Origin of the sequence: Actinomadura sediminis (genome assembly GCF_042675525.1) — a bacterium.
Lineage (GTDB): Bacteria > Actinomycetota > Actinomycetes > Streptosporangiales > Streptosporangiaceae > Spirillospora > Spirillospora sediminis.
This window is the reverse complement of the sequence record NZ_JBHTJA010000061.1, coordinates 1-42,221: the sequence shown is the minus strand read 5'-3', so window position 1 is coordinate 42,221 and position 42,221 is coordinate 1. Positions and strand designations below refer to the sequence as shown.

At 73.1% G+C, this 42,221-nt stretch carries 42 protein-coding genes and 1 pseudogene; 17 read left to right on the top strand and 26 right to left on the bottom strand.

All coding sequences use genetic code 11. The annotated features are described in order from the left end of the window. From ACFQ11_RS25145 to ACFQ11_RS25120, 6 genes and pseudogenes are all read right to left on the bottom strand, one after another. Positions 1 to 396, bottom strand: a pseudogene (locus ACFQ11_RS25145) (hypothetical protein); the annotation flags it as partial. Further along, positions 393 to 821, bottom strand: coding sequence for a CBS domain-containing protein (locus ACFQ11_RS25140; RefSeq protein ID WP_378302782.1), 429 nt, complete (start codon positions 819 to 821; stop codon positions 393 to 395). The pseudogene ACFQ11_RS25145 and the gene ACFQ11_RS25140, both read right to left, overlap by 4 nt. A 54-nt stretch (positions 822 to 875) precedes the next feature. After that, positions 876 to 1,784: a PAC2 family protein gene (locus ACFQ11_RS25135; RefSeq protein WP_378302780.1), complete on the bottom strand. Its 909-nt coding sequence runs from the start codon at positions 1,782 to 1,784 to the stop codon at positions 876 to 878. A 110-nt stretch (positions 1,785 to 1,894) separates the two neighbouring features. Next, entirely contained in the window at positions 1,895 to 2,857 is a 963-nt protein-coding gene (cbbX, locus tag ACFQ11_RS25130) for a CbbX protein (RefSeq protein WP_378302777.1), read from the bottom strand. Further along, the gene (locus ACFQ11_RS25125; protein ID WP_378302775.1) at positions 2,854 to 3,282 is read right to left on the bottom strand and encodes a ribulose bisphosphate carboxylase small subunit; all 429 of its coding nucleotides are present in this window, start codon (positions 3,280 to 3,282) and stop codon (positions 2,854 to 2,856) included. The genes cbbX and ACFQ11_RS25125 overlap by 4 nt, the downstream gene beginning before the upstream one ends. Next, the gene (locus ACFQ11_RS25120; protein ID WP_378302773.1) at positions 3,282 to 4,715 is read right to left on the bottom strand and encodes a form I ribulose bisphosphate carboxylase large subunit; all 1,434 of its coding nucleotides are present in this window, start codon (positions 4,713 to 4,715) and stop codon (positions 3,282 to 3,284) included. Before ACFQ11_RS25120 ends, ACFQ11_RS25125 begins: the two co-directional genes overlap by 1 nt. A gap of 197 nt (positions 4,716 to 4,912) precedes the next feature. Here ACFQ11_RS25120 and ACFQ11_RS25115 point away from each other — a divergent pair, with 197 nt between their 5' ends. Beyond that, positions 4,913 to 5,830 carry a LysR family transcriptional regulator gene (locus tag ACFQ11_RS25115; RefSeq protein ID WP_378302771.1) on the top strand — a complete coding sequence of 306 codons (918 nt, stop codon included), beginning with the start codon at positions 4,913 to 4,915 and terminating at the stop codon, positions 5,828 to 5,830. On the opposite strand, the gene ACFQ11_RS25110 is transcribed toward ACFQ11_RS25115, so the two are convergent. After that, complete coding sequence (locus ACFQ11_RS25110) at positions 5,787 to 5,963, bottom strand: hypothetical protein (RefSeq protein WP_378302769.1); 177 nt, start codon at positions 5,961 to 5,963, stop codon at positions 5,787 to 5,789. The genes ACFQ11_RS25115 and ACFQ11_RS25110 overlap by 44 nt on opposite strands. A 152-nt stretch (positions 5,964 to 6,115) precedes the next feature. Between ACFQ11_RS25110 and ACFQ11_RS25105 the strand changes: the two genes are divergently transcribed. Then, on the top strand, positions 6,116 to 7,294 hold the full coding sequence (locus ACFQ11_RS25105; protein WP_378302767.1) for a saccharopine dehydrogenase family protein: 1,179 nt from the start codon (positions 6,116 to 6,118) through the stop codon (positions 7,292 to 7,294). Here the strand turns inward: ACFQ11_RS25105 and ACFQ11_RS25100 are convergent. Further along, entirely contained in the window at positions 7,281 to 8,450 is a 1,170-nt protein-coding gene (locus ACFQ11_RS25100; RefSeq protein ID WP_378302765.1) for a GAF domain-containing sensor histidine kinase, read from the bottom strand. The two genes, ACFQ11_RS25105 and ACFQ11_RS25100, sit on opposite strands and share 14 nt — an antisense overlap. Continuing rightward, positions 8,447 to 9,103, bottom strand: a complete 657-nt coding sequence (locus tag ACFQ11_RS25095; protein ID WP_378302763.1) for a response regulator — start codon at positions 9,101 to 9,103, stop codon at positions 8,447 to 8,449. Before ACFQ11_RS25095 ends, ACFQ11_RS25100 begins: the two co-directional genes overlap by 4 nt. A 169-nt stretch (positions 9,104 to 9,272) precedes the next feature. Between ACFQ11_RS25095 and ACFQ11_RS25090 the strand changes: the two genes are divergently transcribed. Further along, positions 9,273 to 10,223, top strand: a complete 951-nt coding sequence (locus tag ACFQ11_RS25090) for a phosphoribulokinase (protein WP_378302784.1) — start codon at positions 9,273 to 9,275, stop codon at positions 10,221 to 10,223. 122 nt (positions 10,224 to 10,345) lie between these two features. Here ACFQ11_RS25090 and ACFQ11_RS25085 read toward each other — a convergent pair whose 3' ends face one another. From ACFQ11_RS25085 to ACFQ11_RS25060, 6 genes are all read right to left on the bottom strand, one after another. Beyond that, positions 10,346 to 11,404 carry a potassium channel family protein gene (locus tag ACFQ11_RS25085; protein ID WP_378302761.1) on the bottom strand — a complete coding sequence of 353 codons (1,059 nt, stop codon included), beginning with the start codon at positions 11,402 to 11,404 and terminating at the stop codon, positions 10,346 to 10,348. Positions 11,405 to 11,465: 61 nt separating this feature from the next. After that, positions 11,466 to 11,804 carry a hypothetical protein gene (locus ACFQ11_RS25080; protein WP_378302759.1) on the bottom strand — a complete coding sequence of 113 codons (339 nt, stop codon included), beginning with the start codon at positions 11,802 to 11,804 and terminating at the stop codon, positions 11,466 to 11,468. A gap of 59 nt (positions 11,805 to 11,863) precedes the next feature. Further along, entirely contained in the window at positions 11,864 to 12,322 is a 459-nt protein-coding gene (locus tag ACFQ11_RS25075) for a peroxiredoxin (protein WP_378302757.1), read from the bottom strand. Between the two features lie 376 nt (positions 12,323 to 12,698). Further along, positions 12,699 to 13,130, bottom strand: a complete 432-nt coding sequence (locus ACFQ11_RS25070) for a DUF3052 domain-containing protein (RefSeq protein WP_378302755.1) — start codon at positions 13,128 to 13,130, stop codon at positions 12,699 to 12,701. 245 nt (positions 13,131 to 13,375) lie between these two features. Beyond that, on the bottom strand, positions 13,376 to 13,783 hold the full coding sequence (locus ACFQ11_RS25065) for a secondary thiamine-phosphate synthase enzyme YjbQ (RefSeq protein WP_378302753.1): 408 nt from the start codon (positions 13,781 to 13,783) through the stop codon (positions 13,376 to 13,378). Between the two features lie 67 nt (positions 13,784 to 13,850). Continuing rightward, a complete protein-coding gene (locus ACFQ11_RS25060) occupies positions 13,851 to 14,054 on the bottom strand; it encodes a DUF1918 domain-containing protein (RefSeq protein WP_378302751.1) in 204 nt (67 codons plus the stop codon). Between the two features lie 270 nt (positions 14,055 to 14,324). Here ACFQ11_RS25060 and aceE point away from each other — a divergent pair, with 270 nt between their 5' ends. Continuing rightward, entirely contained in the window at positions 14,325 to 17,114 is a 2,790-nt protein-coding gene (gene aceE, locus ACFQ11_RS25055; RefSeq protein ID WP_378302748.1) for a pyruvate dehydrogenase (acetyl-transferring), homodimeric type, read from the top strand. Between the two features lie 65 nt (positions 17,115 to 17,179). Here aceE and ACFQ11_RS25050 read toward each other — a convergent pair whose 3' ends face one another. The 3 genes from ACFQ11_RS25050 to ACFQ11_RS25040 all read right to left on the bottom strand — a co-directional run bounded on the left by ACFQ11_RS25050 (position 17,180) and on the right by ACFQ11_RS25040 (position 19,325). Further along, entirely contained in the window at positions 17,180 to 17,569 is a 390-nt protein-coding gene (locus tag ACFQ11_RS25050) for a VOC family protein (protein WP_378302746.1), read from the bottom strand. Positions 17,570 to 17,640: 71 nt separating this feature from the next. Next, the gene (locus tag ACFQ11_RS25045; protein ID WP_378302744.1) at positions 17,641 to 18,351 is read right to left on the bottom strand and encodes a helix-turn-helix transcriptional regulator; all 711 of its coding nucleotides are present in this window, start codon (positions 18,349 to 18,351) and stop codon (positions 17,641 to 17,643) included. A 29-nt stretch (positions 18,352 to 18,380) separates the two neighbouring features. Further along, the gene (locus ACFQ11_RS25040; protein WP_378302742.1) at positions 18,381 to 19,325 is read right to left on the bottom strand and encodes an alpha/beta fold hydrolase; all 945 of its coding nucleotides are present in this window, start codon (positions 19,323 to 19,325) and stop codon (positions 18,381 to 18,383) included. A 101-nt stretch (positions 19,326 to 19,426) separates the two neighbouring features. Here ACFQ11_RS25040 and ACFQ11_RS25035 point away from each other — a divergent pair, with 101 nt between their 5' ends. Further along, a complete protein-coding gene (locus ACFQ11_RS25035) occupies positions 19,427 to 20,182 on the top strand; it encodes a 3-hydroxybutyrate dehydrogenase (protein WP_378302740.1) in 756 nt (251 codons plus the stop codon). 11 nt (positions 20,183 to 20,193) lie between these two features. Further along, a complete protein-coding gene (locus ACFQ11_RS25030) occupies positions 20,194 to 22,074 on the top strand; it encodes a helix-turn-helix domain-containing protein (RefSeq protein WP_378302738.1) in 1,881 nt (626 codons plus the stop codon). Positions 22,075 to 22,121: 47 nt separating this feature from the next. Here ACFQ11_RS25030 and ACFQ11_RS25025 read toward each other — a convergent pair whose 3' ends face one another. The 5 genes from ACFQ11_RS25025 to ACFQ11_RS25005 form a co-directional block, all read right to left on the bottom strand. Beyond that, entirely contained in the window at positions 22,122 to 23,111 is a 990-nt protein-coding gene (locus tag ACFQ11_RS25025; protein WP_378302736.1) for a branched-chain amino acid ABC transporter permease, read from the bottom strand. Between the two features lie 70 nt (positions 23,112 to 23,181). Next, positions 23,182 to 24,045 carry a branched-chain amino acid ABC transporter permease gene (locus ACFQ11_RS25020; protein ID WP_378302734.1) on the bottom strand — a complete coding sequence of 288 codons (864 nt, stop codon included), beginning with the start codon at positions 24,043 to 24,045 and terminating at the stop codon, positions 23,182 to 23,184. Positions 24,046 to 24,055: 10 nt separating this feature from the next. Continuing rightward, positions 24,056 to 25,297 carry an ABC transporter substrate-binding protein gene (locus ACFQ11_RS25015; RefSeq protein ID WP_378302732.1) on the bottom strand — a complete coding sequence of 414 codons (1,242 nt, stop codon included), beginning with the start codon at positions 25,295 to 25,297 and terminating at the stop codon, positions 24,056 to 24,058. A 10-nt stretch (positions 25,298 to 25,307) separates the two neighbouring features. Beyond that, positions 25,308 to 26,015 (bottom strand): ABC transporter ATP-binding protein, encoded by a 708-nt coding sequence (locus ACFQ11_RS25010; RefSeq protein ID WP_378302730.1) that lies wholly within the window; start codon positions 26,013 to 26,015, stop codon positions 25,308 to 25,310. Further along, positions 26,002 to 26,775 (bottom strand): ABC transporter ATP-binding protein, encoded by a 774-nt coding sequence (locus ACFQ11_RS25005; RefSeq protein ID WP_378302728.1) that lies wholly within the window; start codon positions 26,773 to 26,775, stop codon positions 26,002 to 26,004. The genes ACFQ11_RS25010 and ACFQ11_RS25005 overlap by 14 nt, the downstream gene beginning before the upstream one ends. Before the next feature lie 250 nt (positions 26,776 to 27,025). Here ACFQ11_RS25005 and ACFQ11_RS25000 point away from each other — a divergent pair, with 250 nt between their 5' ends. Together ACFQ11_RS25000 and ACFQ11_RS24995 are read left to right on the top strand one after the other, a co-directional pair. After that, a complete protein-coding gene (locus ACFQ11_RS25000; protein ID WP_378302726.1) occupies positions 27,026 to 28,384 on the top strand; it encodes a 3-hydroxybutyrate oligomer hydrolase family protein in 1,359 nt (452 codons plus the stop codon). Positions 28,385 to 28,461: 77 nt separating this feature from the next. Continuing rightward, a complete protein-coding gene (locus ACFQ11_RS24995) occupies positions 28,462 to 29,217 on the top strand; it encodes a sporulation protein (protein ID WP_378302724.1) in 756 nt (251 codons plus the stop codon). 11 nt (positions 29,218 to 29,228) lie between these two features. On the opposite strand, the gene ACFQ11_RS24990 is transcribed toward ACFQ11_RS24995, so the two are convergent. Continuing rightward, positions 29,229 to 30,254 carry a PHP domain-containing protein gene (locus tag ACFQ11_RS24990; RefSeq protein WP_378302722.1) on the bottom strand — a complete coding sequence of 342 codons (1,026 nt, stop codon included), beginning with the start codon at positions 30,252 to 30,254 and terminating at the stop codon, positions 29,229 to 29,231. Positions 30,255 to 30,338: 84 nt separating this feature from the next. Between ACFQ11_RS24990 and ACFQ11_RS24985 the strand changes: the two genes are divergently transcribed. The 9 genes from ACFQ11_RS24985 to ACFQ11_RS24945 all read left to right on the top strand — a co-directional run bounded on the left by ACFQ11_RS24985 (position 30,339) and on the right by ACFQ11_RS24945 (position 39,599). Next, entirely contained in the window at positions 30,339 to 31,637 is a 1,299-nt protein-coding gene (locus ACFQ11_RS24985) for a sensor histidine kinase (protein ID WP_378302720.1), read from the top strand. Beyond that, positions 31,634 to 32,299, top strand: a complete 666-nt coding sequence (locus ACFQ11_RS24980; RefSeq protein WP_378302718.1) for a response regulator — start codon at positions 31,634 to 31,636, stop codon at positions 32,297 to 32,299. The genes ACFQ11_RS24985 and ACFQ11_RS24980 overlap by 4 nt, the downstream gene beginning before the upstream one ends. 140 nt (positions 32,300 to 32,439) lie before the next feature. Further along, positions 32,440 to 33,390 carry an alpha/beta hydrolase gene (locus ACFQ11_RS24975; RefSeq protein WP_378302716.1) on the top strand — a complete coding sequence of 317 codons (951 nt, stop codon included), beginning with the start codon at positions 32,440 to 32,442 and terminating at the stop codon, positions 33,388 to 33,390. Next, entirely contained in the window at positions 33,383 to 34,588 is a 1,206-nt protein-coding gene (locus tag ACFQ11_RS24970) for an acyltransferase family protein (RefSeq protein ID WP_378302714.1), read from the top strand. The genes ACFQ11_RS24975 and ACFQ11_RS24970 overlap by 8 nt, the downstream gene beginning before the upstream one ends. Before the next feature lie 5 nt (positions 34,589 to 34,593). Then, on the top strand, positions 34,594 to 35,847 hold the full coding sequence (locus ACFQ11_RS24965; RefSeq protein WP_378302712.1) for a PucR family transcriptional regulator: 1,254 nt from the start codon (positions 34,594 to 34,596) through the stop codon (positions 35,845 to 35,847). Between the two features lie 159 nt (positions 35,848 to 36,006). Continuing rightward, entirely contained in the window at positions 36,007 to 36,942 is a 936-nt protein-coding gene (locus ACFQ11_RS24960; RefSeq protein ID WP_378302710.1) for an ACP S-malonyltransferase, read from the top strand. Beyond that, on the top strand, positions 36,939 to 37,907 hold the full coding sequence (locus tag ACFQ11_RS24955) for a beta-ketoacyl-ACP synthase III (RefSeq protein WP_378302708.1): 969 nt from the start codon (positions 36,939 to 36,941) through the stop codon (positions 37,905 to 37,907). The genes ACFQ11_RS24960 and ACFQ11_RS24955 overlap by 4 nt, the downstream gene beginning before the upstream one ends. Before the next feature lie 56 nt (positions 37,908 to 37,963). Then, the gene (locus tag ACFQ11_RS24950) at positions 37,964 to 38,215 is read left to right on the top strand and encodes an acyl carrier protein (RefSeq protein WP_378302706.1); all 252 of its coding nucleotides are present in this window, start codon (positions 37,964 to 37,966) and stop codon (positions 38,213 to 38,215) included. Positions 38,216 to 38,291: 76 nt separating this feature from the next. Next, on the top strand, positions 38,292 to 39,599 hold the full coding sequence (locus ACFQ11_RS24945) for a beta-ketoacyl-[acyl-carrier-protein] synthase family protein (protein ID WP_378302704.1): 1,308 nt from the start codon (positions 38,292 to 38,294) through the stop codon (positions 39,597 to 39,599). Between the two features lie 98 nt (positions 39,600 to 39,697). On the opposite strand, the gene ACFQ11_RS24940 is transcribed toward ACFQ11_RS24945, so the two are convergent. Continuing rightward, positions 39,698 to 40,891 (bottom strand): PP2C family protein-serine/threonine phosphatase, encoded by a 1,194-nt coding sequence (locus ACFQ11_RS24940; protein ID WP_378302702.1) that lies wholly within the window; start codon positions 40,889 to 40,891, stop codon positions 39,698 to 39,700. Further along, on the bottom strand, positions 40,875 to 41,633 hold the full coding sequence (locus ACFQ11_RS24935) for an alpha/beta fold hydrolase (protein WP_378302700.1): 759 nt from the start codon (positions 41,631 to 41,633) through the stop codon (positions 40,875 to 40,877). Before ACFQ11_RS24935 ends, ACFQ11_RS24940 begins: the two co-directional genes overlap by 17 nt. Between the last annotated feature and the right edge of the window lie 588 nt (positions 41,634 to 42,221).

The window sequence follows — 42,221 nt, the reverse complement described above, 5'->3', positions numbered from 1 at the left end:
GGACGCGACGGCCGCGACGCGCGGGCGGGCGCCCGCGGCGGCGAGCGCGGCGGCGGCGCCGGTGCTCGCGCCGAACAGCCCGACGGGCAGTCCGGCGGTGTGCGGGGCGGACTCCAGGCCCTCGGTGAGCCGGTCGATCGCGCCGATGAGCCGGAGCGTCAGCAGTTCGATGTCGAAGCGGAGCGCGGCGGTGACGCGGTCGAGTTCCTCCTCGTGCCCGGTGAGCAGGTCGAGCACGAGGGTGCCGAGGCCCGCCGCGTTCAGCCCCCGGGCGACGGTGCGGTCGCGGGGGCCGTCGCCCGTGTGGGCGACGATCACGATGCCGGTCGGTTCGTCCGGGATGTCGAGGTCCGCGTCGAGGGCGGCGTCGGCGAGGTCGATCCGGACGGCGCTCATGTGTTCGGGGGCTCGGCGCTGATGTCGGCGAGGACCGAGTGGTCGTCCCGCTGGACGGCCAGGTCCCCGATGGACACCATGCCGATGGGCCGGTCGCCGTCCATGACGGGCACCCGGCGGATCGCGTGCTCGCTCATCAGCCGGACGGCGGCGTCGGCGTCCTCGCCCGCCGGGACCGTGATCACGTTCGTGCTGCAGATGTCGGCGACGGCGGTGGCGGCCATGTCGCGCCGCAGGGCGACGCCGCGGACGACGATGTCGCGGTCGGTCACCAGGCCCCGCAGCCGGCCCTCGTGCACGACGAGGACGTCTCCGATGCCGTGCTCGCGCATGCGCTCGCCGACCCGCGCCAGCGGCGTGTCCGGGGACACCGTCACCGGCACGGGCGTCATCACCTCGTTCACCTTCATGCCGTGGTGGGCCATGTCGCGCCTCCCCTCTCGGGGCTCGCCTACCCAGGGGCCCGGCGGGCATGCGCGTCAGGGGGAGGCGTCCGGCCCGTCCTGTTCCGCGAGGAAGCGCTCGAACTGGGCGCCGAGTTCCTCGGCGGTCGGCATGTCCTGCGACTCGGCGAGGAGGCTGTCGCGCTGCGCCGCGCCCGCGAACGCGTCGTACTGCTGCTCCAGCGCGCGGACGACCTTCTCCACCTCGTCGTTGCCCTCGACCTGCTCGGCGATCTCGGCGTCGGTGGCGGCGGCCGCGGTGCGGACGGCGTCCACCGGCAGCGCCAGCCCGGTCGCCTCGGCGATCGCCTCCAGCGCCGCGACGGCGGCGGCCGGGTACGCCGACTGGGACAGGTAGTGCGGGACGTGCACGGCCAGCCCGATCGCGTCGTGCCCGGCCTCGCCGAGCCGCAGCTCCAGCAGCCCGGCGGCGCTGCCGGGCACCTGCACCTTGTCGAACCAGGTTCCGCGGTCGACCAGCTCGGGCCGCGTCGCGTGCGAGGTGATCCCGACCGGGCGGGTGTGCGGCACCCCCATCGGGATTCCGTGGAACCCCACGACGAGCCGCACCCCGAGCCGCTTGACCAGGTGCAGGACGGCCGAGGTGAACCCCTCCCAGAGCCGGTCGGGCTCGGGCCCGGTGAGCAGCAGGAACGGTGTGCCGTCCGCGTCGTGGACGAGCCGGACGACCAGTTCGGGCGCCTCGTAGGACGCCCAGTGGTCGCGGTCGAACGTCATCGGCGGCCGCCGGGCCCGGTAGTCGATCAGCGAGTCGACGTCGAAGCGGGCGATGACCCGGTGTTCCAGCGCGTCCAGGATGTGCTCGCGCACGAGCTGCCCGGTGGAACCGGCGTCCACGAAGCCGTCGAGGCTGTGCAGCAGCACCGGCCCGGTCATCGCCGGCAGGTCGGTGTCCAGCTCGTACAGATCCTCAGGGTTCAGCAACTTCTCCCCCACATCATCATGTCGATGTTCTCAACATTAGGACATGCGGGGGTCATCCCTCCGGCACCAGGTGATCACCGCGTGCTCGCGGGTTCCCCGCGAGACGGGGGTCAGGTGAACACTCGGCTGGCGAGGAAGTCCTCGGGGTGGAGGGTGGTGAGGTCGGCGCGGCCGATCTCGCCGGGGTGGCCGAGGAGGCGGTTCGCGTGCCGCAGGCGGGCGCGTTCGATGGCGTTGCGGACGGACCGGGCGTTCGCGAACCGGGGGCGGGCGCGGCGCCGGTCGAGGTAGTCGCGGAAGACGGGTTCGGCCTCGGGCGCGAGGGAGTAGCCCTCGCGGCGCATCATCATGTGCCCGATCGCTTCGAGTTCGTCCGGTTCGTAGTCGGGGAAATCGATGTGGTGGGCGATGCGGGAGCTCATGCCGGGGTTGGAGGCGAAGAACGAGTCCATGCGGTCCTTGTAGCCGGCGAGGACGACGACGAGGTCGTCGCGCTGGTTCTCCATGACCTGCAGGAGGATCTCGATGGCCTCCTGGCCGTAGTCGCGCTCGTTCTCGGCCCGGTAAAGGTAGTAGGCCTCGTCGATGAACAGGACGCCGCCCATCGCCCGTTTGAGGACCTCCTTGGTCTTGGGCGCGGTGTGCCCGACGTACTGGCCGACGAGGTCGTCGCGGGTGACGGAGACCAGGTGGCCGCGGCGGACGTAGCCGAGGCGGTGCAGGAGTTCGGCGAGCCGGACGGCGACGGACGTCTTGCCGGTGCCGGGGCTGCCGGTGAAGCACATGTGCAGGTTCGGGCGGCCGGAGTCGATGCCGAACCGGGCGCGGACGCGGTCGACGAGGAGGAGCGCGGAGATCTCGCGGATGCGGGTCTTGACGGGTGCGAGGCCGACGAGCTCGGCGTCGAGGGCCGCCAGGACGTCGTCCACCTGGGAGTCTGCGCGTTCCTTCGCGAGGTCGACGCGGGCGTCCGGGGGGAGGGGCTCCCCGGCGGAGGGCGAGGGGTCCGCCGGGGAGCCGGTCCGGTCGGCCGGGCCGTTCGCGCGCAGGCCGAAGTCGGGGCGTGCGGTCAACGTTCGGCTCCGTATCGCTCGCCTTCGGGACGGTCGGCCGCGTACGGGTGCAGGGTGTAGCGGATCCGCCGGTCGGTGGTCTCCTGCCGGTCGAGGCGGAAGCCGGGCTCGGCGGGCGGGCGCTGCACGATGAACGACAGCGCGGTCGTCTGCCGTCCGTAGCGGGCGTCGTAGGCGTTCAGCCGGACGTAGTGGGACGGGTACGCCTTGCGGCACTCGTTGATCTCGTAGAGGACGCCCGCGGGGTCGGCGAGGTCGAACATCGGCAGGCCCCACATCTCCCAGTACGCGTTGCGCGGGTGGGGGTCGTCGGTGAACTCGACGGAGCAGGGCCAGCCCTGGCCGAGGGCGTAACCGATCTGGAGGGTGATCTCCTCGTCGGTGAGGTCGGGCAGGTAGGAGAAGGTGCCTTGTGTGATCCGCATCAGATGCTCACCGGGGTTTCGACGACGTCGGGGGTGTCGGTGGACTCGTAGGTGAAGGTGATGTCGCCCCAGGTGGACAGGGCGATGTCGAGTTCGCGGCTCTGCTTGGCGGCGGCGCGGAGGATGCCGGGGCCCTCGGCGAGGTAGTCGCGGCCCTCGTTCCGCGCCTTGATCATCGCTTCGAGCGCGACGCGGTTGGCGGTGGCGCCCGCGGCGATGCCCATCGGGTGGCCGATGGTGCCGCCGCCGAACTGCAGGATCGAGTCCTCGCCGAGGTAGTGCAGGAGCTGGTGCATCTGGCCCGCGTGGATGCCGCCGGACGCGACGGGCATGGTGCCCGGCAGCGACGCCCATTCCTGGTCGAAGTACAGGCCCTTGACCGGGTCGGCGGCGATCTTGTCGAGGCGGAGGGTGTCGTAGTAGCCGCGGACGCTGTTCGGGTCGCCCTCAAGCTTGCCGACGACGGTGCCGGCGTGGATGTGGTCGACGCCGGCGAGCCGCATCCACTTGGCGATCACGCGGAAGTTGACGCCGTGGGTCTTCTGCCGCGTGTAGGTGGAGTGCCCGGCGCGGTGCAGGTGCAGGATGACGCCGTTCTTGCGCGCCCACTTGGCCATCGACTGGATCGCGGTGTAGCCGATCGTCAGGTCGATCATGACGATGACGCTGCCGAGTTCTTTGGCGAACTCCGCGCGCTCGTACATGTCCTCCATGGTCGCGGCGGTGACGTTGAGGTAGTGCCCCTTGACCTCACCGGTCGCGGCCTGCGCCCGGTTCACGCCCTCCATGCAGTAAAGGAACCGGTCGCGCCACCGCATGAACGGCTGCGAGTTGATGTTCTCGTCGTCCTTGGTGAAGTCCAAGCCGCCGCGGAGCGCTTCATAAACGACACGGCCGTAGTTGCGGGCCGACAGGCCGAGCTTGGGTTTCACGGTGGCGCCCAGGAGGGGACGGCCGAACTTGCCCAGGTACTCGCGCTCCATGACGATCCCGTGGGCCGGGCCCTGGAACGTCTTCACGTAATGGGTCGGGATCCGCATGTCCTCCAGGCGGAGCGCCTTGAGGGCCTTGAACCCGAAGACGTTCCCGATGATGGACGACGTCAGGTTCGCGATCGAGCCCTCCTCGAACAGGTCGAGGTCGTAGGCGATGTGCGCGATGAACTGGTCGTCCTGGCCGGGGACCGGGTCCACCCGGTAGCACTTGGCCTGGTAGTTCTCGTACGCCGTGAGCCGGTCGGTCCACACGACCGTCCAGGTCGCGGTGGACGACTCCCCCGCGACGGCCGCGCCGGCCTCCTCCGGCGGGACGCCCGGCTGCGGGGTGATCCGGAACGCGGCGAGGACGTCGCTGTCCTTCGGCTCGTAGTCCGGGCGCCAGTAGCCCATCTCCGCGTAGGGGATCACGCCCGCCGACCATCTGCCCGAGCTCATCGCCGCTCTCCTTCGCGCTGGGGGGTCGGGCGCGGCGCTCCGCCCGCGGAAGGACGGCATGCCCAGGGGATGGGGCGGGGCGCCGCGCCCCGGTCGATTGACCGTGACGAGACCGAGCGTGCCCGGCGGATACTTGCGATGTCCATCAAGTGTTCTACGGTGACCGTCAAGTATTCGCTTGAACCAGGAGGTCGGGTGTGACGGAGGCGCGGCTTCGGACGTTCGTGGCGCTCGCCGACACGGGATCGGTGCGGGCGGCGGCGCGGCGGCTGTACGTGACGGAGTCGGCCGTGTCGGCGGCGGTGGCCGCGCTGACGCGGGACCTCGGGGTCCCGCTCGTCCAGCGGGTGGGGCGCGGGGTCCGGCCGACCCCGGCCGGGACGGTCTACGCGGGCTACGCCCGGCAGGTGCTGGGCCTGCTGGAGGAGGGCCGGGCGGCGGCGCGCGGGGCGGCCGACCCGGGGCGGGGGCCGCTGCGGCTCGCGGCGGTGACCACGGCCGCCGACCAGATCCTGCCCGAGCTGCTCGCGTCGTTCCGGGCGCGGTGGCCGGAGGTGGAGCTGACGCTGGAGGTGGGGCCGCGGCGCCAGGTGTGGAGCAGCCTCGCCGCGCACGAGGCCGATCTGGTCCTGGCCGGGCGCCCGCCCGCCGACGTCGCCGCGACCGTCCTGGCGCGGCGCCCGAACGAGCTGGTCGTCGTCGCCGCGCCGGACGTCGCCGCGGGGTTCGCGCTCGACCGGACGCCGTGGGTGATGCGGGAGCCGGGGTCGGGGACGCGGGCGGCCGCGGACGCCTACCTGGCCGAGCGGGACGCCGCCCCGCCGCGGCTGGTGCTCGGCTCGAACGGCGCGGTGATCGCGGGCGCGGCGGCCGGGCTGGGGGCGGCGCTGGTGTCGCGGGACGCGGTCGGGGCCGAACTGGACGCGCGCCGCCTCGTCGTCGTGGACGCCCCGGGCCTGCCGCTGAACCGGCCGTGGCACGCGGTCGGCGGCGCGGTCCCGACGGCGACGACGCTGCTGTTCGTCCGGCACCTGCTGGACGCGCCGGGCTGGACGGCCGCGGGCGGCGCGGCTACGGCAGGGCCCACAGCGGAATCGACAGCAGGAGCAGGCTGACGCCGATCAGCGCGAGCGCGGCCGACTGCCCGGCGTCGCCGTCGGGTTCGTCCCGGTTGCGGCGCATCGCGGCCAGGGACCAGCCGAGGAAGATCAGTGCGGCGACGTCCATCGCCGCGGCGAGGCCCGTCACGCTTCCCCTCCCGTTCACCCGCGGTACGAGCAACGTTCCCACATCGGGCGGCCCGGTGTGGTCGCTCACACACCGCGCTTCGCGCGCGCTCGGCCCCGCCGGGACGCCAGAATGGGGTTCGGGACCGCGAAAGGGCACCGAAAGGGGCACCCATGACCGCCGACCGCCCGTACGACATCGTCCTGTACGGGGCCACCGGATTCACCGGCGGGCTGACCGCCGAGTACCTGGCCGGCCACGCCGACCCGGGGACGCGCTGGGCCCTCGCCGGGCGCAGCACCGCCAAGCTCGAGAAGGTGCGCGACCGGCTCGCCGCGATCGACCCCGCGTGCGCAGAGCTCCCGCTGCTGCGCGCCGACTCCTCCGACCAGGACTCGATCGACGAACTGGCCCGCTCCGCGCGCGTCGTCGTCACGACCGTGGGCCCGTACGTGCGGCACGGCGAGCCGCTCGTCGCCGCGTGCGCGCGCGCCGGCACGGACTACGTCGATCTCACGGGCGAACCGACGTTCGTCGACCGGATGTACGTGAAGTACCACGCGGACGCCGTGCGTACCGGCGCCCGGATCGTCCACGCGTGCGGCTTCGACTCGGTCCCGCACGACCTCGGCGTCTACTTCACCGTGCGGCAGCTCCCCGAGGGCGTCCCGCTGCACGTCGAGGGCTTCGTCCGGACGCGCATGCAGGCGTCCGGCGGCACGATCCACTCGGCGATCGGGATCTTCGCCGACCTGCCCGCGATGGCGCGGGCCGAGCGGGAGCGCCGCGCCGTCGAGGGTCGTCCGGACGGCCGGACCGTGCGCCTCTCGCGGCGCCCGGCCCCGAAGAACCGCGTGGGCGACGGCTGGACGCTGCCGATGCCGACGATCGACCCGCAGATCGTCGCCCGCTCGGCCGCCGCGCTCGACCGGTACGGGCCCGAGTTCACCTACGGCCACTACTTCGCGGTGAAGCGGCTGCCGGCCGCCGCCGCGCTGGCCGCCGGGGCGGGGGCGCTGACCGTGCTCGCGCAGGTCCCCCCGGCGCGGCGGCTGCTGACGAAGGTCAAGCCGGCCGGGGAGGGGCCGTCGGCGGAGACCCGCGCCCGGAGCTGGTTCAGCGTCAAGTTCGTCGGCGAGGGCGGCGGGCGGCGCGTCGTCACCGAGGTCCGGGGCGGCGACCCCGGCTACGGCGAGACGGCGAAGATGCTGGGCGAGTCGGCGCTGTGCCTCGCGCACGACGCGCTGCCGAAGACGTCCGGGCAGGTCACGACGGCCGTCGCGATGGGGGACGCGCTGCTGGAGCGGCTCACCCGGGCGGGCCTGGAGTTCCGGGTGCTCACCGCGCGCTGACGGGCCCGGACCGGCCGGGGATCGGGACGACGGCCTCGACCGTCGTGCCGCCCCCGGGGCGGCTCGTCACGGTGACGCGCCCGCCGAGCAGTTCGGCGCGCTCCGTCATCCCGCGCAGCCCGTAGGAGTCGGGCCGCCGGCCCCGCCCGCCCCGGACGCGCCCGCCCGGCGCGAAGACGTCCCGGAGCGAGAACCCGACGCCGTCGTCGGCGACCGTCAGCCGCACCCGGTCGCCGAAGTGCTCCAGCAGCAGGTCGACGCAGGAGGCGGACGCGTGCCGGAGGCTGTTCCCGACGGCCTCCTGCGCGATCCGGTACAGCGCCGTCTGCACGTGGTCGGGCAGGGCGTCCTCCAGCTCCCCCTCGACGGTGACGGTCACGTCGAGCGGGCGCCCGGACGGTCCGGGACCGTCCCCGGCCTCGCGGGCGAGGGTCGCGAGCGCCGCCGACAGGCCCAGGTCGTCCAGGACGGGCGGGCGCAGCCCCCCGATCGCCGCGCGGGTCTCGGCCGCCGCCAGCTCGCACAGCGACCGCGCCATCATGATCTGCGCGAGGCTCTCGGGATGGTGCTCGGGCAGCGCCCGCTCGGCCGCCGACAGGTGGAACCCCAGGCCCGCGAGCCGCTGCGCGATGCCGTCGTGGATCTCCCTGCTGAGCCGCGACCGCTCGGCCTCCTGCGCCTCGACGGCCCGTTCGGCGAACCGTTCGGCGGCGCGCTCGCGCTCGCGGGCCGCGCGCAGCCGGCGGCACGAGCACAGCACGGGCGCGAACAGCTCGGCGAGCGCCGTGACCAGCTCGACGTCCTCCGGCGGGCACGGCCCCGCGGACCGGACGTCCAGCACCGCGATGACCGAGCCCCCGCTGTGGACCGGGATGGCCGCGCCCCTGCCGTCCGCGTGCGCGCGCGCCCGTCCGTGGGCCGCGGCCCATCCGACGTCACCCTCGCCTAAGGCGACGGGACGTCCCGCGCACTCCAGGAAGCGGCCGTCGTCGTCCAGTACGTGGACGTCGCAGAACGTCAGCGTGCGCGCCGACCGGACGACGAGTCCGGCGAGTTCGTCCGCCATCCGCGGGAGCTCGCGGTCGGAGCACGCGACGCCGACGATCCGGACGAGCAGGTCGGAGCCGCGCCGGGCCAGCGCGTCCGGGACGTTCACCGGAACAGGCCCTCGCGCAGCGCGACCGCGATCGCGGCCGACCGGTCGGTCACCTCCAGTTTGCGGTACAGCGCGCGCAGGTGGCTCTTGACCGTCTCCTCGCTCAGCACGAGCCGGGCCGCGATCGCCTTGTTCGAAAGCCCGCCGACCAGCAGCGACAGCACCTCGCTCTCGCGCTGGGTGAGGCCGCGGTTCGCGCCCGGCCAGAACTCGCCGCGGGTCAGCCGGGCCGCCGTGACCGCCATCCGCCCCGCGAGCGTGGGATCGACGACGGTCTCGCCCTGCGCGACCTCCTCCAGCCGCCGCACCAGCTCCGGACCGTCCACCCGTTTCAGCAGGTAGCCCCCGGCGCCCGCGCGCAGCGCCTCGAAGACGTACTGCTCGTCGTCGTACACCGACAGGAACACCACGCGAACCTCGGGGACCCGGCCGGTGAGCTGCCGGCACAGGTCGAGGCCGCTCTCCGGGCCGAGCCGGACGTCCAGCAGGACCACGTCCGGGCGGAGCGAGGAGACCAGCCGGGCCGCCTCCGCGCCCGTCCCGGCCTGCCCGACCACGCGCACGCGGCCGGCGAACCCGGCCAGCATCGCCTGCAGCCCGGCCAGGATCATCTCGTGGTCGTCGACCAGGACGACGCGTACGGGGGCGCTCATCCCGGCACGATAACAACCAGAAGCTACTCGCCAGTAGCCCCCGTTGCGGCGACTCACCCGCGCTCTCCCCTGATTGGGGGAAGCAGCCCCGGAACGTGCAGCATACTCTTCATCGCGAAAACTGAATTTCGCAGGACGGAGGAGCGAGGTGCCCCATCGGATCGTGCATATGCTCCGGGCGCGCGGCTCGGGCCGCCGCCGCCCCGTCATGCTCGCCATCGCCGGGGACAGCGCGGCGGGCAAGACCACACTCACGCGGGGGCTTGTGCAGTGCCTGGGGGCCGACCGGATGACCGCGGTGTGCGTGGACGACTACCACCGCTACGACCGCGCGGAACGCGCCGGCAAACCCTTCACGGCGCTGCACCCCGACTGCAACCACGTCGACATCATGGAGCAGCACCTGCAACTCCTGTCGATGGGCGAACCGATCCTGAAACCGGTGTACGACCACTCCACGGGACGGCTCGTCCGGCCGGAACTGGTCGAACCCCGCGACTTCGTGATCGTCGAAGGGCTGCTCCCCCTGCACACCCGCCTCGCGCGCGCCTGCTTCGACATCACCGTCTACCTCGACCCGCCCGAGCCGCTGCGGCACTCCTGGAAGATCGCCCGCGACTGCGAGAAACGCGGCTACTCCCCCGAACAGGTCCGCGCCGAGCTGACCCGCCGCGAACCCGAGAGCGCCGCCTACATCCGCCCCCAGCGCAAGCACGCCGACATCGTCGTCCGGTTCGCGCCCGTCGCGGGCCGCGTCGACCCGCCCGGCACCCCGCTGTCGGCCGAACTGCTGCTGCGCCCGACGATCGACCACCCCGAACTCGCCGGCGTCCTGGACGCCGAACCCGGCGCCGAGACGGCCATGCACCTGCGGCTGCACCGCGACACCGACGGCCGCCCCGTGGACGCCCTGCACGTGCACGGCTACGTCTCGCCCGAGGAGTCGCAGGTCGTCAAGAAGGCCATCTGGTCACGGCTCGGCCCCCGCGCCGGCGCCGGCCTCGTCGATCCCGACGCCCTCGGCCGGCTCGGCGGCAGCGGCACCAGCGACCCGCTCGCCATCACGCAGCTGCTCCTGCTCTACCACCTGCTCGACGCGGATCACCGCCAAGCCGCCTGAACGTAGAGTTCAGGCTCCGCGGACGCGCGGGGAGGCCCCGGGGCTTCGGACCTGTGCCCCGGGCCGCGCGGCGCGGCGGCCGGGAGGGCGCCCAGCGGGCGCACGGCGCCCTCCCGGCCTTTCTACAGCTCGTGCCAGGGGATCTCCGGGCGGTGCCGCGCCACGACCGCGAGCGCCTGCCCGCCGCGCACCCGCTCGTCCGACTCCGCGAGCAGCCGGAACCGGGCGTTCGGCAGGTGCGAGTCTCCCACCGCGAGCAGCGTGCTCCCCCGGCGCAGCAGGAACTGCGCCACGTCCAGCCGCGACCACTCCCCGGCCTCCTCCGGCACGTTCACCCGGTACAGGGTGCCGGTCCCGTCGAGCGTGCTCGCCAGATTGTGGTAGATCGCCGACACGCCCGGATTGCGGATCGCGGCCGCCACCACGGCGGGATCGTCGATGTCGACCGTCTCGATGCCCGTGCCGATCAGCTCGAGCGCCTCGGTGATCTCCGCGCGCCGGCCGCCGTGCCGCAGGCCGGCCAGCAGATGCGTCCCCGGATCGCCGTTGCGCCGCAGGTGCGCGGCGACGCCCAGCATCACCCGGACGGTCTCGTCGTCGTTGCGCCCGACGACCAGCGCCGTCCGCGCGTCCTGCAGCCGGGCACGGTCGAACGCGGTCTCGTCGAACGCCACCGCGTCGTACAGTTCCGGATCCGGGTTCTCGCCGGTCAGCTCGCCGGGCCAGAAGACGGTGACGACGGGCGTCCGCGCGAACTCGCGGTCGGCGCGCAACTGCCCGATGATGGAACGCAGCCCCGTGCGTTCATAGCCGATGATCACGACGTGCCGCCGGTGGTGCAGCCGCGCCTGGCCGTTGGCCTTCATGGTCCTGCCCTTCGACATCCAGAGCGTCAGCTCGGCGAACAGCACGATCCCCGCCGTCACGCCGGCACCGATGATCAGCAAGCCGCCGGCCCGCCCGCCGACCGTCTCCGGGGACATGTCGCCGTACCCGACCGTGGTGCCGCTGACGATGAAGTACCAGACGTAGTCGAGCGGCCGTTTGATCTCCGCCCCGGCGGGCTCGAACGCCGCGATCAGCACCCAGCCGGCGACGAACGCCGCCGCCAGCACCATGGCGGGCACCCGCCAGGAGCGCGCGGTGACCCGGTTGAGGAACCGGAACAACAGGATCGGCATCCGCGCAGAGTGGCAGGCCCGTCCGCACGCGGTCAAGCCGGGCTCGTCGAGTAACCGCAGGTCAGCCCGCCGGGCCCCGGCTCAGTACGCGGTTCAGCGCCGCCGCGACCTCCGCCGACAGGTCCCGGTCGACCGCCCCGCCCTGCGCGCCCGCGCGGACGAGATCGTCCCGGACGGCCTCGCGGGTGTGGCCGCAGTCGCGGCACTCCACCTCGCCGAGCCGGCACACGAGCGCGGCCGAATCGCACGCGGCGCAGCGGTCCAGCTCGTCCGCCCAGCCGTGACCGGCCTGGCAGCCGGGACAGATCAGCACCTGGTGATCCGCCCGGACCCCGCGCCGCCACGGGCTGGCGCCCCGCACGGGATCGGTCTGCCGCGCCCCGCAGCGGAAGCAGGGCATCACACCTCCAGAGGTGCGGGGGCCGGTTCCGGCCACGTGTCCGGAACCGGCCCGTTCACTCAGAGATCGGCGAGCGCCTTGCGGTACTCGTCGATGTCGCGCGCGTCCGGGATGGCGTTCTCCACCTTCCACCGGACCACGCCCTCGGTGTCGATGATGAAGGTCCCGCGCGTGGCCAGGCCCTTCGCCTCGTCGAACACCCCGTAGCGCTGTGCGACCCCGCCGTGCGGCCAGAAGTCCGCGAGCAGCGGGAACTGGTACTTCTCCTGCTCGGCCCAGGCGCGCAGCGCGAACATCGAGTCCACCGACACCGCCAGGACCTGCACGTCGTCGCCGCCCAGCGTGGGCAGCTCGTCCCTGATCTGGCACAGCTCACCGGTGCAGACACCGCTGAACGCCAGCGGGAAGAACACCAGGACGACGTTCTTCCGCCCCCGGAAGTCCGACAGCTTCACCGGCGTCCCGTGCTGGTCCTTCAGCTCGAAGTCCGGTGCGCCGTCGCCTACCTCAACCGCCAAAGCCACTCCTGTTTTCTTGCGAGGCCCTCGGCGTCGGGCCGCCGGGCGGCCTTCCTTCAACGGACCTCGCGTGCGATCGCTGCATCGCTCCGACCCGCCAAGGGCTCGCCGCGCGATCAGGTTCTCGCGAGCTCGAACCCGCCTTCGGACGCGATCGCGGTGGTTCCCGCCCGCTCTGGCCGGGGTCGAGATCGTGTCCGGAGGTCCTTGGTGGGTCGTGGACGACTCTACGGTAAGGCAAGGCAGGCCAGTACTTCCGCACGGCCCGCCCCTCCCCCAGCCGACGTGGGGCGTGCGGGACCGGGTGGGGCCGAGCGGGCCTCGGGGAGCGGATGCGCACTCGGGGACGGGCGGCGGGCGCCCGTCCCCCGCACGTCTACTTCCCCTTGACCTTGGGGGCGGCCAGCCGCGTTCCCGACCACTCCTTGCCGGCGCTGAGGCTGCGCGACTGGGACAGGCCGGCCGTGTTGGCCGCCTCGCCGATGTCGCTGGGCTCCACGTGCCCTTCGCGTCCCGCCTTGGGCGTCAGCAGCCAGATGTCACCGCCGCTGGTGAGCGGGACCATCGCGTCGGTCAGGCCCTCGAACAGGTCGCCGTCGTCCTCGCGCCACCACAGCAGCACGATGTCGACCACGTCGTCGTAGTCCTCGTCGACGAGCTCGTTGCCCGTGACGGCCTCGACGGAATCGCGGAGCTCCTCGTCCACGTCGTCGTCGTAGCCGATCTCCTGCACCACCTGGCCCGCCTTCAGGCCGAGCCGTTCGGCCAGGCTGCGCTCAGACTGCGCCTGACCCGCGGTCGCGCTCACGAAAGTCCTCCCATGTCGTCCGTCCGCACGGTGCTCGGTGCACCTGTGCACATCTTCTTTACGGCCGCCCATGACGGGCGGCCCGTCCGCACCTGTGCGGTGTTTGCGGGACAGTCCACACAAGTGTGGGCCCCTAGCGCAAGTGTCTTCCCGGCTTTTGGCGCCCTCATTGGGCCGATGCCGGACTCGGACGTCACGATGCGGCCACCGAGGGTGAAGTCCCGGCCCGTACCTTGATACAACCGTCAACCCCTGAGGAATGACAACCGGACCTGACGGTCGGGGTTGTCGACGTTGAGGTCCACGAGGGCGATCGACTGCCACGTGCCGAGCGCGAGGCGCCCGCCGGTCACGGGGACGGTCGCGTAGGGCGGGACCAGCGCGGGCATGACGTGCGACCTGCCGTGCCCGCGGGACCCGTGGGCGTGGCGCCAGCGGTCGTCCGCGGGCAGCAGGTCGCCGAGCGCGGCGAGCAGGTCGTCGTCGCTGCCCGCCCCGAGTTCGATGATCGCGACGCCGGCGGTGGCGTGCGGCACGAAGACGTGCAGCAGCCCGTCCCCGCCGGCGTCGGCGGTGAATCGCTCGCATTCCGCCGTGATGTCGTGCACGGCCTCCTTCGAACCGGTGGACACCCGGATCACGGTGCTCTCCATGGACCAGGGTCTACCCCATCGGCGGCGCGGGACCCGTCCGACCCCCGCCCCGCCGGACGCGTTCCCCTCAGCGGGACGCCGCGTGCATCTCGCGGGGCTCGATCACGGCGTCGGGCCCCGGGTAGACGAGGGTCTCGTGCCCGTCCGCGAAGCGGACGACGTACGGCGGGCCGCCGTTCTCTCCGCGCACTTCGGTGATCTCGCCCGTCCGGTCGGGCTGCCCCACGATCTTGCCGTGGACGTGCAGCCTGTCTCCTACGCGCCCGTTCATGTCTCCCCCAAGTCACGGTCGCCTTTTCCCTGCCTCCTACGTTCGTTCCCCGCCCGGGCGGGCAATCTCACGGAGACGCGCAAAAAACGCGTCGTCGATCCCACCCGCACCCCGGCTGAGCGGGGAGGATGGTTACCGGACGGTAGAGATGCGTTAACCGTCGTGAACGACGACGATGGACGCGAATGCAGGCGACGAACAGTCGTGCGGAGACCGGCGGCCTCCGGCCGGGGTCTCACCAGCACTGACGGTAAGCACAGAGGGGACCCCGTGGCTTCCGGACGTCAACGCTACTCGATCATCAGCGACGGCCTGCCGAGCCAGCTGCCCGACATCAACCCGGACGAGACCCGGGAGTGGCTGGAATCGCTGGACACGGTCATCAAGACCGAGGGCCGGGGCCGGGCCCGCTACGTGATGCTGCGGCTCCTGGAGCGCGCGCGCGAGCTCCAGGTCGGCGTGCCGGGCCTGCGCAGCACCGACTTCATCAACACGATCCCGCCGGAGCTGGAGCCGTGGTTCCCCGGCGACGAGCACGTCGAGCGCCGCATCCGTGCCTACATCCGGTGGAACGCCGCGATCATGGTGTCGCGCGCCAACCGTCCCGACATCGGCGTCGGCGGCCATATCGCGACGTACGCGTCGGCCGCGTCGCTGTACGAGGTCGGGTTCAACCACTTCTTCCGCGGCAAGGACCACGGCGAGTCCGGTGACCAGGTGTTCATCCAGGGGCACGCGTCCCCCGGCATCTACGCGCGGGCCTACCTCGAGGGGCGGCTGCCCGAGGAGAAGCTGGACGGCTTCCGGCAGGAGCGGTCGCACCCCGGCGGCGGGCTGTCGTCGTACCCGCACCCCCGGCTGATGCCCGACTTCTGGGAGTTCCCCACGGTGTCCATGGGCCTCACCGCGATCGACGCGGTGTACCAGGCCCGGTTCAACCGCTACCTCTACAACCGCCGCATCAAGGACACGTCGCGCTCGCACGTGTGGGCGTTCCTCGGCGACGGCGAGATGGGCGAGCCCGAGTCGCTCGGCGCGATCGGCCTGGCCGCCCGCGAGGAGCTGGACAACCTCACGTTCGTCGTCAACTGCAACCTGCAGCAGCTCGACGGCCCGGTGCGCGGCAACGGCAAGATCATCCAGGAGCTGGAGTCGTTCTTCCGCGGCGCCGGCTGGAACGTCATCAAGGTCATCTGGGGCCGCGACTGGGACCCGCTGCTCGCGCAGGACGTCGACGGCGCGCTCGTCAACAAGATGAACACGACGCCCGACGGGCAGTTCCAGACGTTCAGCGTCGAATCGGGCTCGTACATCCGGGAGAAGTTCTTCGGCGACGACCCCCGGCTGCGCAAGATCGTCCAGGACCTGTCGGACGACGACCTGCGCAAGCTGTCGCGCGGCGGGCACGACTACCGGAAGGTCTACGCGGCGTTCAAGGCGGCCCGCGAGCACGTCGGGCAGCCGACGGTGATCCTGGCGCACACGATCAAGGGCTGGACGCTCGGCTCCGACTTCGAGGCGCGCAACGCCACGCACCAGATGAAGAAGCTCACCAAGGCCGAGCTGAAGGAGTTCCGCGACCGCCTCTACCTGGACATCCCGGACTCCGCGCTCGAACAGCCGCTGCCGCCGTACTACCACCCGGGCGAGGACTCCGACGAGATCCAGTACATGCGGGAGCGCCGCGCCGCCCTCGGCGGGTTCCTGCCGAAGCGCGTGGTGCGGGCCAAGCCGCTGAAGCTTCCCGGCGACCCGGTGTACGCCGAGCTGAAGAAGGGGTCCGGCAAGCAGAACGTGGCGACGACGATGGCGTTCGTCCGGCTGCTCAAGGACCTCATCAAGGACGAGAACATCGGCGCCCGGTTCGTCCCGATCGCCCCGGACGAGTACCGCACGTTCGGCATGGACTCGCTGTTCCCGACGTCCAAGATCTACTCGCCGCACGGGCAGACCTACGACGCGGTGGACCGGAAGCTGCTGCTGTCGTACAAGGAGTCCGAGAGCGGGCAGATGCTGCACGAGGGCATCAGCGAGGCCGGCTCGATGGCGTCGACGATCGCCGCGGGCACGTCCTACGCGACGCACGGCGAGCACATGATCCCCGTCTACATCTTCTACTCGATGTTCGGGTTCCAGCGGACCGGCGACCAGATGTGGGCGCTCGGCGACCAGATGGGCCGCGGGTTCCTGCTCGGCGCCACCGCGGGCCGCACCACCCTCACCGGCGAGGGCCTGCAGCACGCCGACGGCCACTCCCCGCTGCTCGCGGCGACGAACCCGGCGTGCGTCCACTACGACCCGACCTGGTCGTTCGAGCTGGCGTACATCACGCAGGACGCGCTCCGCCGCATGTACGGGACGTCCGAGGAGCACCCGAACGGCGAGGACGTCTTCTACTACCTCACCGTCTACAACGAGCCGTACCAGCAGCCCGCCGAGCCCGCGGACGTGGACGTGGACGGGCTGCTCAAGGGGCTGTACCGCTACCGGCCCGCACCGGAGATCGCGTCGGGCGACGGGCAGGCGCCGCGCGCGCAGATCCTCGCGTCCGGCGTCGGCGGCCGCTGGGCGCTGGAGGCGCAGCGGCTCCTCGCCGAGGACTGGGGCGTCGCCGCGGACGTCTGGTCCGCGACCTCCTGGAACGAGCTGGCCCGCGAGGCCCGCGAGTGCGACGAGCACAACCTGCTGAACCCGGAGGGCGAGCCGCGCGTCCCGTACGTCACCCGCGTCCTCGACAACGTCGCGGGGCCGATCGTCGCGGTGTCGGACTTCGCCCGCGCCGTCCCCGACCAGATCGCCCCGTGGGTCAACGGCGACTACACGTCCCTCGGCACCGACGGCTTCGGGTTCTCCGACACCCGGGCCGCCGCGCGCCGGTTCTTCCACGTGGACTCGGCGTCGATCGTCCTGGCCGTCCTCACCCGGCTCGTCCGGCACGGCGAGGTCAAGCCGGAGACCCTGCCGCAGGCCATCGAGCGGTACCGGCTGAACGCGGAGGTCAGCGACGTGTTCGCGGGCGGCGCCGGCAGCGCCGAGAGCAACACGGGCGGCGAGAGCTGAGGCCTGAGCGGGCGGCGCGGGAGCGCGGAGGTGTAGGCCGCGTTCCCCGCCGCCCGCGGGCGTCCTCAGGGCATCGGCGGCGTGAAGACGCCGAACCGGTTGCCGGACGGGTCCTCCAGGTAGGCGAACCGGAGGCCGTTGGCCGTCGCCATGGTGGACGCGGCGACCTTGCCCCCACACTTCTCCGCCTGGGCGCAGGCCGCGTCGACGTCCTGCACCAGGACGAGGAACATCGCGTGCGTCCCGCCCGCGTCGCGCTCGTGCGCGAGGCCGCCGCTCGGCTCGTCCGCCCCGGCGTAGCTGACCAGGTCGTAGCCGTCTGTACCGGGGACGGTCGAGCCGGCGTCGGCGTCGAACCGCCAGCCGAACATGTCGCCGTAGAACCGGCGGGCCTCGTCCGGCGCGTCGGTGCCGATCTGGAACCACGCGACGGTGTTGAAAGCCGGAATCGCCATCGTCTTCCTCCTTCAGTGGGTGACGGGGCCTAGCTTCGGGCGTCCCCGCGACAACCCTCTGTCGGTGTTTCTCAAACGAATTCGAGGCGCCGGGTGACGTAGTCGAGGGGGACGTCCTTGACCATGACGTCCTCGTAGCGGCGCTCGGGCGCGGTCTCGTCGAGCAGGGCGGCGCGCCGGATCCGGTCGATGCGGAAGATCCGGGTGTCCTCCCGCAAGCGGCACCAGCCGATGAGGTACCAGCGCAGGGACGCGCAGGTGAACGCGACCGGCTCCACCTCGCGTTCGCTCTCCTCCCCGGCCCCGTTCACGTACCCGAGCCGGACGACGCGGCGCACCGACACGGCCTCCTCCAGCACGGACGGGACGGACGGCGGCGCGTCGGCGTCGTGCGGCGTGAGGAACCGGACGCGGTCGGCGAGCCGCCGCGCGGACGCGCTGTCGGCCGCCGACATCGCGGTGACGATCTTGTGCAGCGCGGTGCGGGCCGAGCGGGAGTACGGGGACCCGTCGGCGCGCGCGAGGACGATCGCGACGGCGACGGCCTCGGCGGGCGTGAAGTTGAGCGGCGGCAGCGTCCGCTCGGGATCGAGCGTGTACCCGCCGCCCCGCCCGACGTCGGCGTAGATCGGCACACCGGCCTGCTGGAGCGCGCCGATGTCGCGTTCGATCGTCCGCGAGCTGACCTCGTACCGTGCGGCCAGCTCGCGGGCGCTGACCCGGCGGGGCGCGCAGGCCCGGAGTTCCTCGACGAGTGCGTACAGACGGTCGGTCCGGTTCACGCCGCGACCGTACGCCCCGCCACCGACAGTCAGAGGTCGCGGAGGAAGGCGAGGAGGGCCTCGTTCACCTCGCCGGGGCGTTCCTGCTGGGTCCAGTGGCCGCAGCCGGGCAGGGAGACGGTGCCGCGGAGGTTCGGGACGCAGTCGCGGAGGCGGGCGACGGCGCCGGGGTCGGCGACCGGGTCGCGGTCGCCGGCGACGAACAGCGCGGGCGGGAGGACGGGGGCGCGGTGCCAGGCGGCGGTGAGGTCCCAGTTGCGGTCGAGGTTGCGGTACCAGTTGACCGGGCCGGTGAAGCCGCTGTCGGCGTACTCGGCGACGTAGGCGGCGATGTCGTCCGCGGTGAGCCAGGCGGGGAGTTCGTCCGGCTCCGGGAGGGCGTCGAGGACGCCGCCGCCGTCGGGCGCGACGAGCGCGCTGCCGGGGCCGTCGCCGGAGATCGCGTAGAGCATGCGGCGGAACGTGGACGCGCGGTCGCGGTCGAGTTCGGCCTCGGGGGCGTCCGGTTCCTGGAACCGCACCATGTAGAACCCGTCGCCGAAGTGGCGGCGCAGCGCCGCGACGGGCGGGCGGGAGCTTCGGGGGCGGTGCGGCACCGACATGCCGACGACGCCGCGGACCTTGTCGGGACGCATCTGGGCGACCGCCCACGCGACGGGCGCGCCCCAGTCGTGCCCGACGACCACGGCGCGGTCGGCGCCCAGGGCGTCGATGAGCCCGACGGCGTCCCCCGCCAGGTGCATGATCGTGTACTGGGCGGGGTCGGCGGGGCCGCCCGTCCGGGCGTATCCGCGCTGGTCGGGCGCGACGGCGTGGAAGCCCGCGGCGGCGAGGGCGGTGAGCTGGTGCCGCCAGGAGTACCAGCATTCGGGGAAGCCGTGCAGGAGCAGGACGAGCGGGCCCTCGCCGGCCTCGGCGACGTGCATCCGCGGGCCGCCGTTCCCCTCGACGAAACGGTGCGCGATCTCGGTCATCGCACCAACGTAGACGGCGCCGCGGGGACCACATCGGTGGGCCCGGGATTGTGTGCCCGCGCCACATGGGTCCCGCGCGGCGGTGTGCGTAGGTTCTGCGCATGACGAGCGTGACACCGCACCTGACGGGGCGGCGGGCCCTGGTCACCGGCGGGGCGAGCGGGATCGGGCTGGCGTGCGCCCGTCGGCTGGCGGCGGCGGGGGCGCGGGTGACCGTGGCGGACCTGGACGGGACGGCGGCGGAGCGGGCCGCGCGGGAGTTCGGCGGCGACGCGCTGGCGGTGGACCTCGCGGGACCGGACGCGGCCGGGGTCGGGGCCGGTTTCGACGTCCTGGTCAACAACGCGGGCGTGCAGCATGTGGCGCCGCTCCACGAATTCCCGCCCGAGGTGTTCTCCCGGATCCTGCGGCTGATGGTGGAGGCGCCGTTCCGGCTGGTGCGGGACGCGCTGCCGGGGATGTACGAGCGCGGGTGGGGCCGGGTCGTGAACGTGTCCTCGGTGCACGGGCTGCGGGCGTCGCCGTTCAAGGCGGCGTACGTGACGGCCAAGCACGGCCTCGAGGGGTTGTCGAAGGTGATCGCGCTGGAGGGCGCGGCGCATGGCGTGACGTCGAACTGCGTCAACCCGTCTTACGTGCGGACCCCGCTGGTGGAGGGCCAGATCGCCGATCAGGCGCGCGCGCACGGCATGTCGGAGGACGATGTCGTCGAGCGGGTCATGCTGCAGAAGGCGGCGGTGAAGCGGCTCGCGGAGCCGGAGGAGGTGGCCGAGTTGGTCGCCTACCTGTGCTCCCCCGCGGCGGCGATGGTCACGGGTGCGTCGCTGACCCTCGACGGAGGTTGGACGGCCCATTGACAATGTCCCGTATGTCCTGCGGCGTCTTTCTTGAGCTGCTCGCCCGCGAGGCGTCCCCCGTGGAGTTCGAGGGGCCGCTGGTGCAGGCGCGGGCGGAGGGCGCGTCCCCGGCCGTCCTGGCGGAGCTGGAGGCGGCGAAGCTGGCGGCGCTGCGGGTGCGGGCGGTGATGCGGCGCCACGCCCGGCGGGAGGCGGAGCTCGCGGCGCTGTTCGACACTGCGGGCGACCTGGCGGGACTGCGCGATCTGGACGCGGTGCTGGAGGCGATCACCCGGCGGGCGCGGCGGCTGCTGAACGCCGACATCGCGTATCTGACGCTGAACGACGACGCGCGCGGCGACACGTTCATGCGGGTGACGGACGGGTCGGTGTCGGCGGCGTTCCGGCGGCTGCGGCTGCCGATGGGCACCGGGCTGGTCGGTCTCGTCGCGCAGACCGCGATGCCGTACAACAGCGACCACTACCTGGTCGACGAGCAGTTCCAGCATCGCGGGTTCATCGACGAGGCGGTCGCGGAGGAGGGCCTGGTCGCCATCCTGGGCGTGCCGATGAAGCTGGGCAGCCGGGTGATCGGCGTGCTGACGGCCGCGAACCGCAGCGAGCGTCCGTTCGACCAGGAGGAGGTCGCGCTGCTCGGCTCCCTGGCGGCGCACGCGGCGATCGCGATCGACAATGCCCGCCTGCTGGAGGAGACCCGCACCGCTCTGGAGGAGCTGAGCGCCGCCAACGAGGAGGTCAAAGCGCGTAGCGCGGCCGTAGAGGTGGCGGCGCGCGCGCACGACCGGATGACGGCGGTCGTCGTGCGCGGGGGCGGTGTCGAGGACGTCGCCGCGATCGTCACCGAGCTTCTGGGCGGCACTCTGCACGTCCTGGACGCGGACGGCGCCCGCCTGGCGACGACGGGAGCCGCTTCGGCGCCGTTGAGCGACGAAGAACTGGCCGGTGTGTCGGCGTCCGCGCACTCTGCGCGCGCGCAGGGACGCACGGTGCGGCGGGGCGACCTGTGGATCGCGTCCGTTTCGAGCGGCGACGAGATGCTCGGGACGCTGGTGCTGCGCACGTCCGAGGAGGTCTCGGACGCCGACCAGCGGATTCTGGAGCGCGCCGCCCTCGTCACCGCGCTGCTGCTGCTGTTCCAGCGCAGCGTCACGGAGGCGGAGGGGCGGGTGCGCGGCGAGCTGCTCGACGACCTGCTGTCGGAGCGGCGGACGGACGCGGCGGCGCTGGCGGCGCGCGCGAGACGCGTCGACGTCGACCTCGGCGCGCCGCACGTCGTGCTGTCGGCCCGGTACGAGACGCGCGACCATCGGCGGCGCGCGGAGTTCTGGGCGTCGTCGTTCGCGGCGGTGGAGCGCGGGCTGGCCGCGTCCCGCGGCGAGGAGGTCGTCCTGCTGCTGCCGGGCGACCGTCCGGGCGACGCCGCGCGGCGGGTCGCGAAGGAACTCGGGGCGTCGCTGGGCGCGCCGGCGACGGTCGGCGCGGCGGGCCCGGTGCGGGGCCCCGGCGAGGTCGCCGCGGCGCACCGGGAGGCGCAGCGGTGCGCGGACGCGCTGGTGGCGCTGGGCCGCCGCGGGGACGGGGCGGGCGCGTCCGAACTGGGGTTCATCGGGCTGCTCATCGGCGACGACCGGGACGTGCCGGGGTTCCTCGCCGGGTCGCTCGGGCCCGTCATCGACTACGACGAGCGGCGCGGGACGGCGCTCGTGCGGACGCTCGAGGCGTACTTCGGGGCGGGCGGCGGCCTCGCGCGGACGGCGCAGGAGCTGCACATCCACGTGAACACGGTCAGCCAGCGGCTCGACCGCATCGGGCGGCTGCTCGGCGACGACTGGCAGTCCCCGGACCGGGCGCTGGAGCTTCAGCTCGCGCTGCGGCTGCACCGCCTCCGGTGACGGCGAACGGGCCGCCGTCCCGGGGGACGGCGGCCCGTTCGCGCGGCTCACGCGGGGGTTTCGGCGTTCTCTCGCGCGGGCTCGGCGGGGCGGCGGCGCGCCGCGGCGCGGGCGGCGATCAGGTCGCGGGCGGTGCCCCAGACGCCGCGCCGGAACAGCAGCACGACGAGGATGAAGATCCCGCCGGTGATGATCCCGGTCTCCTGGAACCCGGCGGTGGCCAGGTAGTCGTTCAGTTCGACGATCAGCGCGGCGCCGACGATGCCGCCCCACAGCGTGCCGATGCCGCCGAGGACGACCATCATCACGGCCTCGCCCGAGGTCGTCCAGTAGACGCCCTGCAGGGACGCGAAGCCGTGGCCGATCGCGAACAGCCCGCCGGCCAGCCCGGACAGGGCCGCCGAGAGGACGAACGCGAGCAGCTTGAAGCGGTCGACGCTGTAGCCGAGCGCGCGCGCCCGTGCCGGGTTGTCGCGGATGGACATCAGCACGCAGCCGAACGGTGAACGGACGATGCGCCAGGCGGCGAACAGTCCGGCCAGGATGAACGGGAGTCCCGCGTAGTAGAAGTAGAACGGGTCGGACAGGTCCAGCCCGAACAGTTCCCTGGGGATGCCCTGCAGCCCGTTCTCCCCGCCCGTGACGTCCCTCCACTGGTTGGCGACGAAGTACACCATCTGCGCGAAGGCCAGGGTGACCATCGCGAAGTAGATACCGCGCAGCCGGACGGACAGGAACCCGATCGGGAGCGCCAGCAGGGCGGCGAACGCCGCGCCGCCCAGGATCGCCACGGGGAAGGGCAGCCCGGAGTGCAGGGCGATCAGGCCGGTCGCGTACGCGGAGCCGCCCCAGAAGGCGGCGTGCCCGAACGACAGCAGCCCGGTGAAGCCGAGCAGCAGGTCGACGGCGACGGCGAACAGCGCCCAGCAGGCGATGTCGAGCGCGACCGGCGGGTAGACGAACCAGGGCAGCACGAGCGCCGCCACCAGGCCGGCGGCGAGCAGCACGGGCCGTCCCGCGAGCTTCGACAGGATCACAGCGTCGCCTCCGTATTCACAGCGTCGCCTCCGTATTCACAGTGCGGCCTCATTCACAGTGCGCCCTCGTTCACAGTGCGGCCTCCTCGCGCCCGAACAGCCCGGCGGGGCGCCACAGCAGCACGACCGCCATCAGGATGAACACGAGCGTCTGCGACAGCGACGGGACGTAGTAGTTGCCGAGCGCCGACACGAGCCCGACCGCGAATCCGGCGGCGACCGACCCGAACACCGAGCCGAGCCCGCCGATCACCACGACCGCGAACACGGTGACGATCAGGTCGGCGCCCATCAGCGGGTTGACGGCCCGCATCGGCGCGGCCAGCACGCCCGCGAACCCGGCGAGCGCGATGCCGAACCCGAACACGGGCGTCACCCAGCGCGCCACGTCGATGCCGAGGGCGCGGGCCAGTTCCGGCCGTTCCGTGGACGCCCGGACGATCATGCCGACGCGGGTGCGGGCCAGCACGAACCACACCGCGCCGCACACCACGAGGGACACGGCCAGGACGAACACCTGATACGCGGGGTAGGTGAACAGGCCGAGGTCGATCGAGCCGTTCAGCGCGGACGGGCGCGGATACGGCTGCGACTGCACGCCGTACTGCCGCTTCACGAGGTCCTGCAGGATCAGCGCGAGCCCGAAGGTGAACAGGAAGTTGTAGAGGGGATCGAGGGGTGCCAGCCGCCGGATGAACAGCCGTTCCACCGCGACACCGGCGACGCCCAGGACGAGCGGGACCAGCGGCAGCGCGATCCAGAAGTTCACGCCGAAGGAGTCGAGGAGGACGTAGGAGCCGAACGCGCCGAGCATGTAGAACGCGCCGTGCGCGAAGTTGACGACCTTGAGCATCCCGAAGATGACCGCGAGGCCGAGGGCGAGCAGGGCGTAGAACGCCCCGCCCACCAGGCCGTTGAACGCCTGTTGCAGCACGTGGCCCGCCTCAGAGCTCGCAGGCCGGGCTGGGCTGCTGGAACGCCTCGGCCGCCGGGATCGTCTCGACGATCTTCTCGTAGTCCCAGGGCTCGGAGACCTCGCTCTCCGGCTTCACCTCGGCGAGGTAGGCGTCGTGGGTCAGCAGGTGGTCCTCGGCCCGGATCGTTCCAGTGGAGGTGAACACATCGTTCACCTTGTGGCCCTCGAGCTCCTTCACCACCGCGTCGGAGCCGTCCGTCCCGGCGCGCTGGACGGCCTCCAGGTACTGCAGGGCCGCGGAGTAGTCGCCCGCGTGGACGGCCGTGGGACGGGCGCCCGTCTCCTGCTTGAACCGGTCGGCCCACGCGCGGTTGTCGTCGTCCTGGTTCCAGTACCAGAAGTCGGTGAAGCGGGTGCCCTCCAGGGCCTTCGGGCCGAGCGAGTGGATGTCGGTGATGAACATCAGCCCGACGGCGAGCCCCACGCCCTTGTCGCGCAGCTTGTACTCGTTGTACTGCTTCACGAGGTTGACGAGGTCACCGCCGGCCTGCATGGCGCCGATGACGTCCGGCTTCGGGTCCAGGTTCGGGGCCTTCAGCAGGAACGTGGAGAAGTTGTCGTTGGGGAACGGCGTCGGGTCGGACTTCACGACCGTCCCGCCCGCCGCCTTGATGGACGAGCTGAACGTCTTCTCCATGTCCTGGCCGAACGCGTAGTCGGGGTAGACGAGGTACCAGTTCTTCGCCCCGGACTTGGTGAGCGCGGTGCCCGTTCCATGAGCGAGCATGTAGGAGTTGTAGCCGTAGTGGAACGTGTACTTGTTGCATTGCTCGCCCGTCAGCGCGGTGGTGGCGGCGCCCACGGAGATGAACACGCGCTTCTTGCCCTCCGCCACGTTCGCGACGGCGAGCGCGGCCGACGACGTGGGCACGTCCACGATCATGTCGGCCTTCTGCCGGTCGTAGAGCTCCCGCGCCTTGGTGTTGGCGATGTCGGGCTTGTTCTGGTGGTCGGCGGAGACGACCTCGATCTCCGTCGCGACCGCCTCGTCGCCGTACTTCTTCTTGAAGTCGGCGACCGCCATCTCGACCGCCTTGACGGCGTTCTCGCCCGACAGGTCGGCGTACACGCCGGACTGGTCGGTCAGCACCGCGAGCACGATCTTGTCGTCGCTGATCTTGCCCCCGCCCCCGCCGGGTCCGCCCGCGCCGCAGCCGGCCAGCAGGGCTCCGGCGGCCGCGAGCGCGGCCGAGCGTCCCATGAGTTTCATCGGGCTCTCCCTAGATTCCGAGGTACTGCAGGAGTTCGCTCTCCCGGGCGCGGACCTCGTCGTTGTCCATCGACTGGACGATCCGGCCCTCGGCGAGCAGGTGGTGGCGGTCGGCGACGGTGGCCGCGAAGTGCACGTTCTGCTCGATCAGCAGGACGGTGACGCCCGCGGCCTTGACCTCGCGCAGGATGTCGCCGATCTGCGCGACGATCAGCGGCGACAGGCCCTCGGTGGGCTCGTCGCACAGCAGCAGGCGGGCGCCGGTGCGCAGCACGCGGGCGAGCGCGAGCATCTGCTGCTCGCCGCCCGACAGCTTCGCCCCGGAGAATCTGCGGCGCTCCTTGAGCCGCGGGAACGTCTCGTAGACCCGGTCCAGCGGCCACGCCTCGGGCCCTCCGCCCTTGGCCGGTCGCGCGGGCGGAAGCAGGAGGTTCTCCTCCACCGACAGCGTGGCGAAGACGCCGCGGTCGTCCGGGACGTAGCCGAGGCCGCGCCGCGCGCGCTTGTGCGGCCCCAGCGCGGTGATGTCCTCGCCAAGGAACTCGATGGTCCCGGACGCGCCCGTGTGCAGGCCCGTCAGGCAGCGCAGCAGCGTGGTCTTCCCGGCGCCGTTGCGGCCGACGAGGGTGACGATCTCGCCCTCGTCCACGCGCAGCGAGACGTCCCGCAGGGCCTGCGCCTCGCCGTACCAGGCGGACAGTCCGTCAACTCGCAGCATGGGCGTCTCCGAGGTAGGCGGTGATGACCCGCGGGTCGTGGCGGATCTCTGCGTACGGGCCCTCCACCAGAACCCGGCCGTGCTGCAGGACGGTGACCCGGTCCGCGAGGCTGGAGACGACGCTCATGTTGTGCTCGACCAGCACGACCGTCCGTCCCGCCCGGACCCGCCGGACGAGCTCGACGGTGCGGTCGACGTCCTCGACGCCCATCCCGGCGGTCGGCTCGTCCAGCAGCAGCACCTTCGGGTCGAGGGCGAGCGCCAGGGCGAGTTCGAGCGCCCGCTTGCGCCCGTACGCCAGTGCGCCCGCCGGGGTCTCGGCGTGCTCCTCCAGGCCGACCTGGGCGAGCAGCTCGACCGCGCGGTCGGCGAACCGGCCGAGCGCCCGGTCCGACTTCCAGAACCGCCACCCCAGGCCGGTGCGCCCGGCGAGCGCCAGTTCCACGTGCCGGCGCGGGGTCAGCTCGGCGAACAGGCTGGTGATCTGGAACGACCGCGCCAGGCCGAGCCGCGCGATCCGCTCCGGGCTGCTGCCCGCCAGTTCCCGCCCGTCCAGCCGCACGCTCCCGGACGTCGGCTTGAGGAAGCCGGTGAGCAGGTTGAACAGCGTGGTCTTGCCCGCGCCGTTCGGCCCGACGAGCGCGTGCACCGCGCCCTCGGCGACGTCCAGGTCGACGCCGTCCACGGCGCGGAACCCGCGGAACTCCCTGACCAGGCCGCGCGCCGTCAGCACCGGCGCCGGCCGGACGGTAGCGCCCATGCGCCCTCCTCCCATGGTGACCCGGACCACACCGGGCCGCCGTGCTCGGGAACGCTAGGCCGCCGCCGCGAAACGGACTATGTGAGCCGCCGACACATTCGGCCCGGCCGATACGGACGTGATCCACATCACGCGCAGGTCGGAGGCGCGTTCACATGGGGCGCCGCGCGCTTATGTGGGCCGGCCCCATGGCCGTCGCCCGCCGGGGTCCGCACCATGTCGGCACTCGCCTCCGTCCAGAGGAGCCGGAATGCCGATCACCCGCCCCCTGTCCGCGACCGGCCTGTTCACAACCGGTCTGCTCGCGACCGGCCTGCTCGCGACCGGTCTGCTCGCGACAGGCGCCCTGACCCTCGCACTGGCCGCGCCGGCGCGCGCGCAGGAGGACCGCTGCGCGCCCGCACCGGCCGTACCGGGCGCGCAGAAACAGGTCGCCGCCTGCCTGGACGACCTCACGACCGCCGGAACCGTCGCATCGGGGCACACCGTGCCGGGAGACTACGCGGGCCTGCACGCGTCCGGAACCCGCAGCCCCTCCGGCGTCCCCGGCGTCCAGATCGACGGGTACTTCCGGGACGGCTCCACGTTCAACACGCACCACGGCTGGAACCACGACGCGCAGTTCGTCATCCGGCTCCCCGAACGGTGGAACGGCGGCCTCGTCGTCGCCGGATCGCCCGGGAACCGGCGGCAGTACGCCAACGACGTCACGATCTCCGACTGGGTCCTCGGCCAGGGCTACGCGTACGCGGCGACCGACAAGGGCAACAGCGGCCTGGAGTTCCACCGGGACGGCCGCCGCCCGGGCGACGCGGTCGCCGAGTGGAACCACCGCCTGACCGAGCTCACCCGCGCCGCGCAGAAGACGGCGGCACGCCACTACGGACGCCGCCCGTCCCGCACCTACGCGGCGGGGATCTCCAACGGCGGGTACCTCGTCCGCTGGCAACTGGAGAACCGCCCGCACCTGTACGACGGCGGGATCGACGCCGAGGGCACCCTGTGGCGCGCGGACGGCCCCAACCTGTTCACGTACCTGCCGCCGATCCTGCGCGCCTACCCCTCGTACGTCTCGGGGGACGAGTCCGCGCACCGGGCGCTGCACGAAGCCGGGCTCGTCCCGGGGTCGGAGTTCCTCTGGCCTTACCACGACAAGGTCTACTGGGAGCTGACGCAGCGCATCTACCGCGAGGAGTTCGACCCCGCGTACACGGGCGCGGAGGCGGCGTACGACTACGCGTCCCGGCCCCGCGAGGTGCGCCGCGCGGTCGAGCGGGTCTCCCTCACCGGCCGCATCCGCAAGCCGCTGATCAGCCTGCAGGGGACGTACGACGCGCTGCTGCCGATCGGCCGCAACGGCGACGCGTACGCCGCGCTCGTCCGCGACCGCGGCCGGGCCCCGTTCCGGTACTACCGCGTCGAGGCCGCCAACCACGTCGACGGCCTCGTCGACGCCCACCCGGAACGCCTGCGCCCGCTCCTGCCCTGCATGCGCTCCGCCTTCGCCGCGCTCGAAGCCTGGACCACCGCCGGGAACGCCCCGCCGCCGAGCGCCACCCTGCCCGAGCCGTCCGGAGACACCCTGAACACCTGCTCCCTGGGCAATTGACCACTTTTCCCCCGCACCTGATTAGAGTGCCCACGGAGCACAGAGCTCACAACGGGCTCGCAGGGGGAGGCACCCACATGGCATTCCGCACGTTCCTCAGCGCGCTCGGCGTCAACGCGCCGCGCGTCGAGACGATCGTCGACACCCCGAGCGTCCAGCCCGGGGACCCGTTGCGCTGCACCGTGCGCATCCAGGGCGGCGGCGCGGACATCGACATCGAGCGCCTCCGGCTGGGCCTGGTCGTCCGCGCGGAGGACCTGGAGAAGGACGGGTCGGCCGACTGGAAGAACCCCTACACCGTCGTCGAGGCCGCCCGCAGCGGCTTCCGGCTGCGCGCGGGCGAGACCATCACCCGCCCGGTCTACCTGACCGTGCCGTGGGACATGCCGCTCACCCACGAGCGCGGCCGCCCGATCCCGGGCGGCCGGGCCGCCGTGCGGACGGAGCTCTCGATCGACAACGCCCTGGACAAGGGCGACTTCGACGAGATCCAGGTGCGCGCCCTGCCCGCGCAGGACATGGTCTTCCAGATCTACGAGGACCTCGGTTTCCGGCTCCACGAAGCCGAGGTGAAGATCGAGGCCGAGTACTGGGAGAACATGGAGGACCGCCGCACGTCCCCCTACTGGCAGGAGCTCGACTTCTTCTTCCCGCCCGCCTGGAACCGGGGCACCGAAGAGCTGGAGACCGTGCTCGTCACCTTCGAGGACGAACTCGACATGCACCCGGGCGGGTGCCCGCCCCTCACCCTGCGCTACGCCGAGCAGGACCGGGCGGCGTGGACCACGGCCATCGACCGGCACATCCGCAAGTACTGGGCGCCGGACGCCTGACGCGCCCCGGCCTACTCCGCGTTCGTCCAGGCGAGGAGTTCGTCCACCGGGAGGGTGTTGACGACCCGGTCGGCGGGGACGGCGCAGCGGGCGGCGCGGTCGCAGCCGAACGGCTGCCAGTCGAGCTGGCCGGGGGCGTGCGCGTCGGAGTCGATCGCGAACCGGCAGCCCGCCTCGACGGCGAGGCGCAGCAGCCGCTTCGGCGGGTCGAGCCGCTCCGGCCGCGAGTTGATCTCGACGGCGACGTCGTGGGCGGCACAGGCGTCGAACACCAGCTCGGCGTCGAAGTCCGACTCGGGGCGCAGGCCGCCGCGCCGGCCGCCCGCCTTCACGATCCGTCCCGTGCAGTGGCCGAGGACGTCCACCGTCGGGTTCATGACCGCGTTGACCATGCGCGCCGTCATCGCGACGCGGTCCATGCGCAGCTTGGAGTGGACGCTCGCGACGACGACGTCGAGCCGGTCCAGCAGGTCGGGCTCCTGGTCGAGGGCGCCGTCGTCGAGGATGTCCACCTCGATGCCGGTGAGGATCCGGAACGGCGCGAGCTCGGCGTTCAGTTCGGCGACCGCGTCGAGCTGCCGGTGCAGGCGGTCGGCGGACAGGCCGTTCGCGACGGTCAGCCGCGGCGAGTGGTCGGTGAGCGCGATGTACTCGTGCCCGAGCGCGCGGGCCGCCTCGGCCATCTCGCGGATCGGCGAACCCCCGTCGGACCAGTCGCTGTGGGTGTGCAGGTCGCCCTTCAGCGCGGCGCGGAGCGCGGCGGCGGCCGCGTCGAGCGGCTCCCCCTCGGTGGCCTCGAGGCGCCGCAGGTACACGGGCGTCTCGCCGCGCAGCGCCTCCTCGACGACGAGCGCGGTGACCTTCCCGACGCCGGGCAGGTCGGTGAGCGTGCCCGCGCGGGCGCGGGCGTCCAGGTCGTCCGGCGGCGTGTCCGCGACCCGCGCGGCGGCCGTGCGGAACGCCCGCACACGGTAGGTGGGCTCCCCGGCGCGTTCCAGGAGGAACGCGATCCGGCGCAGCGCTTCGACGGGCTCCACGCCCAGGGGAGTACCCAGGTATGACCGCGGTGTCCCACCCCGGTGTCATCCGGGTGCGACCGGCCGGTCTCTAGCCTGGTCGGCATGGCCGAGACGAAGACCGCGGACGAGCCGGGGCTGCTGCGGACCGTGCTGGTGAACGGGGTGCTGGCCGCCGCGGTGACCGGACGGGCCGAGCCCGCGCCGCTCGACCGTCCGTGGCCCGCCCCGCTGCGCTGGACGGGGCGGATCGGCCTCGACCGGTTCCCGTACGGCATCGTGGTGAACCTGTTCTGGGTCGCCGTCACGATCGGGATGATCGCCGCGACGCGGTCGCTGCTGGACACCGAGAGCGCCGAGCGGGGGCGGCACCCCGGCGACGAGGCCCTGCTGCTGATCTCGATCGCGGCGTGCGCGCCGCTCGCGCTGCGCGACCGGCATCCGCTGGGCGCGTGGCGGCTGAGCTTCGCGGCGATGGCGATCATCGGCGTGAGCGACTGGCTGACCGTCCCGTACGTCCCGGCCGGGGCGTTCGCCATGGTCATGTGCCTGTTCACGGTGGCGGTGCGGTGCCCGGGGAACGTCACCCTCGGCGCCGGGATCATGACCGCCGCCGGCGCGTGGATCAAGGACCCGGAGACCGGCGCGGGCGCGTCCGTGCTGGTCCTGCTGCCGCTGGCGGTGGGCTACGCGGTGCGGGTGCGGCAGACGTCCCGGCGCGAGCTGGCCGAGCAGGAGCGGCGGCACGCCGACGCCGAGGCGGTGCTCACCGAGCGGCAGCGGATCGCGCGGGAGCTGCACGACGTCGTCGCGCACCACATGTCGATGATCGCGATCCAGGCGGAGGCCGCGCCGTACAAGGCCGAGGTCCCGGACGTCACCCGGCGGGACCTCGCCGAGATCCGGTCGACCGCGCTCGACGCGCTCACCGAGCTGCGCCGCATCCTCGGCGTGCTGCGGTCCGAGGACGGCTCCGACACCGCCCCGCAGCCCGGCCTGGAACGGCTGGACGACCTGGTCGCGGGCGCGCGCGGCGCCGGGCTGGACGTGACGGCCCGCCTGTCCGGCGATCTCGCGGGGCTCCCGCCCGGCGTCGGGCTGACCGCGTACCGGATCCTGCAGGAGGCGCTGAGCAACGCGATGCGGCACGCGCCCGGCTCCCGGGTCGACGTCGAGGCGTCCCGGGAGGACGGCGTACTCTCGATCGGCGTCGTCAACGGCCCCCCGGGCGACGGCCGGAGCCCGGTGTTCGCGACCGGCGGCGGCCACGGGCTGGTCGGGATGCGCGAGCGCGCCGCCATGCTCGGCGGGTGGCTGACCGCCGAGCCCACGTCCGAAGGAGGATTCGCCGTGACCGCCACGCTGCCCGAGAAGGCCCCGGAGAAGGCGCGGGACGCGACGTGACCATCCGCGTGGTGATCGTCGACGACCAGGGCATGGTGCGGTCGGGTTTCGGCGTGCTGCTGAACGCCCAGCCCGACATCGAGGTGGTGGGGGAGGCCGTCAACGGCGAGGAGGGGCTGCGGCGCGTCGCCGAACTGCGCCCGGACGTCGTGCTGATGGACGTCCGCATGCGGGTGATGGACGGGCTGGAGGCCACCCGCCGGCTGCTCGCCGACCGCGCCGAGGACGCCCCGAAGGTCCTGATGCTGACCACGTTCGACCTCGACGACTACGTGTACGAGGCGCTGCGGGCCGGGGCCGGCGGGTTCCTGCTCAAGGACGCGTCGGCGGCGGAGCTGTCCGACGCGGTGCGCGTCCTCGCCGCGGGCGACGCGCTGCTGTCGCCGTCGATCACCCGCCGGCTGATCGCGGAGTTCGCCCGGCTGGGCGGGCCCCGGGCGCCGTCCCGCACGCGGCTGGAGGAGCTCACCGAGCGGGAGACCGAGGTGCTCGCGCTGGTCGCGCGCGGGCTGTCCAACGGGGAGATCGCCGAGCGGCTGGTGCTGGCCGAGCAGACCGTGAAGACGCACTTCGGGCGGATCCTGATGAAGCTCGATCTGCGCGACCGGCCGCAGGCGATCGTCTACGCGTACGAGGTCGGGCTCGTCCGTCCCGGCGACTGACGCCCGCCCGATACCTGGGTCCGTCCGGTCATACCGGGGTGTGAGGCGCAAAGACGGCACCGCCGGGTGATCCCCGCCACGGGGCCCGCTTCCTACCTTCCTTGTCAGTGCTTCACCCCCACTGACCAGGAAGGACTCCCATGCGCTGGGTTCGCAGAACCGCGGCCGCCCTGACGGTCCTCACGGCGGCGGGCTCGGCCGTCGCCGCGACGAGCGCGCCCGGCCCGTACGCGGCGCCCGCTCCCGCCCCGGCGCTGTCCGCCGCGACGCTGGACGCCCGGTTCGCCGCCGCCGCGCGGGACATCGCCGGCGCCCGCGCCACGGCGGTGCGGGCCGGCGACGCGGAACGGGCCCGCGCGCTGTCGGCGTTCCTCGCCCCCGGGCGCCGCTTCCTGGCCTTCGACCCGCGCGGGGACGGCCGCGCCGTCGAGGTGTTCGGCGACCTGCGGCGCGCCGACCGGATCGCGGTCGTCGTGCCGGGCGCGGACAACGCGCTCGCCAACTTCGACTCGGTCAAGTTCGCGGGCGGCGGAGCACGCGCCCTGCACCGGCGCATGGTCGCCGCGGAGCCGTCCGCGCGGATCGCCGTGGTCGCCTGGCTCGGCTACCGCGCCCCCTCGACGCTCGGCCCGGACGTCCTGCGCGACGACCGCGCCGAGTCGGGCGCGCGGCGGCTCGGGCGGTTCCTCGACGGGCTGGCCCGGGTGAACGGGAAGGCCGAAGTCGCCCTGCTCTGCCACAGCTACGGGTCGGTGGTGTGCGCCGAGGCCGCCCCGGGACTCGCCGGGGTCCGCGTGGACGACATCGCGCTGTTCGGCAGCCCCGGGACGACGGCCCGCAGCGCCGCGGACCTGCGGACGCCCGCGACCGTCTGGGCCGGCCGCTCGACCGGCGACTGGATCCGGTTCGTCCCGCACGTCCGCTTCGCCGGGGTCGGTTTCGGGCCCGACCCGGTCTCCCCCGGGTTCGGCGCCGTCCGGTTCGACGCCGGAACCGGCCCCCACAGCGGCTACCTGAAGCCCGGATCCGCCGCGCTCCGCAACCTCGCCCTCATCGCGCTCGGCCGTGACTCGGAGGTCGCCCGTGCGTGACACCGCCCGCCCCGGGACCGCCCGCCCCGAGACCGCTCCCCCGCCCGCGACACCGGCCCGCGACCGCGCGATCGACGCGCTGCGCGCGTTCGCGATCCTCGGCGTCGTCCTCGGGCACTGGCTGGTCACCGCGTTCGTCGGGAGCGGCGCCGACCTGCGCGTCACCAGCCCGCTGAAGGACATGCCGCAGTTCGCGCCCGTCTCCTGGGTGCTGCAGACGCTCGCGCTGTTCTTCCTGGTCGGCGGCTACGCGGCGGCGAAGGGACTGCGGCCGGACGAGCCGTGGCGGCGCCGGTTCGCGCACCGGCTCGGACGGCTCGCGCGGCCGCTGCCGATCCTGCTCGCCGCCTGGATCCCGGTCGCCGCCGTGCTGGCCCGCGCCGGGTTCGACGGCGCGACGCTGTCCGCGCTGGTCGAGCTGGTGCTCGCCCCGCTGTGGTTCCTCGCCGTGTTCGTCGCGCTGACCGCGCTGACCCCGCTGGTCGCGGCCCTCTGGGACCGGCTCGGCGCGCGGGGCGCGGTGCTCCTCGTCGCCGCGACCGCGCTCGTCGACGCCGGACGGTTCGCGCTGGGGGCGCCCGAGCAGATCGGCTGGTGCACCGTCCTGACCGGCTGGCTCCTGCCGTTCTACCTCGGCGTCGGCTGGGCGCGCGGCGCGCTGCGGTCGCGCCGGACGGCCGTCGCGCTGCTCGCCGGCGGCGCCGCCGCGACGGCGGCGCTCGTCGCGTTCGCCGGATACCCGGCGAGCATGGTCGGGGTGCCGGGCGCCGACGTCTCCAACCTCAGCCCCCCGACGCTCGCCGCCGTCGCGTTCGGCCTCGCGCAGACCGGGCTCGCGCTGCTGCTGCACGGGCCGCTGACCCGCTGGACGCGGCGGCCCCGCGTATGGTCGGCGGTGTCCGCCGCGAACCGTCCCGCCATGACGGTCTACCTGTGGCACCAGACCGCGCTGATGGCCGTCACGGTAGCGACGGCGCCGGCGTTCGGCGCGGTCGGGGGCCTGCACACCCGGCCGGACGACGCGGCGTGGATCGTCCAGCGGGTCGCGTGGCTGCCGGTGTTCGCGGCCGTCCTCGCCGGGCTCGTGACCCTGGTGCGCCGGTTCGAGAGGCCCGGCGCCCGCGCGGCGACGCGGGCGAGGCCGTCCGCGTGGTTCCGGACGGGTCACCGGCGGCGGGGTGGCACTCTGGGGAGGTGACCACCGTGAACGACTCCGACGCCGACACCGAGCCCGCCGACGCCAAGGCCGCCGAGAACGAGCCCGCCGACACCTCGGCCGACTCCGCGAGGATCCGCGAGGAGACGACCCTGCGCCTGGAGAAGGCGATGGGCACGTTCGGAACCGCCGCGCTGGCCAGCATGGAACGCAAGCTCCCCTGGTTCCGGCGGATGCCGCCCGACCAGCGGTCCTGGATCGGGCTCGTCGCCCAGGCCGGCATCGCGGCGTTCGTGGAGTGGTTCAAGAACGACGAGCAGTCCCGCCCGGCCATCGCCGGCGAGGTGTTCGGCACCGCGCCCCGCGAGCTGATGCGCTCCATCAAGCTGCACCACACCATCGACATGATCCGCGTGATCATCGACGTGGTGGAGACGCGGCTGGACGAGCTGGCCGCCCCCGGCGGGGAGCAGCAGCTCCGCGAGGCCATCCTGCGGTACACGCGGGACGTGGCGTTCGGCGCGGCACAGGTGTACGCGCGGGCCGCCGAGACCCGTGCCGCCTGGGACGCCCGCCTGGAGGCGCTCGTCGTCAACGCGGTGATGCGCGGCGAGGTCGACGACGGCATGCACTCGTGGGCCGCCGCGCTCGGCTGGACGTCCAAGCCCGTCACCGTCATCGCCGGGTTCACGCCGGAGGACGAGGAACCCGAGGTCACGATCGACCAGATGCAGCTCGCCGCGCGCCGCGCGCGCGCCGACGTCCTCGCGGGCGTCCAGGGGCACCGGGTCATCGTCATCGTCGGGGGCGACACCGACCCGATGGAGGCGGCGCGGCCGATCGCGGCCAAGTGCGGCCCCGGCCCGGTCGTCGTCGGCCCGCGGGTCGGCGACCTGTACGAGTCGACGGCGTCCGCGCAGGCCGCCGTCGCCGGGCTCCGCGCCGCCGCCGGGTGGCCGGACGCGCCGCGTCCCGTCCTGGCCGTCGAACTGCTGCCCGAACGGGCGCTCGACGGCGACGAGGACGCCCGCCGCTACCTGGTGGAATCCGTCTACAACCCGATGCTGGCCGCCGGCGCCCCGCTGCTCGACACGCTCACGACCTACCTGGAGCAGGGCTCGTCCCTGGAGGCCACGGCGCGGATGCTGTTCGTCCACCCCAACACCGTCCGGTACCGGCTGCGGCGGGTCACCGAGCTGACCGGGCTCGCGCCGACCGACGGCCGCAACGCCTTCACGCTCCGCATCGCGCTCGTCCTCGGGCGGTTCTCGAGCCGCGCGAACCATGCGACCCGCGCGTGAGGGGCACGCGCGGCCGGAAGTGAGCGGCACGCGGCGCCGCGCCGATCTTTTGGACAACGACCCGCCCGGGCGCTTGTAGGGGTCTTACAAAGCCCCACGAGGAAACTTCGTACTCATCCGCATCGGCACCCGGGACCCCTTACGGGCAGGCTTGTCGCTGTGATTCTCGTCGCCTCGCCCGGCCAGGGCGCTCAGACCCCCGGCTTCCTAGAGCCATGGCTAGAGATCCCCGGCGTCGCCGACCGGCTCGCCTGGTGGTCGGCCGTCACCGGGCTCGACCTGGTCCGGTACGGGACGACCGCCGACGCCGAGGAGATCCGCGACACCGCCGTGGCGCAGCCGCTGCTGGTCGCCGCCGCCCTCGCCGCGAACGAGGTGCTGTACGCCGACGCCGACGCCGACGCGCCGGACGCGGTGGCCGGGCACAGCGTCGGCGAGCTCGCCGCCGCCGCGATCGCCGGGGTGCTGAGCCCCGAGGCCGCGCTGGTGCTCGTCCGGGAACGGGGCCGCGCGATGGCCGAGGCCGCCGCCGTCACCGAGACCGGCATGACGGCCGTGCTCGGCGGCGACGCCGACGAGGTCCTCGCCGCGATCGACAAGCACGGGCTCACCGCCGCCAACGTCAACGGCGCCGGGCAGGTCGTGGCCGCCGGGACCGTCGGGAACCTCGCCGAGTTCGCCGAGGAGCCGCCCGCGAAGGCCCGGCTCCGGCAGCTCTCGGTCGCCGGCGCCTTCCACACCGAGCACATGGCGCCCGCCGTCGACGCGCTCCGCCGGCTCGCGCCCGGCGCGCCCGTCGCCGACCCGCGCGCGACGCTGCTGCAGAACCGCGACGGCGCCGTCGTCGAGTCCGGCCGCGACTTCGTCGGGCGGCTCGTCGAGCAGGTCAGCGCGCCCGTCCGCTGGGACGCCTGCATGGCGACCATGCGCGAGCTCGGCGTCACCGCGATCATCGAGCTGCCGCCCGCCGGGACGCTCACCGGGCTCGCCAAGCGCGAGCTCAAGGGCGTCGAGCTCGTCGCCCTCAAGACCCCCGCCGACCTCGACAAGGCCCGTGAACTGATCGCGGCGCACACGACGGGACGCACGGCATGAGCGCCGGGCTCCGCATCCCCGAGGTCGCCCCGGGCGCGCGCATCCTCGCGTTCGGCGACTACCGGCCCGCCCGGGTCGTCACCAACGACGAGCTGGCGAAGACCGTCGACACCGACGACGCCTGGATCCGCAGCCGCGTCGGCATCGCCGAGCGCCGCATCGCCGCCGACGACGAGGGCATCGTCGAACTCGGCGTGCACGCGGGCGGCAAGGCGCTGGCCGGCAGCGGCCTCGCCCCGTCCGACATCGACCTGGTCATCCTCGCGACCTGCTCGGCGGAGTCGCCGATGCCGAGCCACGCGGCGGCCGTCGCGCACCGCCTCGGCATCGACGCGCCCGGCGCGTTCGACCTGAACGCCGCGTGCGCCGGATTCTGCTACGCGCTCGGCACCGCCAGCGCCGCCGTCCGGGCCGGGAGCGCGCGCAACGTGCTCGTCATCGGCTCCGAGAAGATGTCGCAGTGGCTCGACTGGACCGACCGGTCGACGTGCATCATCTTCGCCGACGGCGCCGGCGCGGCCGTCGTCACCGGCAGCGACGAGCCCGGCATCGGCCCGGTCGTGTGGGGCAGCGCCGGGGACGGCGCCGACAAGATCATCATTCCGGACCGGCACTCGTTCGTCCGGCAGGAGGGCCAGGCCGTCTTCCGCTGGGCGACGACCGCCATCGCGCCCGTCGCGCTGGAGGCGTGCGAGCGCGCCGGCGTCGCCCCGGCGGACCTCGCGGCGATCGTCCCGCACCAGGCCAACCTGCGGATCATCGAGGCGATCGCCCGCAAGGTGAAGGCCGTCAACGCCGTCGTGGCCGACGACATCGTGCACTCGGGCAACACCTCGGGAGCCTCCATCCCGCTGGCCATGTCCCGCATGATCGAGCGCGGCGACGTACCGTCCGGCGCCCCCGCCCTCCTGGTCGGGTTCGGCGCGGGACTGTCCTACGCTGCCCAAGTCATCCAGATCCCGTAGGTCGCGGCGCCCGCGCCGCGTCCCGGACCAACCCACTGAAGGAAGAGAGTCACACCATGGCAGTCGCCACCGAAGCCGAGATCCTCGACGGCCTCGCCAAGATCATCGACGACATCGTCGGCATCGACAAGGCCGAGGTGACGCCCGAGAAGAACTTCATCGACGACCTCGACATCGACTCGCTGTCGATGGTAGAGATCGCCGTGGCCGCGCAGGACGAGTTCGGCGTCGAGATCCCCGACGACGAGCTCCGCAACCTCAAGACGGTCCAGGACGTCATCAACTTCGTCCAGAAGCTCAAGGCCTGACGATGCGGGGACGGCGCGCCGCCGCCCCGGACGGCGCGCCCGAACCGACCCCCTTCAGCCGGCAAGGAGAACCAACATGAGCAAGAGCCAGACCAGGGTCGTCGTGACCGGTCTCGGTGCAACGACCCCTCTCGGCGGCGACCTGCCGTCGACCTGGTCCGCCCTGCTCGCCGGAGAGTCCGGGGTCCGCACACTGGACTGGGACAACATCGACGACGTGCCGGTCAAGTTCGCGGCCACGCTGAAGGTCGACCCGTCCGAGGTCATTCCCCGGCAGACGCTGCGCCGCCTCGACCGCAGCCAGGCGATCGCGCTGATCGCCGCGCGGGAGGCCTGGGCCGACGCCGGGTTCGCGCCGCCGACCGGCGGCAAGCCCCAGAAGGGCATGGAGAAGGCCGGCGTCGAAGGCGGTTTCACCGTGGACGGCGAGCGGCTCGGCGTCGTGCTGTCCAGCGGCATCGGCGGCCTGCACACCGCCCTCAACAGCTACGACGTCTTCCGGGAGAAGGGCTGGTCGCGGGTCTCGCCCTTCACCGTCCCGATGCTGATGCCGAACGGCGCGTCCGGGCACGTCGGCATCGAGTTCGGCGCGATGGCCGGCTCGCACGCGCTCGTCAGCGCCTGCGCGTCCAGCGGCGAGGCCGTCGGCTACGCCATCGACATGATCCGCGCAGGCCGCGCCGACGTGGTGATCTGCGGCGGCACCGAGTCCTGCATCCACCCGCTGCAGATGGCGTCGTTCGGCGCCATGCGGGCGATGTCGACCCGCAACGAGGAGCCGGAGCGCGCGTCCCGTCCCTACGACAAGAACCGCGACGGGTTCGTGCTCGGCGAGGGCTCCGCCGTGATGATCTTCGAGTCGGAGGAGCACGCCCGCGCCCGCGGCGCGAACGTCCTCGGGTACGCCGCCGGCTGCGGCTACTCCGGCGACGCCTACGACATCGTGCTGCCCGACCCGAGCGGCGCCGGGCAGGCCAAGGCCATGCAGCGGGCGCTCAAGGACGCCGGGCTGCGGCCCGAGGACATCGTGCACATCAACGCGCACGCCACGTCCACCCCGGCCGGGGACGTCGCCGAGCTCGCGTCCATCAAGGCGGGCCTCGGCGAGGACGCCGCCCGCGGCGCCGTCATCACCGCCACCAAGTCGATGACCGGGCACCTGCTCGGCGGCGCCGGCGCGCTGGAGTCGGTCTTCACGCTCCTCGCGCTGAAGGAGGGCCTCGTCCCCGCCGTCGCCAACCTGGAGGACATGGACGACGAGGTCGACCTGGACATCGCGCGCGACGAGCCGCGCAAGCTCCCGGACGGTCCCGCCGCCGCCCTCAACAACTCGTTCGGTTTCGGCGGCCACAACGTGTCGGTCGCCTTCCAGCGCGCCGTCTGACCGCCCCCGGCGGCCCGGCGCGCGCGTCGCACCGGGGAGGCCGTCCGGCGTGACCGTGCCCGGCATCGGCCCGGCGTTCCCTGCGGGAGCCGGGCCGATCACCGTCCCGGCGCGGCGGGCCCGGCGCTTCGGCGCGTCTTGAGCGCGACGACGGCGATGTCGTCGCGGGGCGACCCGCCCTGGAACGCGACCACGGCCTCGGCGACCCGGTCCGCGATGCCCTGGGCGTCGAGCCCGCGCACCCGTGCGAGGAGGTCCGCGAGCCGCTCCTCCTCGAAGAACCCGGTCCCGTCGCCGCGCGCCTCCGTGACCCCGTCGGTGTAGAACAGCAGCGCCTCGCCGGGGTCCAGCTCGACGGGCTCGCCGGTCACCCGGGGCTCGTCGAGCACGCCGATCAGGTCGCCGGGTCTCCCGAACGCCGCCACCGCGCCGTCCCGCGTCACGCGCAGAGGATGCGGGTGCCCGCCGAGGGCGATCGTCACGCGGGGCGGCCGTCCGTCCGGGCGTTCCTCGACCACGGCGTAGACCGCCGTGCAGAAGCGTTCCGACTCGTAGCGCAGGACGGCGTCGTTGAGCCTGCGCAGCACATCGGCGGCCCGGGGCGACTCCGCCGCCACGGCCCGCACGGTGTGCCGGGCCAGGCCGGTCACCACCGCCGCCTCCGCCCCCTTCCCGGAGACGTCGCCGAGGACGAGACCCCAGCGGCCCGGCGAGATCTCGAACAGATCGTAGAAGTCCCCGCCCACCTCGTCGCCGTGCCCCGCGGGCCGGTACGCGCCGCCCGCGTCCATGCTCGGGATCCGGGGCAGCTCGCCCGGAAGGAGGCTGTCCTGGAGCGTCCGGGCGAGCTGGCGGGCGCGGGCCTCCGACTCCCGCGCGCGCTGCCGGGTGCGCAGCAACTCGCGTTCGTACTCCCGCCGGTCGGTGGCGCGGAAGACGCAGACGCGGACGGTCTCGGTCCCGTCGCCCGGCTCCCCGACGAGCACGCAGTTGAGGAGAACCGGCAGCCGGGCGCCGTCGGCGCACGTCACGTCCACCGCGATCTCATGGACCGTCCGCTGCATGGCCAGCAGGGGGGCGAAGTGCGTCTCGTAGTAGAGCCGGTCGCCGATGGGGAGCAGCTCCTGGAAGCGCACACCGGCCAGGAGCTCGGCCCCGCTCCGCCCGGTCCAGTCGCAGAACGTCGCGTTGACCAGCGTGATCAGGCCGTTCGCGCGCATCAGCACGTAGCCGCAGGGGGCGTGCTCGTACAGGTCTCGCAGCAGCTCCAGCTCGTCATCCGCCCCGGCCATCCGCCTCCTTCGCCAGGAACGCCTTGATCGCCGCGACCGTCTCCTCGGGCGCGCTGAGGTTGGGGCAGTGACCGGTCGCGCGCATCCGGACGAGCTCGCCGTCGGGAAGGGCGCGGTGCACGTACTCCCCCACCGGGTCGGGGGCGATGACGTCGTCGGAACACTGGAGGACCAGGGTCGGAACGGTCACCGAGCGCAGGTCGGCCCGGTTGTCGGAGAGGAACGTGACCCGGGCGAACTGGCGGGCGATGTCCGGGTCGGTGCGGCAGAAGGAGTTCGTCAGCTCCTCCCCCAGCTCCGGGCTCCCGGGATTGCCCATGATCGCCGGAGCCATCTCGCTGGACCAGCCGAGGTAGTTGCTCGCCATGGAGTCGAGCAGCTCGTCGATGTCGGCCGCGGAGAAGCCGCCGACGTAGCCGTCGTCGTCGATGTACCTGGGCGAGGGGCCGATCAGGACGAGCCGGTCGAACCGGTCGGGGGCCTTGGCCACCGCCAGCACGCCGATCATGGCGCTGACCGAATGCCCCACGAAGACCACGTCCCGCAGGCCGAGCTCTTCGATGATCTCGAGCGCGTCCTCGGCGTAGGCGTCCAGCGTCCCGTACCGTTCGGCGGAGTACGCCGACAGGTCCGAGCCCCCGGCTCCGACATGATCGAACAGGACGATCCGGTGATCGGCCTCGAACGCGGGCGTGATCATCCGCCACATCGACTGGTCGCAGCCGAATCCGTGCGCGAACATCATCGGCTGCCCAGACCGCTTTCCCAGGTCACGGACGTTGTTTCGGGTCACCGTACGCATCGCCGATACCCTGCCCGGCCGCCCCGGGTTCACACCAAGAAGGCCCGGTATGCGGACGACCGGTCACGGGAACGGCACCGGAACGGCCCGGGGCGGCGCCGCGCACGGCCCGAGACGACGCGGGAACGGCGCGGCACGGCGCCCCGGACAGGTCGGGGCGGGGCGCGTGCAGGCGGGGCGCGTCCGGGCAGGGCGCGTCCGGACAGGACGCGTCCGAGCAAGGCGCGTCCGAGCAAGGCGCGTCCGAGCAACACGCGTCCAAGCAACACGCGTCCAAGCAACACGCGTCCAAGCAACACGCGTCCAAGCAACACGCGTCCAAGCAAGACGCGTCCAAGCAAGACGCGTCCAAGCAAGGCGCGTTCAGGCGGGACGCATCCGCACGGCACGGGACGCATCCGGACGGGACGCATCCGGACGGGACGCGACCGGCGCGGCGGCGGTGGCGGGACGACGGGGCCGCCGTCGGTGCGCCCCGCCGGCCCGGTGCGGGGGCGGCGGGGCGCGCGGTGCGGGGCCGGCCGGGCG

What these genes read in the sequence shown, in the direction of transcription:
- ACFQ11_RS25080 (WP_378302759.1), bottom strand. Translation starts at nt 11,804, where the DNA reads ATGCCCTGCTTCCGCTGCGGGGCGCGGCAGACCGATCCCGTGCGGGGC.
- ACFQ11_RS25050 (WP_378302746.1), bottom strand. Translation starts at nt 17,569, where the DNA reads ATGGCGATTCCGGCTTTCAACACCGTCGCGTGGTTCCAGATCGGCACC.
- ACFQ11_RS25085 (WP_378302761.1), bottom strand. Translation starts at nt 11,404, where the DNA reads ATGCCGATCCTGTTGTTCCGGTTCCTCAACCGGGTCACCGCGCGCTCC.
- ACFQ11_RS24975 (WP_378302716.1), top strand. Translation starts at nt 32,440, where the DNA reads ATGCGCTGGGTTCGCAGAACCGCGGCCGCCCTGACGGTCCTCACGGCG.
- ACFQ11_RS24995 (WP_378302724.1), top strand. Translation starts at nt 28,462, where the DNA reads ATGGCATTCCGCACGTTCCTCAGCGCGCTCGGCGTCAACGCGCCGCGC.
- ACFQ11_RS25030 (WP_378302738.1), top strand. Translation starts at nt 20,194, where the DNA reads ATGTCCTGCGGCGTCTTTCTTGAGCTGCTCGCCCGCGAGGCGTCCCCC.
- ACFQ11_RS25095 (WP_378302763.1), bottom strand. Translation starts at nt 9,103, where the DNA reads ATGAGCGCCCCCGTACGCGTCGTCCTGGTCGACGACCACGAGATGATC.
- ACFQ11_RS24935 (WP_378302700.1), bottom strand. Translation starts at nt 41,633, where the DNA reads ATGTTCGCGCACGGATTCGGCTGCGACCAGTCGATGTGGCGGATGATC.
- ACFQ11_RS25010 (WP_378302730.1), bottom strand. Translation starts at nt 26,015, where the DNA reads ATGCTGCGAGTTGACGGACTGTCCGCCTGGTACGGCGAGGCGCAGGCC.
- ACFQ11_RS25035 (WP_378302740.1), top strand. Translation starts at nt 19,427, where the DNA reads ATGACGAGCGTGACACCGCACCTGACGGGGCGGCGGGCCCTGGTCACC.
- ACFQ11_RS25125 (WP_378302775.1), bottom strand. Translation starts at nt 3,282, where the DNA reads ATGCGGATCACACAAGGCACCTTCTCCTACCTGCCCGACCTCACCGAC.
- ACFQ11_RS24940 (WP_378302702.1), bottom strand. Translation starts at nt 40,891, where the DNA reads ATGGCCGGGGCGGATGACGAGCTGGAGCTGCTGCGAGACCTGTACGAG.
- ACFQ11_RS24950 (WP_378302706.1), top strand. Translation starts at nt 37,964, where the DNA reads ATGGCAGTCGCCACCGAAGCCGAGATCCTCGACGGCCTCGCCAAGATC.
- ACFQ11_RS25040 (WP_378302742.1), bottom strand. Translation starts at nt 19,325, where the DNA reads ATGACCGAGATCGCGCACCGTTTCGTCGAGGGGAACGGCGGCCCGCGG.
- ACFQ11_RS25065 (WP_378302753.1), bottom strand. Translation starts at nt 13,783, where the DNA reads ATGGAGAGCACCGTGATCCGGGTGTCCACCGGTTCGAAGGAGGCCGTG.
- ACFQ11_RS24955 (WP_378302708.1), top strand. Translation starts at nt 36,939, where the DNA reads ATGAGCGCCGGGCTCCGCATCCCCGAGGTCGCCCCGGGCGCGCGCATC.
- ACFQ11_RS24985 (WP_378302720.1), top strand. Translation starts at nt 30,339, where the DNA reads ATGGCCGAGACGAAGACCGCGGACGAGCCGGGGCTGCTGCGGACCGTG.
- ACFQ11_RS25090 (WP_378302784.1), top strand. Translation starts at nt 9,273, where the DNA reads ATGCTCCGGGCGCGCGGCTCGGGCCGCCGCCGCCCCGTCATGCTCGCC.
- ACFQ11_RS25000 (WP_378302726.1), top strand. Translation starts at nt 27,026, where the DNA reads ATGCCGATCACCCGCCCCCTGTCCGCGACCGGCCTGTTCACAACCGGT.
- ACFQ11_RS25140 (WP_378302782.1), bottom strand. Translation starts at nt 821, where the DNA reads ATGGCCCACCACGGCATGAAGGTGAACGAGGTGATGACGCCCGTGCCG.
- ACFQ11_RS25060 (WP_378302751.1), bottom strand. Translation starts at nt 14,054, where the DNA reads ATGAACGGGCGCGTAGGAGACAGGCTGCACGTCCACGGCAAGATCGTG.
- ACFQ11_RS25015 (WP_378302732.1), bottom strand. Translation starts at nt 25,297, where the DNA reads ATGAAACTCATGGGACGCTCGGCCGCGCTCGCGGCCGCCGGAGCCCTG.
- ACFQ11_RS25105 (WP_378302767.1), top strand. Translation starts at nt 6,116, where the DNA reads ATGACCGCCGACCGCCCGTACGACATCGTCCTGTACGGGGCCACCGGA.
- ACFQ11_RS25120 (WP_378302773.1), bottom strand. Translation starts at nt 4,715, where the DNA reads ATGAGCTCGGGCAGATGGTCGGCGGGCGTGATCCCCTACGCGGAGATG.
- ACFQ11_RS24945 (WP_378302704.1), top strand. Translation starts at nt 38,292, where the DNA reads ATGAGCAAGAGCCAGACCAGGGTCGTCGTGACCGGTCTCGGTGCAACG.
- ACFQ11_RS25005 (WP_378302728.1), bottom strand. Translation starts at nt 26,775, where the DNA reads ATGGGCGCTACCGTCCGGCCGGCGCCGGTGCTGACGGCGCGCGGCCTG.